42 protein-coding genes and 1 tRNA gene (1 of these 43 running past the window's edge) are annotated in these 42,714 nt (G+C 60.0%); 13 read left to right on the forward strand and 30 right to left on the reverse strand.

Annotated elements, in window-relative coordinates:
• From ACVWYU_RS23340 to trmJ, 14 genes are all read right to left on the reverse strand, one after another.
• Positions 1-515: the start of a RodZ domain-containing protein gene (locus ACVWYU_RS23340; RefSeq protein WP_457373769.1), read on the reverse strand. It extends 523 nt beyond the left edge of the window; 515 of the gene's 1,038 nt are visible here — the first part of the coding sequence; the start codon lies at positions 513-515; its stop codon lies off the left edge, out of view.
• Positions 515-1,273 (reverse strand): type IV pilus biogenesis/stability protein PilW, encoded by a 759-nt coding sequence (gene pilW / locus ACVWYU_RS23345; protein ID WP_390958886.1) that lies wholly within the window; start codon positions 1,271-1,273, stop codon positions 515-517. The genes ACVWYU_RS23340 and pilW overlap by 1 nt, the downstream gene beginning before the upstream one ends.
• A gap of 12 nt (positions 1,274-1,285) precedes the next feature.
• Positions 1,286-2,434, reverse strand: coding sequence for a 23S rRNA (adenine(2503)-C(2))-methyltransferase RlmN (rlmN, locus tag ACVWYU_RS23350; protein ID WP_247255927.1), 1,149 nt, complete (start codon positions 2,432-2,434; stop codon positions 1,286-1,288).
• Between the two features lie 28 nt (positions 2,435-2,462).
• Positions 2,463-2,888: a nucleoside-diphosphate kinase gene (gene ndk, locus ACVWYU_RS23355; RefSeq protein ID WP_047538089.1), complete on the reverse strand. Its 426-nt coding sequence runs from the start codon at positions 2,886-2,888 to the stop codon at positions 2,463-2,465.
• 92 nt (positions 2,889-2,980) lie between these two features.
• Positions 2,981-3,181 (reverse strand): Fe-S cluster assembly protein IscX, encoded by a 201-nt coding sequence (gene iscX, locus ACVWYU_RS23360; protein ID WP_017340315.1) that lies wholly within the window; start codon positions 3,179-3,181, stop codon positions 2,981-2,983.
• A 14-nt stretch (positions 3,182-3,195) separates the two neighbouring features.
• Positions 3,196-3,537 (reverse strand): ISC system 2Fe-2S type ferredoxin, encoded by a 342-nt coding sequence (gene fdx / locus ACVWYU_RS23365; RefSeq protein ID WP_090316512.1) that lies wholly within the window; start codon positions 3,535-3,537, stop codon positions 3,196-3,198.
• Between the two features lie 2 nt (positions 3,538-3,539).
• Entirely contained in the window at positions 3,540-5,402 is a 1,863-nt protein-coding gene (hscA, locus tag ACVWYU_RS23370) for a Fe-S protein assembly chaperone HscA (RefSeq protein WP_247255928.1), read from the reverse strand.
• Positions 5,403-5,453: 51 nt separating this feature from the next.
• A complete protein-coding gene (gene hscB / locus ACVWYU_RS23375) occupies positions 5,454-5,975 on the reverse strand; it encodes a co-chaperone HscB (protein ID WP_090316506.1) in 522 nt (173 codons plus the stop codon).
• Between the two features lie 8 nt (positions 5,976-5,983).
• Positions 5,984-6,307: an iron-sulfur cluster assembly protein IscA gene (iscA, locus tag ACVWYU_RS23380; RefSeq protein ID WP_003227904.1), complete on the reverse strand. Its 324-nt coding sequence runs from the start codon at positions 6,305-6,307 to the stop codon at positions 5,984-5,986.
• 34 nt (positions 6,308-6,341) lie between these two features.
• The gene (gene iscU, locus ACVWYU_RS23385; RefSeq protein WP_028620148.1) at positions 6,342-6,728 is read right to left on the reverse strand and encodes a Fe-S cluster assembly scaffold IscU; all 387 of its coding nucleotides are present in this window, start codon (positions 6,726-6,728) and stop codon (positions 6,342-6,344) included.
• Between the two features lie 188 nt (positions 6,729-6,916).
• Positions 6,917-8,131, reverse strand: a complete 1,215-nt coding sequence (locus ACVWYU_RS23390) for an IscS subfamily cysteine desulfurase (RefSeq protein ID WP_090316503.1) — start codon at positions 8,129-8,131, stop codon at positions 6,917-6,919.
• Between the two features lie 50 nt (positions 8,132-8,181).
• Positions 8,182-8,673, reverse strand: a complete 492-nt coding sequence (iscR, locus tag ACVWYU_RS23395) for a Fe-S cluster assembly transcriptional regulator IscR (RefSeq protein WP_003227911.1) — start codon at positions 8,671-8,673, stop codon at positions 8,182-8,184.
• Positions 8,674-8,857: 184 nt separating this feature from the next.
• Positions 8,858-9,634 carry a serine O-acetyltransferase gene (gene cysE, locus ACVWYU_RS23400; RefSeq protein ID WP_090316500.1) on the reverse strand — a complete coding sequence of 259 codons (777 nt, stop codon included), beginning with the start codon at positions 9,632-9,634 and terminating at the stop codon, positions 8,858-8,860.
• A 2-nt stretch (positions 9,635-9,636) separates the two neighbouring features.
• Positions 9,637-10,407, reverse strand: coding sequence for a tRNA (cytosine(32)/uridine(32)-2'-O)-methyltransferase TrmJ (trmJ, locus tag ACVWYU_RS23405; protein WP_090316497.1), 771 nt, complete (start codon positions 10,405-10,407; stop codon positions 9,637-9,639).
• 146 nt (positions 10,408-10,553) lie between these two features.
• Here trmJ and suhB point away from each other — a divergent pair, with 146 nt between their 5' ends.
• The gene (suhB, locus tag ACVWYU_RS23410) at positions 10,554-11,372 is read left to right on the forward strand and encodes a type III secretion system regulator SuhB (protein WP_007941397.1); all 819 of its coding nucleotides are present in this window, start codon (positions 10,554-10,556) and stop codon (positions 11,370-11,372) included.
• Between the two features lie 259 nt (positions 11,373-11,631).
• Here suhB and ACVWYU_RS23415 read toward each other — a convergent pair whose 3' ends face one another.
• The 6 genes from ACVWYU_RS23415 to queA all read right to left on the reverse strand — a co-directional run bounded on the left by ACVWYU_RS23415 (position 11,632) and on the right by queA (position 17,735).
• The gene (locus tag ACVWYU_RS23415) at positions 11,632-12,183 is read right to left on the reverse strand and encodes a glycine zipper 2TM domain-containing protein (RefSeq protein WP_090316491.1); all 552 of its coding nucleotides are present in this window, start codon (positions 12,181-12,183) and stop codon (positions 11,632-11,634) included.
• A gap of 119 nt (positions 12,184-12,302) precedes the next feature.
• On the reverse strand, positions 12,303-13,217 hold the full coding sequence (secF, locus tag ACVWYU_RS23420; RefSeq protein WP_390958875.1) for a protein translocase subunit SecF: 915 nt from the start codon (positions 13,215-13,217) through the stop codon (positions 12,303-12,305).
• A gap of 9 nt (positions 13,218-13,226) precedes the next feature.
• Positions 13,227-15,095, reverse strand: a complete 1,869-nt coding sequence (gene secD, locus ACVWYU_RS23425; protein ID WP_090316484.1) for a protein translocase subunit SecD — start codon at positions 15,093-15,095, stop codon at positions 13,227-13,229.
• Between the two features lie 63 nt (positions 15,096-15,158).
• A complete protein-coding gene (gene yajC, locus ACVWYU_RS23430) occupies positions 15,159-15,497 on the reverse strand; it encodes a preprotein translocase subunit YajC (RefSeq protein ID WP_007916913.1) in 339 nt (112 codons plus the stop codon).
• Between the two features lie 43 nt (positions 15,498-15,540).
• Positions 15,541-16,656, reverse strand: a complete 1,116-nt coding sequence (gene tgt / locus ACVWYU_RS23435; protein WP_162493924.1) for a tRNA guanosine(34) transglycosylase Tgt — start codon at positions 16,654-16,656, stop codon at positions 15,541-15,543.
• A gap of 14 nt (positions 16,657-16,670) precedes the next feature.
• Positions 16,671-17,735 carry a tRNA preQ1(34) S-adenosylmethionine ribosyltransferase-isomerase QueA gene (gene queA / locus ACVWYU_RS23440; RefSeq protein WP_090316477.1) on the reverse strand — a complete coding sequence of 355 codons (1,065 nt, stop codon included), beginning with the start codon at positions 17,733-17,735 and terminating at the stop codon, positions 16,671-16,673.
• Positions 17,736-17,843: 108 nt separating this feature from the next.
• Here queA and ACVWYU_RS23445 point away from each other — a divergent pair.
• The 5 genes from ACVWYU_RS23445 (at position 17,844) to ACVWYU_RS23465 (ending at position 23,218) form a co-directional block, all read left to right on the forward strand.
• A tRNA-Leu gene (locus ACVWYU_RS23445) sits at positions 17,844-17,928 on the forward strand.
• Positions 17,929-18,075: 147 nt separating this feature from the next.
• Positions 18,076-18,405: a hypothetical protein gene (locus ACVWYU_RS23450; protein ID WP_457373770.1), complete on the forward strand. Its 330-nt coding sequence runs from the start codon at positions 18,076-18,078 to the stop codon at positions 18,403-18,405.
• A 226-nt stretch (positions 18,406-18,631) separates the two neighbouring features.
• Positions 18,632-20,482, forward strand: a complete 1,851-nt coding sequence (locus tag ACVWYU_RS23455; protein ID WP_457373771.1) for an AAA family ATPase — start codon at positions 18,632-18,634, stop codon at positions 20,480-20,482.
• Complete coding sequence (locus tag ACVWYU_RS23460) at positions 20,479-22,326, forward strand: ATP-dependent helicase (RefSeq protein WP_457373772.1); 1,848 nt, start codon at positions 20,479-20,481, stop codon at positions 22,324-22,326. Before ACVWYU_RS23455 ends, ACVWYU_RS23460 begins: the two co-directional genes overlap by 4 nt.
• 580 nt (positions 22,327-22,906) lie before the next feature.
• Positions 22,907-23,218: a DUF3077 domain-containing protein gene (locus tag ACVWYU_RS23465; RefSeq protein WP_457373773.1), complete on the forward strand. Its 312-nt coding sequence runs from the start codon at positions 22,907-22,909 to the stop codon at positions 23,216-23,218.
• A 182-nt stretch (positions 23,219-23,400) separates the two neighbouring features.
• On the opposite strand, the gene ACVWYU_RS23470 is transcribed toward ACVWYU_RS23465, so the two are convergent.
• Entirely contained in the window at positions 23,401-23,742 is a 342-nt protein-coding gene (locus tag ACVWYU_RS23470; RefSeq protein WP_090316451.1) for a potassium channel family protein, read from the reverse strand.
• Between the two features lie 105 nt (positions 23,743-23,847).
• Entirely contained in the window at positions 23,848-24,312 is a 465-nt protein-coding gene (locus tag ACVWYU_RS23475; RefSeq protein ID WP_457373774.1) for a hypothetical protein, read from the reverse strand.
• A 218-nt stretch (positions 24,313-24,530) separates the two neighbouring features.
• Between ACVWYU_RS23475 and ACVWYU_RS23480 the strand changes: the two genes are divergently transcribed.
• Together ACVWYU_RS23480 and ACVWYU_RS23485 are read left to right on the forward strand one after the other, a co-directional pair.
• Entirely contained in the window at positions 24,531-26,453 is a 1,923-nt protein-coding gene (locus ACVWYU_RS23480) for an alkaline phosphatase D family protein (RefSeq protein ID WP_457373775.1), read from the forward strand.
• 152 nt (positions 26,454-26,605) lie between these two features.
• The gene (locus ACVWYU_RS23485; RefSeq protein ID WP_457373776.1) at positions 26,606-27,118 is read left to right on the forward strand and encodes an adenylate kinase; all 513 of its coding nucleotides are present in this window, start codon (positions 26,606-26,608) and stop codon (positions 27,116-27,118) included.
• Positions 27,119-27,141: 23 nt separating this feature from the next.
• On the opposite strand, the gene ACVWYU_RS23490 is transcribed toward ACVWYU_RS23485, so the two are convergent.
• The gene (locus ACVWYU_RS23490; RefSeq protein ID WP_457373777.1) at positions 27,142-28,317 is read right to left on the reverse strand and encodes an acetylornithine/succinylornithine family transaminase; all 1,176 of its coding nucleotides are present in this window, start codon (positions 28,315-28,317) and stop codon (positions 27,142-27,144) included.
• Between the two features lie 281 nt (positions 28,318-28,598).
• Between ACVWYU_RS23490 and ACVWYU_RS23495 the strand changes: the two genes are divergently transcribed.
• Complete coding sequence (locus tag ACVWYU_RS23495; RefSeq protein WP_457373778.1) at positions 28,599-29,504, forward strand: LysR family transcriptional regulator; 906 nt, start codon at positions 28,599-28,601, stop codon at positions 29,502-29,504.
• Between the two features lie 75 nt (positions 29,505-29,579).
• Positions 29,580-30,593, forward strand: a complete 1,014-nt coding sequence (locus ACVWYU_RS23500; RefSeq protein ID WP_457373779.1) for a sensor domain-containing diguanylate cyclase — start codon at positions 29,580-29,582, stop codon at positions 30,591-30,593.
• Between the two features lie 16 nt (positions 30,594-30,609).
• On the opposite strand, the gene msrA is transcribed toward ACVWYU_RS23500, so the two are convergent.
• Genes msrA through msrB form a run of 3 tightly spaced genes read right to left on the reverse strand, consistent with a single transcriptional unit; the run spans position 30,610 to position 33,689 of the window.
• Positions 30,610-31,317, reverse strand: a complete 708-nt coding sequence (gene msrA / locus ACVWYU_RS23505) for a peptide-methionine (S)-S-oxide reductase MsrA (protein WP_390958856.1) — start codon at positions 31,315-31,317, stop codon at positions 30,610-30,612.
• Positions 31,318-31,346: 29 nt separating this feature from the next.
• Entirely contained in the window at positions 31,347-33,125 is a 1,779-nt protein-coding gene (locus ACVWYU_RS23510) for a cytochrome c biogenesis protein DipZ (protein ID WP_457373780.1), read from the reverse strand.
• Positions 33,126-33,158: 33 nt separating this feature from the next.
• Positions 33,159-33,689: a peptide-methionine (R)-S-oxide reductase MsrB gene (gene msrB, locus ACVWYU_RS23515; protein WP_457373781.1), complete on the reverse strand. Its 531-nt coding sequence runs from the start codon at positions 33,687-33,689 to the stop codon at positions 33,159-33,161.
• Between the two features lie 151 nt (positions 33,690-33,840).
• On the opposite strand from msrB, the gene ACVWYU_RS23520 reads away from it, so the two are divergent.
• Both ACVWYU_RS23520 and ACVWYU_RS23525 read left to right on the forward strand, forming a co-directional pair.
• A complete protein-coding gene (locus ACVWYU_RS23520; protein WP_090316420.1) occupies positions 33,841-34,557 on the forward strand; it encodes a response regulator transcription factor in 717 nt (238 codons plus the stop codon).
• Entirely contained in the window at positions 34,554-36,074 is a 1,521-nt protein-coding gene (locus ACVWYU_RS23525) for a sensor histidine kinase (protein WP_247255942.1), read from the forward strand. The genes ACVWYU_RS23520 and ACVWYU_RS23525 overlap by 4 nt, the downstream gene beginning before the upstream one ends.
• Positions 36,075-36,213: 139 nt before the next feature.
• Here the strand turns inward: ACVWYU_RS23525 and ACVWYU_RS23530 are convergent, their stop codons facing one another.
• From ACVWYU_RS23530 to ACVWYU_RS23545, 4 genes are all read right to left on the reverse strand, one after another.
• On the reverse strand, positions 36,214-36,969 hold the full coding sequence (locus tag ACVWYU_RS23530) for a class II aldolase/adducin family protein (protein WP_457373782.1): 756 nt from the start codon (positions 36,967-36,969) through the stop codon (positions 36,214-36,216).
• Positions 36,966-37,907 carry a CobW family GTP-binding protein gene (locus ACVWYU_RS23535; RefSeq protein WP_457373783.1) on the reverse strand — a complete coding sequence of 314 codons (942 nt, stop codon included), beginning with the start codon at positions 37,905-37,907 and terminating at the stop codon, positions 36,966-36,968. Before ACVWYU_RS23535 ends, ACVWYU_RS23530 begins: the two co-directional genes overlap by 4 nt.
• Positions 37,907-39,652, reverse strand: a complete 1,746-nt coding sequence (locus tag ACVWYU_RS23540; protein ID WP_457373784.1) for an amidohydrolase — start codon at positions 39,650-39,652, stop codon at positions 37,907-37,909. Before ACVWYU_RS23540 ends, ACVWYU_RS23535 begins: the two co-directional genes overlap by 1 nt.
• Before the next feature lie 92 nt (positions 39,653-39,744).
• Entirely contained in the window at positions 39,745-41,349 is a 1,605-nt protein-coding gene (locus ACVWYU_RS23545; RefSeq protein ID WP_457373785.1) for a 5-guanidino-2-oxopentanoate decarboxylase, read from the reverse strand.
• A gap of 279 nt (positions 41,350-41,628) precedes the next feature.
• On the opposite strand from ACVWYU_RS23545, the gene ACVWYU_RS23550 reads away from it, so the two are divergent.
• Complete coding sequence (locus ACVWYU_RS23550; protein ID WP_090316402.1) at positions 41,629-42,534, forward strand: LysR substrate-binding domain-containing protein; 906 nt, start codon at positions 41,629-41,631, stop codon at positions 42,532-42,534.
• Positions 42,535-42,714: the final 180 nt, after the last annotated feature.

Genomic DNA, 42,714 nt, shown 5'->3' on the forward strand with positions numbered 1-42,714 from the left:
TGGTCTTCCGGCTCGTCCAGCGGATGAATCTGGGTGGTACCGTCAGCGCCTTCGACTTCTACGTGTTCAGGGCTCAAGCTGGTCAAGTCCTTGGTGCGCAGCGAGGTCTGATCCTGCCACCAGACAAAACCGCCACCAATCACTGCGATCAGCAACAGCAGACTGACAATTCGCAAGATGGTGTGGGAAACACGGACCGGCTCTTCGATGCGCCCCAGGCTGTGAACGTTACTGCCCTTGGAGTCAGTGCCGGTGGATTGGTCGAACTGCTGGACCAGAACGGCCTGATCCATGCCCAGCAATTTGGCATAGGCGCGAATATAACCGCGGGCAAAGGTATGCCCTGGCAGCTTGTCGAAAGCGCCGGCTTCCAGATTACTCAGGGAATTGACGGTGAGGTTGAGCTTGAGGGCCACTTCGGCCAGCGACCAGCCATTGCTTTCGCGGGCCTGGCGCAGGGTCTCACCGGGGTTAACGCGATTCGCTGCTACAACTTCGGGATGCGCCGCTTTCATCATTGCTCCGACAGGTATTGCTGATATTCCGGTGTACCGGGATAGAGTCGTTTTAATTGCAGGCCCGCACTGGCGGCCTTGTCGCGATCTTCAAACACTTTTGCCAGTCGAACGCCGAGCAATAGACTACGTGCATTTTGTTCGGCGAGCAGGCTAAAACGATCGTAATAGTCACGCGCGGGCACATAATGCCTGTCTTCGTAAGACAACTCAGCCATTTCCAGCAATGCGCGAGGCTGCTGGTGGTTCAAGCGCAGGGCTTTCTCCAGTTGTTGCCGGGCCAAATCACGCTGGCCGAGCATCGAAGCTGTCATGCCAAGGTTCTCGAACACTCGCGAACGCTCAGGATACAGGGTATCGGCTGCGGCTTGCTCGAAGCGCTCGTAGGCTTGCTTGTAACGCTTCTGCTCGAATAGAAAACTGCCGTAGTTATTGAGGATTCGCGCATCGGCGGGACGGGAGGACAGCGCCTTGCGAAAATGCTGGTCGGCCAGTTCCGGTTCCATTTCAGCCTGGAATACCAGACCCAGCGCCGCGTTGGCATCGGGGTCCGCCTCATCCAGCTCCAGTGCTTTCTTCAACGGCACTTTCGCACGTTCAGTCATGCCCTGCTGCAGATACCCGATCCCGAGCTGCACGTAAGCCTCACGCGCCTCGTCGCGGCCCTTGCTGGTCTTCATCGGGTTGTAATCGCCGGAAAGAACACAGCCAGCACACAGGCTGGCCAACAGCAAAAGCAGCGCAAAGCGCAGGGACATAGAGATCCTCTCTTAGTTGTTGTTCGCGGCGTTCTGCGCCATATCGTTGTCGGCGCTCAACTCGCGCACGGCGATATAACGTTCGCTGCGACGGGTGCGATCCAGCACCTGCCCTACCAATTGACCACAGGCCGCGTCGATGTCCTCACCACGGGTGGTGCGCACAGTGACATTGAAACCGGCGTGATGAAGCTGATCCTGGAACCGACGAATGGCGTTGTTACTCGGCCGCTCGTACCCGGAATGCGGGAACGGGTTGAACGGGATCAGGTTGATCTTGCACGGAATGTTTTTCAGCAACTCGATCATCTCGACCGCGTGCTCAACCTTGTCGTTAATGTCCTTGAGCAAGGTGTACTCGATGGTCAGCACGCGCTTTTCGCCCAGGGACGACATGTAGCGCTGGCACGACTCGAGCAGCATCTTAAGCGGATACTTCTTGTTGATCGGCACCAATTGGTTACGCAATGCGTCATTCGGTGCGTGCAGGGACAACGCCAGGGAGACGTCGATGTGCTTGGACAGCTCATCGATCATCGGCACCACGCCCGAAGTGGACAGGGTCACGCGGCGCTTGGAAATGCCATAGCCCAGGTCATCCATCATCAGATGCATGGCGGCAATGACGTTGTCGAAGTTCAGCAGCGGCTCACCCATGCCCATCATCACCACGTTGGTGATGGCACGGTCGACGGTCGCCGGGACGCTGCCAAAGGATTTGTTGGCAATCCACACCTGACCGATCACTTCGGCGGCGGTGAGGTTGCTGTTGAAGCCTTGCTTGCCGGTGGAGCAGAAACTGCAATCCAGGGCACAGCCTGCCTGGGACGAAACGCACAAGGTGCCGCGCTTGCCCTGGGGAATGTACACGGTCTCGACGCAGCTGCCGGACGCCACGCGCACGACCCACTTACGGGTACCGTCGCTGGAGATGTCCTCGCTGACCACTTCCGGACCGCGAACTTCAGCAACAGCCTTGAGCTTCTCGCGCAAGGCCTTGCTGACATTCGTCATGGCGTCGAAATCATCGACGCCAAAATGGTGAATCCATTTCATTACCTGACCGGCACGGAAACGCTTCTCCCCGATTGAGTCGAAGAATTTTTCCATTTCCTGTTGAGTCAGACCCAGCAGGTTGGTTTTAACAGTCGATGTAGTCATGGATTCACCTTCACTCTTAAGCCAATGCTTAGCGAGTGGTTACTTCAGTAGCTGCGAAGAAGTATGCGATTTCGCGAGCAGCAGCGGCTTCGGAGTCCGAACCGTGTACGGCGTTGGCGTCGATGGATTCAGCGAAGTCAGCACGGATGGTGCCGGCAGCGGCTTCTTTAGGGTTGGTAGCGCCCATCAGCTCACGGTTGCGAGCGATAGCGTTTTCACCTTCCAGAACCTGAACAACAACTGGACCGGAGGTCATGAAAGCAACCAGGTCACCGAAGAAACCGCGCTCGCTGTGCTCAGCGTAGAAGCCTTCAGCTTCGGCTTTCGACAGTTGCTTCATTTTCGAAGCTACAACGCGCAGGCCGGCTTCTTCAAAACGGGAAACGATCTTGCCGATCACGTTTTTAGCAACGGCGTCAGGCTTGATGATGGAGAAAGTACGTTGAACAGCCATGGTGTAACTCCAGAAACGGTAATTTGCGAAAAATTAAACCCGCGAATTATACGCGGGTTCTTGGGTATTGCCTAACTGCGTACGGCGCAGACTCAATCTGCTTCTTCGATCCAGGCGGCCTGAATGGCTTCAAGCACCTTCTCGCCACCGCGGGTCGGATCATCACTGAACTCCGGCAATGCCAGCACCCATTTGTGCAGATCGACGAAGTTCACGTAACGCGGATCCACTTCCGGCTTGGATTCAGCCAGCTGGATCGCGATTTCCAGCACATCAACCCATTTCAGACTCATTTCATTTCCTTGAATCAGTGCGGCGCTTCGGCCGCATGGTTGAGCGAGTATTTCGGAATTTCGATGGTCAGGTCTTCAGTCCCGACTCGGGCCTGACAGGCCAGACGCGATTGAGCTTCCAGCCCCCAGGCCTTGTCAAGGTAGTCCTCTTCCAGCTCATCGGCCTCTTCAAGCGAGTCGAAGCCCTCACGAATCAGGCAATGACAAGTGGTGCAGGCGCAGACGCCACCGCAGGCGCTTTCCATCTCGATATGGTGTTCGTGAGCCAGTTCAAGGATGGAAATACCAGGCTCAGCCTCCACAACCATGCCTTCCGGACAAAACTTTTCGTGTGGCAGAAAAATGACCTGCGGCATCGTTATTCCTCAATCTCATTCAGGTTGCGCCCCGCCAGCGCGGCTTTCACCGTCGAGTCCAGGCGGCGGGCAGCAAAGGCATCGGTCACTTGCGACAGACGCTTGGTCTGCTGCTCGATGGCATAGCCATCGGTACCTTTCATCAGTTCGGTCAATTCCTGCACCTGCGCATCGATGACCATGCGCTCTTCGGCATCGAGCAGACGGTCGCCATCAGCCTCCAGAGCCGCCTGCACCGCTTCGATCAGACGCTGCGCGTCGACCTGCTGCTCACGCAGGACGCGGGCGACCTTGTCGTCGTTGGCATGCTGGAACGAATCCTTGAGCATCTTGGCGATTTCGCCGTCGGTCAGCCCGTATGAAGGCTTGACCTGGATGCTGGCCTCGACACCCGAACCCAGCTCGCGGGCGGAAACACTCAGCAGACCGTCGGCATCGACCTGGAACGTCACGCGAATTTTCGCGGCACCGGCCACCATTGCCGGGATACCACGCAATTCGAAGCGCGCCAGGGAGCGGCAGTCACTGATCAGCTCGCGCTCACCCTGCAACACGTGGATCGCCATGGCCGACTGGCCGTCTTTATAGGTGGTGAAGTCCTGGGCGCGAGCGACGGGAATCGTGGTGTTGCGCGGAATCACCTTCTCCATCAGGCCGCCCATGGTTTCCAGCCCCAGGGACAACGGAATCACGTCGAGCAGCAGCAATTCATCGCCGTCACGCTTGTTGCCGGCCAGGGTATCGGCCTGGATCGCGGCACCGATGGCCACCACTTGATCCGGATCGATTTCAGTCAACGGCTGACGACCGAAAGCCTCCGCGACCGCTTCGCGAACACGCGGCACGCGAGTCGAACCGCCAACCATCACCACGGCGTGTACTTCTTCCAGCTCGACGCCGGAATCACGAACGGCACGACGGCAGGCTTTGAGGCTGCGGGCGACCATTGGCTCGATCAGCGCATTAAAGGCTTCACGAGTCAGCTCGGCGTTCCAGTCACCATAAGCGACCTCAACGGACGAGGCATTGGTCAGCGCTTCCTTGGCCGCACAGGCGGTTTGCAGCAAATTGCGTTGCGCACCAGGATCGAGATCGGCAGACAAACCGGCGCTCTCGATGATCCAGCCAGCGATCGCGTGATCGAAGTCATCGCCGCCCAGGGCACTGTCGCCGCCGGTCGCCAGGACTTCGAACACACCGCCGGTCAGGCGCAGAATCGAAATATCGAAGGTGCCGCCGCCCAGGTCATAAATAGCAACCAGGCCTTCAGCATGCTGGTCCAGACCGTAGGCAACCGCCGCAGCCGTCGGCTCGTTAAGCAAACGCAGCACATTCAGACCGGCCAGCTTGGCCGCATCCTTGGTCGCCTGACGCTGAGCATCGTCGAAATAGGCAGGAACGGTAATCACCGCACCGACCAGCTCGCCACCCAGTGTCGCTTCGGCACGCTGGCGCAGGACCTTGAGGATATCGGCGGAAACTTCGACCGGGCTTTTCGGGCCCTGGATCGTGTCGATGAACGGCATGTGCGATTCGCCGCCGACGAAGCGGTACGGCAGTTGGTCGCCCAATTGCTTGACGTCGGACAGACCACGACCCATCAAGCGCTTGACCGACAGCACGGTGTTCAAAGGATCGGTGGCGGCAGCCAGCTTGGCCGACTCGCCAACTTCGACGCGATCGGCGTGATAGCGCACGGCGGAAGGCAGGATGACCCGTCCTTCTGCGTCAGCCAGGGGCTCGGAAAGACCACTGCGCAATGCAGCGACCAGCGAATTGGTAGTGCCCAAGTCAATCCCCACAGCCAGACGACGCTGGTGCGGTTGAGGACTTTGGCCGGGTTCGGCGATCTGCAGTAGGGCCATCGTAATCAGGACTTATCTGTATATCAGGCGTGCGACCGGAGCGGCACTGGGTTAATCGTCGAGGCGCTCTTCTAACTGGCGCACTTCGTAGGTGAGCTTGTCGAGGAACTGCATGCGCCGCATCAGGCGTTCGGCCTGTTCACGTCGCGCAGCATCGTTCCAGCAAGCTGCGAAGCTTTGGTTCAGCTCATCCTGGGCAGCCTTCAGGCGGCGCTTGAAGGCGGCAACGCCATTCAGGTCTGCACTGTCCTGCAGGTCTTCGAGCTCTTCACGCAACGCCATCTGCTGCAGAAGAAACTCCGGATCATGCACCGTGACCTCCAGCGGCAACTCGCCACCATTCAAGGCGAGCAAGTATCGCGCGCGCTTGGGTGGGCTCTTGAGCGTCTGGTAGGCCTCGTTGAGGCTCGCGGATTGCTCTAGCGCCAGCCGCTGCTCACGCTCGGAAGCGTCGGCAAAGCGGTCCGGATGAACGCCGCGCGCCAACTCACGGTAGCGCGAAGCCAGCTGGTCGAGATCCAGATCGAAACTCGGTTGCAGCTCGAATAATGCGAAATGACAAGGAGTACCCACGAGCAGCCTCAGATGTTGAAGCTTTCGCCGCAGCCACATTCACCGCGCACGTTGGGATTGTTGAACTTGAAGCCTTCGTTCAACCCTTCCTTGACGAAATCGAGCTCGGTGCCGTCCAGGTAGGCCAGGCTTTTCGGGTCGATGATCACTTTCTCGCCGTGACTTTCGAACACCTGATCCTCTGCCACCACCTCGTCGACAAACTCCAGCACGTAGGCAAGGCCGGAACAGCCTGTAGTGCGAACACCCAGACGAATCCCCTCACCTTTGCCGCGCCCGTCGAGGGAGCGTCGCACGTGTCGAGCAGCCGCTTCTGTCATGCTGATAGCCATCGGTGACTCCTTACTCGTCGCCAAATCTTGAAAGTCAGATCAAGCCTTTCTTCTGCTTGTAGTCGCGGACGGCCGCCTTGATGGCGTCTTCAGCGAGCACAGAGCAGTGAATTTTCACTGGCGGCAGGGCCAGTTCTTCAGCCAGCTGAGTGTTCTTGATGGTTTCCGCTTCGTCCAGGGTCTTGCCCTTCATCCACTCGGTGGCGAGGGAGCTGGAAGCGATCGCCGAACCGCAACCGTAGGTCTTGAACTTGGCATCTTCGATGATGCCGGCTTCGTTGACCTTGATCTGCAGGCGCATCACGTCGCCGCACGCCGGAGCGCCGACCATGCCGGTGCCGACATCAGGATCTTCCGCGTCCATCTTGCCGACATTGCGCGGGTTTTCGTAGTGGTCGATGACCTTTTCGCTGTAAGCCATGATTCAATCCTCACTCATCAGAGAGTCGCTCTTCAGACCCTGTAAAAACTATTGCGCTCGGTAATCCTGCGTCAAAAACAGGCTCGGACTGCTCATTTACAACCAGTAAACTCCGCGTCCTCGCCTGTTTTTTCCTTGTCTTCCCTTCGCTCGCTACGTTTTTACAGCGTCTGCTAACGGCGATTTAATTAGTGTGCCGCCCACTCGATTTTCGAAATGTCGACACCGTCTTTGTACATGTCCCACAGCGGCGACAGAGCGCGCAGCTTGGTAACGGCCTCGCAGACTTTCTGCGCGGCGTAATCGATTTCTTCTTCAGTGGTGAAACGGCCGAAGGTGAAACGGATCGAGCTGTGAGCCAGTTCGTCGTTGCGGCCCAGGGCGCGCAGCACGTACGAAGGCTCAAGGGATGCCGAGGTGCAAGCCGAACCGGACGAAACCGCCAGATCCTTGAGCGCCATGATCAGCGACTCGCCTTCAACGTAGTTGAAGCTCAGGTTCAGGTTGTGCGGAACGCGGGCGGTCAGGCTGCCGTTGACGTACAGCTCTTCCAGATGCTCGACCTGCTTGTAGAAACGGTCGCTCAAGGCCTTGATGCGCACGTTCTCGGCAGCCATGTCTTCCTTGGCCACACGGAAAGCTTCGCCCATGCCGACGATCTGGTGGGTCGCCAGGGTACCGGAACGCATGCCGCGCTCGTGACCGCCGCCGTGCATGGTCGCTTCGATGCGAACACGCGGCTTGCGGCTCACGTACAGTGCGCCGATGCCTTTAGGGCCGTAGGTTTTGTGAGCGGAGAACGACATCAGGTCGACTTTCAGCTTCTGCAGGTCGATCTCGACCTTGCCGGTGGACTGAGCGGCGTCGACATGGAAAAGGATACCCTTGGAACGGGTCAGCTCGCCGATGGCGGCGATGTCGTTGATGGTGCCGATTTCGTTGTTCACGTGCATGACCGAAACCAGGATGGTGTCGTCACGCAGCTCGGCTTCGATCATCTCTGGAGTAACCAGACCGTCGGTGCGTGGCTCGATGTAGGTCACTTCGAAACCTTCACGCTCCAGTTGGCGCATGGTGTCGAGGACAGCCTTGTGCTCAATCTTGGTAGTGATCAGGTGCTTGCCCTTGGTGGCATAGAAATGCGCCGCACCCTTGATTGCCAGGTTGTCGGATTCGGTGGCACCGGAGGTCCAGACGATTTCGCGCGGGTCGGCGTTGACCAGGTCGGCTACCTGACGACGAGCGTTTTCGACGGACTCTTCAGCTTTCCAGCCAAACACGTGGGAACGGGACGCCGGGTTACCGAAGTTTCCGTCGACCAGCAGGCATTCACTCATTTTTTGCGCGACACGCGGATCAACCGGGGTAGTCGCAGAGTAATCAAGGTAAATCGGCAATTTCATGGACTATCTCCTAAATCAGGCTGGCTGGCGTGCCGCTAGCTCTCTGGCTGTCATTCGACGGCGGACGCTTCAATCTTGTCCAGGCGTGGCGCCTTGCTGTTGCAACGGCGTTGATCCTGGCGCTGGGCTACTTCTTGCACTTCACGGCGAGTGACAAGGTCAGCCAAGCTGATACCGCTCAGAAATTCGTGAATCTGCAGGCTCAGGTCGCACCACAAGTGGTGAGTCAGACAGGTATCGCCCGAATGGCAATCACCCTGCCCTTGGCATTTGGTGGCATCGACCGATTCGTTCACCGCATCGATCACCTGGGCGACCTGGATCCCTTGCATGTCGCGCGACAGCTGGTAGCCGCCGCCAGGACCACGGACGCTGGAAACCAGATTGCTGCGGCGCAATTTGGCAAAAAGCTGTTCGAGGTAGGACAGGGAGATGCCTTGGCGCTCGGAGATATCGGCCAGGGACACGGGCCCGTGCTGCGCGTGCAACGCCAGGTCAAGCATGGCGGTCACGGCGTATCGGCCTTTTGTAGTCAGTCGCATGGACAATTACCACGGAGTTCGGAATGGGGCGAGTATGCAATTCCCGAGTATTTAAGTCAACTATAAGACCTAGTACTTTAGTCAGGTTTACCCGCAAAAGAGCGCGCGCATCATATCAGGGTCTGCGGCCTAATGGCACACCGCTCAGCGCTGTGCCATTGCCTATCTGCGACCTGTACCGGAATCAGCCGACCTGACTCTGATCCTTGTCCTTTACACAGGCGAAGTCTTCTTCACGCAGCTCAGGCAGATCTTTCGCACAGTAATTGCTGCCCAGATCCTTCAGCGCCCCGCACATACCCTCCAACCGCCCATCAACGGCTTGCAGATGGTCGAGCAATTGATTGATGGCGCGGGCCACCGGATCCGGCATGTCTTCAGTCACGCCATAGGCATCGAAACCGATCTTCTCGGCCATCGCCTTGCGCTTGGCGTCTTGCTCTTCGTCGGACTTGACGATGATCCGCCCCGGAATACCCACCACCGTGGCGCCCGGCGGAACCGCTTTAGTCACCACGGCGTTGGAGCCGACCTTGGCGCCCGCCCCCACAGTGAACGGGCCAAGCACCTTGGCGCCGGCACCGACAACAACACCATCACCCAGCGTCGGGTGACGCTTTCCCTTGTTCCAGCTGGTACCGCCGAGAGTCACGCCCTGATAAATGGTCACGTCATCGCCGATTTCAGCCGTTTCACCGATCACGATGCCCATGCCATGGTCAATGAAGAAACGACGCCCCACCTTGGCACCCGGGTGAATCTCGATTCCGGTCAACCAGCGACCGAAGTTCGACACCAGCCGCGCCAGCCATTTCAGGTCCGCACGCCACAACACCGAAGACAGACGATGGATCCAGATAGCGTGCATGCCCGGGTAGCAGGTCAGGACTTCAAAAGCGTTACGCGCTGCCGGATCACGATGGAAAACACTCTGGATATCTTCACGCAAACGCTCGAACATCATTATTCCTTCCGTTTCAGAAGCTCGCCACGGGCCGCTTTTTGGGTTTCCGTGAGGATGCCACGCAAAATATTCATTTCCGCCCGGCTGACCGAGCTGCGTCCGTACAAGCGGCGCAGGCGCGCCATCAAGTGCCGTGGCTTTTCCGGATCGAGAAACTCGATGGCCACCAGGGTTTGCTCCAGGTGTTCATAGAATCGTTCCAGCTCATCCATGGTCGCCAGCTCAGCGCTTTTGACCGATGCCACTTCTTCCTTCTCGACCTTGGTCGGCTGACCTTGCGCAGCCAGCCAGGACATGCGCACTTCATAACTCAACACCTGCACCGCCGCCCCAAGGTTCAGCGAGCTGAACTCAGGGTCTGATGGGATGTGCACGTGATAATGACATCGCTGCAACTCTTCGTTGGTCAGGCCGGAATCTTCACGACCGAACACCAGCGCGATCTCGGCGCCTTGCGCGGCTTCCTCGACCACTTTCGCACCGCATTCGCGAGGATCGAGCAGCGGCCAGGGAATACGACGATCACGGGCGCTGGTGCCCAGCACCAGATTGCAGCCGACCAGAGCCTCTTCCAAAGTGGCGACGACTTGCGCTTTTTCAAGGATGTCACCGGCACCGGAGGCACGGGCGTCGGCCTCGTGATGCGGGAACAGCCGTGGCTCAACCAGCACCAGCCGCGACAGCCCCATGTTCTTCATGGCACGCGCAGTCCCGCCGATATTGCCCGGATGACTGGTATTGACCAGCACGACACGAATGTTTTGCAGCAAGGGAGGCGCTCTCGAACACTGAATTAAGGAGCGGAATCTTACAGCTGAACCTACCGTTAAGCCATGAAAGCGAACGTCGTCCTTCACCTGTAGAAAGTTTCTGATAGAATGCCCGGCTTTCTTTAACAACCTTAGGTGACACATCCATGCAGCCCATGCTGAATATCGCGCTGCGCGCCGCCCGCAGCGCCAGTGAATTGATCTTCCGCTCCATCGAGCGCCTGGATACCATCAAGGTCGACGAAAAAGACGCCAAGGATTACGTATCCGAGGTGGACCGCGCCGCCGAACAGAAAATCATCGACGCACTGCGCAAGGCTTACCCGAATCACTCGATCATGGGTGAAGAAACCGGCCTGCACGCCGGCACCGGCATCGAAGGTGAAGAGTACCTGTGGATCATCGACCCACTGGACGGCACCACCAACTTCCTGCGCGGCATTCCTCACTTCGCCGTCAGCATCGCCTGCAAATACCGCGGTCGCCTGGAACACGCCGTTGTTCTGGACCCGGTTCGCCAGGAAGAATTCACCGCCAGCCGTGGTCGCGGCGCCCAACTGAACGGCCGTCGCCTGCGCGTCAGCGGCCGCACCAGCCTGGACGGCGCCCTGCTGGGCACCGGCTTCCCGTTCCGTGACGACCAGATGGACAACCTCGACAACTACCTGGGCATGTTCCGCGCCCTGGTAGGCCAGACTGCCGGCATCCGCCGCGCTGGTTCCGCGAGCCTGGACCTGGCCTACGTGGCTGCCGGCCGTTTCGACGCGTTCTGGGAGTCGGGCCTGTCCGAGTGGGACATGGCTGCAGGCGCCCTGCTGATTCAGGAAGCAGGCGGCCTGGTGAGCGACTTCACCGGCGGTCACGACTTCCTTGAAAAAGGCCACGTCGTTGCCGGCAACACCAAATGCTTCAAGGCAGTCCTGACGGCGATCCAGCCGCACCTGCCGGCCTCGCTGAAGCGCTAAGCGTCCAGCGACAGAAAAGCACCTTTCGGGGTGCTTTTTTTATGCCTGGAATTTGCCCTCAAAAACACCACCCCCCCCTGTAGGAGCGAGCTTGCTCGCGATGGTCGCCAACGATTACGCGGGCGCTCAGTATTAACGCGGCGTCTTTGAGTTCTTCGCGAGCAAGCTCGCTCCTACAAAGGATGCGTGACAACCCAAGAATCGCGGGCACAAAAAAAGCACCCCGAAGGGTGCTTCCTTTCAAATCTGACACCTGAGCTTATTGGCCCTGCTGATTCTGCGACAAGATCAACTTGCCTTCTTTATCCACAGGAATCTGGTTGCCCGGATCACGATCCATGCGCACCTTGCCTTCCTTGCCATCCAGGGAATACCGCACGTCGTAACCTACGACCTTGTCACTGATGTCATTCACCGTATTACAACGGGTCTGGGTCGTGGTGTAGGTGTCACGCTCTTGCATGCCCTCCTGAACCTTGTTGCCGGCGTAACCGCCACCGACAGCGCCCGCCACCGTGGCGATCTTCTTGCCGGTGCCGCCGCCGATCTGGTTACCCAGCAGACCGCCTGCCAATGCACCAACTACCGTACCGGCGATCTGATGTTGATCTTTCACCGGCGCCTGCCGGGTGACTGTTACATCCTTGCATACTTCACGTGGCGTCTTGATTTGCGTCTTGACCGGCTCAACAGCTAGAACCTGAGCAAACTCAGGACCGCTTTTTTTAACCAGGCTGTAGGTGGCCAAAGCACCTCCGGCAGTCACACCGACAGCACCCAGTACCGCACCAACCAGCATCGACTTGTTCACATGAACCTCCTGACCATCAAATGCGGAACCTGTCCGCGCTTCTCCCAGCCTTGGAGCACAAAAAAAGGCGCGAGTTCAACTCGCGCCTTTTGGGGCTGATACCGGGAAAGCGATGGCCGTTATGGACGGTCGTCGATTTCCTTCTCGGTAGCGGCCGGAGGAATCAAGTCCTCGGAGTTCAGGTTCAGCCAGATCAGCACCACGTTCGCGATGTAGATCGACGAGTAGGTACCCGCCAGAACACCGATGAACAGGGCGATGGAGAAGCCGAACAGGTTGTCACCACCGAAGAACAGCAGCGCCGCGATCGCCAGCAAGGTGGAGATCGAGGTCGCCATGGTCCGCAGCAGGGTTTGCGTGGTCGAGATGTTGATGTTCTCGATCAGGCTGGCCTTGCGCAGTACCCGGAAGTTCTCGCGAACCCGGTCGAATACCACGATGGTGTCGTTGAGCGAGTAACCGATGATCGCCAGAACCGCCGCCAGCACCGTCAGATCGAAGGTGATCTGGAAGAACGACAGGATACCGATGGTCACGATCACGTCGTGGATCAAGGACACGATCGCCCCCACCGCAAACTTCCACTGAAAGCGGAAAGCCAGGTAGATCAGGATGCCGCCCAGCGCCATCAGCATGCCGAGGCCGCCCTGGTCGCGCAGTTCTTCACCCACCTGCGGGCCGACGAACTCGACGCGCTTGACGTTGGCCGGGTTGTCGCCGCCGACTTTCTGCAGCGCTTCAGCCACCTGATGACCCAGTTGCGGGTCTTCGCCAGGCATACGCACCAGAAGATCGGTCGTTGCACCGAAGTTCTGCACGATGGCTTCGTGATAACCGGCCGTTGCCAGCTGTTCACGCACCTTGGTGACGTCGGCCGGACGCTCGTAGGTCAGCTCGATGAGCGTACCGCCGGTGAAGTCCAGGCCCCAGTTCATGCCCTTGTGGAATACGCTGAAAATGGCCAGCGCACTGAGGAACAATGTGACGCCGAACGCAAAGTTGCGAACGCCCATGAAGTTGATTGTACGTAACATGGCAGCCCCTTAAATCCACAACTTCTTGAAGTCACGACCGCCGAAGATCAGGTTGACCATCGCGCGGGTCACCATGATGGCCGTGAACATCGAGGTAAAGATCCCGAGGGACATGGTCACTGCGAAGCCCTTGACCGGGCCGGTGCCCATGGCAAAGAGAATCCCGCCGACCAACAGTGTTGTCAGGTTGGCGTCGAGAATCGCGGTAAATGCCCGGCCGAAGCCTTCGTTGATTGCCCGCTGCACGGTCATGCCGGCCGCGATCTCTTCACGAATCCGCGAGAAGATCAGTACGTTGGCGTCGACCGCCATACCCATGGTCAGCACGATACCGGCGATACCCGGCAGGGTCAGCGTTGCACCCAGCAGCGACATCAGGGCCAGCAGCAGCACCATGTTCACCCCCAGCGCGACGGTGGCGATGATGCCGAAGAAGCGGTAGATGGCGATGATGAACAGCGAAACGAACAGCATGCCCCACAGCGATGCATCGATACCCTTGGTGATGTTGTCCGCACCCAGGCTTGGGCCAATGGTGCGCTCTTCAGCAAAGTACATCGGTGCGGCCAGGCCACCGGCACGCAGCAGCAGCGCCAGTTCGGACGACTCGCCCTGGCCATTCAGGCCGGTGATACGGAACTGGGCACCCAGCGGCGACTGGATGGTCGCCAGGCTGATGATCTTCTTCTCTTCCTTGAACGTCTGGACCGGCACGTCTTTCTCGACGCCGTCGACCACTTGCTTGACGTAGGTGGTCACCGGACGCTGTTCGATGAAGATCACCGCCATGCTGCGACCCACGTTCGAACGGGTCGCACGGCTCATCAGCTCGCCGCCATGACCGTCCAGACGGATGTTCACTTCCGGCGTACCGTGCTCGCCGAAGCCAGCCTTGGCGTCGGTCACCTGGTCACCGGTGATGATCAGGCCGCGCTCGATCTGCGCCGGAGGACGCTTGCCTTCACGGAACTCGAAGGTTTCAGAAGTGGCTTTCGAAGCACCAGGCTCTGCTGCCAGACGGAACTCCAGGTTGGCCGTCTTGCCGAGGATACGCTTGGCTTCTGCGGTGTCCTGCACGCCCGGCAGCTCAACCACGATGCGGTTGGCGCCCTGACGCTGGACGATCGGTTCGGCAACACCCAGCTCGTTGACGCGGTTACGTACCGTGGTCAAGTTCTGCTTGATGGAGTATTCGCGGATTTCCGCCAGCTTGGCCGGGGTCATCGCCAGACGCAGCACCGGTTGACCATTGAGGTCGGCCGGAACAATGTCGAAATCGTTGAAGTTCTTGCGTACCAGTGCACGGGCCTGTTCGCGGGTCGCTTCATCGGAGAAGCCCAGCTGAATGGCACCGCCCAGTTGCGGCAGGCTGCGATAGCGCAGTTTCTCTTTACGCAACAGGCTCTTGACGTCGCCTTCGTAGACTTTCAGGCGGGCATCGAGGGCTTTGTCCATGTCCACTTCCAGCAGGAAGTGCACACCACCGGACAAGTCCAGACCCAGCTTCATCGGGTGCGCGCCGAGGCTGCGCAGCCATTGCGGGGTGGTCTGTGCCAGGTTCAGTGCAACGACGTAGTCATCACCCAACGCCTTGCGCACAACATCCTTGGCAGGCAACTGGTCTTCCGCCTTGACCAGGCGAATCAGACCGCCCTTGCCATTGGCGGCCAGCGACGCGGCCTTGACGTTGATCCCGGACTCCTTGAGCGCTGTGCTCACACGGTCCAGATCAGCCTGATTGACCTGCAGGGCCGTGCTCGCGCCGCTGATTTGAATCGCCGGGTCATCAGGATACAGATTGGGAGCGGAATAAATCAGACCGACCGCCAGCACCGCCAGGATCAGAATGTATTTCCACAGAGGGTATTTGTTCAGCATCACGCCGCCCGCTTATGACGCGGGGCGCCTTGCGCGCCCCGTCGATTGAGTAGAAGTTGAAACTTAGATCGCTTTCAGCGTGCCTTTTGGCAGCGTGGCGGCGATGGCGCCTTTCTGGAACTTCATTTCGACGGTGTCGGAAACTTCCAGAACGACGAAATCGTCAGCTACTTTGGTGATCTTGCCGGCGATACCACCGGTGGTCACAACTTCGTCGCCTTTCTGCAGGCTGCTCAGCAGGTTCTTCTGCTCTTTGGCGCGCTTGGCCTGTGGACGCCAGATCATCAGGTAGAAGATGACCAGGAAACCGACCAGGAAAATCCACTCGAAACCGCCACCCATTGGGCCGGCAGCGGCCGGTGCAGCAGCGTCAGCCATGGCATTAGAGATAAAAAAGCTCATTTAGCACTCCAGTTGCAAATGTTGAATCTTGGGGTCAGAAAACTCAGTCCAAAGGCGGAACAGGTAACCCGCGTTTGGCGTAGAAGGCATCGACAAAGGCGGCCAATGTACCCTGTTGAATAGCCTCACGCAAACCAGCCATAAGCACTTGATAATGGCGCAAGTTATGGATGGTATTGAGCATGCTCCCCAGCATTTCGCCGCACTTGTCCAGGTGATGCAGATAAGCGCGGGAGAAGTTCTGGCAGGTGTAGCAATCGCAGGTCGGATCGAGCGGCGAATCATCATGGCGATGGAACGCGTTACGGATCTTCAGCACGCCGGTGTCAATGAACAGATGCCCATTGCGGGCATTACGGGTTGGCATCACGCAATCGAACATGTCCACACCGCGGCGCACACCCTCAACCAGATCTTCCGGTTTGCCAACGCCCATAAGGTAACGAGGTTTGTCAGCCGGCATCATGCCCGGCAGATAATCCAGCACCTTGATCATTTCATGCTTGGGCTCGCCCACCGACAGGCCGCCGATGGCCAGGCCGTCGAAGCCGATCTTGTCCAGGCCCTCCAGGGAGCGCATGCGCAGGTCCTGGTGCATGCCGCCCTGAACGATACCGAACAACGCCGCCGTATTGTCGCCATGGGCTTCTTTCGAACGCTTGGCCCAACGCAGGGACAACTCCATGGACACGCGGGCGACGTCTTCGTCGGCCGGGTACGGCGTGCATTCGTCGAAAATCATTACGATGTCCGAGCCCAGGTCACGCTGGACCTGCATCGACTCTTCCGGACCCATGAACACCTTGGCGCCGTCGACCGGGGAAGCGAAGGTCACGCCCTCCTCCTTGATCTTGCGCATCGCGCCCAGGCTGAACACCTGGAAACCGCCGGAGTCGGTCAGGATCGGGCCTTTCCACTGCATGAAATCGTGCAGGTCGCCGTGCTTCTTGATCACTTCCGTGCCCGGGCGCAGCCACAGGTGGAAGGTGTTGCCCAGAATGATTTCGGCGCCGATCGCCTCGATATCCCGTGGCAGCATGCCCTTGACCGTGCCGTACGTGCCCACCGGCATGAAGGCCGGGGTCTCGACGGTACCGCGCGGGAAGGTCAAACGACCGCGACGAGCCTTGCCATCGGTGGCCAGCAACTCGAAAGACATACGACAGGTGCGACTCATACTGTTTCCTCTGGGCCCGATTCTTTAGGGGCAGTCGGCGCAGGATTACGCGTGATGAACATCGCATCACCGTAGCTGAAAAAGCGGTACCCGTTATCGACGGCTGCCTTGTAGGCCGCCATGGTTTCGGGATAACCGGCGAACGCCGAAACCAGCATCAACAGCGTGGATTCAGGCAAATGGAAATTGGTGACCAGGGCGTCGACCACATGAAACGGCCGCCCAGGGTAGATAAAGATATCGGTGTCGCCGCTGAACGGCTTGAGCACGCCATCGCGCGCAGCACTTTCCAGGGAACGCACGCTGGTGGTCCCCACCGCCACCACACGCCCACCGCGAGCCCGGCAAGCGGCGACCGCATCCACCACGTCCTGGCCGACTTCCAGCCATTCGCTGTGCATGTGGTGGTCTTCGATCTTGTCGACACGCACCGGCTGGAAGGTGCCGGCGCCGACGTGCAAGGTCACGAACGCGGTCTCGACGCCCTTGGCGGCAATCGCCTCCAGCAACGGCTGATCGAAATGCAGCCCCGCCGTCGGCGCCGCCACCGCGCCCAGGCGCTCGGCGTACACCGTCTGATAGCGCTCGCGGTCGGCGCCTTCATCCGGGCGGTCTATATAAGGAGGCAGCGGCATGTGCCCGACGCGGTCGAGCAGCGGCAACACTTCTTCGGCAAACCCCAGCTCGAACAACGCATCGTGACGCGCCAGCATCTCGGCCTCGCCACCGCCATCGATCAGGATCTTCGACCCCGGCTTGGGCGACTTGCTGGAGCGCACATGGGCCAGCACGCGGTGACTGTCGAGCACCCGCTCCACCAGGATTTCCAGCTTGCCGCCGGAAGCCTTCTGGCCAAACAGCCGCGCCGGAATCACCCGGGTATTGTTGAACACCATCAAGTCGCCGGGGCGCAAATGCTCCAGCAAATCAGTGAATTGACGGTGTGCCAGGGCGCCGCTGACCCCATCCAGGGTCAACAGGCGACTATTGCGACGCTCGGCCAAAGGGTGGCGGGCGATCAGCGAATCAGGGAGCTCGAAGGTAAAGTCAGCAACGCGCATGATGGGGTGTCGTCTAGCAGGGCCGGGAAGTCTAGCGGAATTATCAAAAATTCTCCATGTACCTGATTGACCGACGGTTATCACCTCTCTATACTTCGCCGCCATTGAGCCCTGATGGCGGAATTGGTAGACGCGGCGGATTCAAAATCCGTTTTCGAAAGGAGTGGGAGTTCGAGTCTCCCTCGGGGCACCAAAATTAAGAAAGGTCTTGCTTAGCAAGGCCTTTTTTTTCGCCTGCAGAAAAGCCCTCGCCCCCCAGCCACCTGGAGCTGGCTTGCCGGCGAAGCTCTTAAATTTCTCGCATCCTCGGTCGGTACGACCCCTCTCAAGGATTCCCCCCATGGAACAGCACCTGGAAACCGTCGCCCTCTTCTCCCTCAAACTGGCTTACGAATCGGAAGATTCAAGCCCGATTCTGCGTGACGACCTGGTCATGGGTGATTACCAGCGGGATGTGTTTGAGCTGCTGGTGCGACGGGGGGATGTTGCGGGGATTCAGGTGAAGGTGGATGAGTGTGTGGGGTTGGCGTTGGAGGCGGTGGGGGGTGTGGATAAGCCGTTGGGGCGGGAGTTGCGGAGGTTGGCCGGGGAAGTGGCTGGGGTTCAGATGATGGAGGAGCTTGGTGCGCCGATTGTTGCGCTCAAGGGGTATTTGAAAGACATTCAATGATTGGAGATGGGTGACCTAAAAAGGGGTAACTCTCGAAAGCTGGGCACACATTGTAAATCGCCATGTTTTTCCAATAGTAAATCTGTCACTTTTCAGTGCCTTTTCCCCTGATCGATATAGGCCAAAAGAGTGTGATCATACTACCAGCAGTAAAATGTTCTGCCGGTAGACTCCTCAAATGTACCGGTGGAGAATGTCCAGCTCTTAGTGAACATAATGTCCCCATATGACTACCTTCGGATCTGCCAGCGGAATCGCCATTGTTGTAGCACGTGTGAGGGATTTTCGCTCACTCGCCAATATCGAGGTTGAACTAAACGATTTGACGGTTCTAATCGGAGCCAACAACGCCGGTAAAACGAGTTTTCTCGATGCGCTCTTCGCAGCGATCGGAGCGGGACGCAAATCGCTCGGCGGCGACGACGTTCGGCTCGCACCCGGAGAGTCAGTCGCGCCGAAAACCCGTGAAGCCATCATCGACGTTATGATCCGGCCGGTTGGCGCGAATGGTAAGGTGATTGACTCGTACCCAGCAGGTAGTTATTGGACGAATCTATGGGGTACTACGGGCATCGCTAGCGACGATGCACTCAATGACTTTACCGGTATCCGCACTACGCTGAAGTGGAGTGAAGTTCGAGGCGAGCACGTTGTGGAAAGGCGGTTCCTAAAGGAATGGAAGACTTTCGTTGATTGGACGACTGCCAGCACACACGACCGTCTGGTAGGAGCGGCAGCGCTTGAACCGTTGGCGCTTCATTACGTCGACGCCAGACGCGACCTAGATGATGATCTGCGAAGGCCTGGCTCGTTTTGGCGGCGACTTACTGAAGATCTTGGTCTCAGCGCCGCCGATACAGAGGAAATGGAGAAGACATTATCGGGGATAAACGAGCAGATCGTTGCAAAGAGCGAGATCCTCAAGCACCTGAGCGAGAACCTTGCCGGTTTGCAGAGCGTCGTGGCGTCGGGTAGTGGCTCGGTTGCAATTGAACCCGTAGCCCGCAAACTGCGCGATTTATCTAAAGGCGTTGACGTCTCATTTAACACACCCGGAGCTCAGTCCTTTCCGCTGGCTCGCCACGGAATGGGCACCCGCAGCCTAGCCTCGCTGCTCGTCTTCCGCGCCTATGCATCTTGGAGGAACAAGAAGGCGATGGAGGGAGGAGACAACGTTCACTCCATGCTTGCTTTGGAGGAACCCGAATCTCACCTCCATCCGCAGGCGCAGAGGGCGTTATTCTCACACATAAAACAAGTTACCGGACAACGCGTCGTCAGTACGCATTCGCCATATTTCGCCGGGCAAGCGCCGCTTGAAGATTTACGTTTGTTTTTCAAATCAAAGGGCGACACCATCGTGACAAAGCTGGATACCAGCCCTTTGAAGCCCGACGAAATCCGTAAGCTTCAAGAAACGGTGGTGGAAACACGGGGAGACATACTGTTCTCACGTGGAGTGGTACTTTTTGAGGGGCAGACCGAAGAACAGGCGCTCCCAATTTACGCCTCACGTTATTGGAGTGCCACAATCCACGAACTGGGCTTTTGCTTCGTGAGAGTCAATGGCACCGACTACTTCCCCTTTATCTGGTTGTTGAAGGCTCTACAAATTCCTTGGTATGTATTCTCCGATGGCGAGCCCGCCCCTGTTAGCAATCTTGAGGCATGCTTGAAAAAGGCCAACGAGCCGGACGCGAGCAAGTGCCCGAATGTAGTGATTCTGCCAGGAGGCAATGGGTTTGAGGAGCAGCTTCTGGCTGAGGGCTATCTACCGGAAATTGAGAAGGCAATTGATCAGATCGAAGGCCACGCCAATTATCTCGAGAACTACATGGTGGCTCTTGATGGCAAGCCTAAGAAAAAGAATGTTATTCGCGACTACAAAAGCGCAGGCGCGCGTCAGCGCGCGGCGAACGATTACCTAAGCGAAAACAAGACACGGATGGCAAAACCACTCGCTCAAATCATCTCGGCACTCGCCGATCCGGCGCGGCGCTTTCCTAGAAATATCGAACAAATCCTGCTCATCATCGGTAAGGAATACGGGCTGAGCAAAGCGGAGGAAGCGAAATGAGTGAAGCTTACAATACGCGCCTGTCGTCGGAGCAGCTCAGCGTCGCTACCCACGTTGACGGCCCGCTTCTTGTCATCGCAGGCCCCGGATCCGGCAAGACTAGGGTGCTAACGGAGCGCATTCGTCACCTGCTGACGAGTGTTCCAGAGCACTTCCGCGTTCTCGCGTTAACCTTCACTAACAAGGCCGCTGAAGAGATGAAGGAGCGCCTTGCCGACTTGGGTCAGGAGCGCGAACGAGCGTTCATAGGCACTCTCCACGGATTTTGCCTTGAGGTCCTTAGCGAACGTGGCAAATTGGTTGGGATTGAGGGCGCTCTTAATATATTCGAGCAGGCCAGGGACCGTCGCGAGGTGCTTGAAAAAGCCGTTGCGGACGATCCGTTCTTATCCGCGACATTGGAAGAGATCGACAACCCCAAAGACAGAAAACGACGAGTAGACCAGTGGCTTGCATCTATCTCCTATGTCAAATCGCATCCGATCACGTGCGCGATAGTTGACGATGAAGATATCCGGTGTGTGATTGATGCCTATGACGCTGGCATGCGCGCGAGCAACGCATATGACTTCGAAGACCTGCTGTTGCTGACTTACCGGCTTTTCATTGACAACCCGAAGCTCGGCGACATCTACCGTCGACTCTACAAGTTCATTTGTATAGACGAAGCGCAGGACATGAATGAGGCGCAATACGCCGTGATCTGCGCGCTGTGCGGTGAAAGCCATCGCAACGTAATGATGGTGGGTGATCCTCGTCAGTCGATCTACGGTTTCAACAAATCAGGGCCGGAGTACATGGATCGGTTCAGCGCAGAGTTCGGAGCTAAACGCGTGGAGCTCACGGCTAACTTCCGCTCCTCACGCGCTATCGTTGAGTTCGCGCACACACTTGACTCTAGTTACATGGCACATCAGCAGCTTCCCGTGCCGGGTAGCGTGAAGATCCTTCAAGGCGATAACGAAAAGCACGAGGCGAAGCTCATTGCTGACGAATTGCAACGGTTGTTTGCCGAGGGGCACCCTGATGTCGAAGGGGGAGTGCAGCCATCGAAATGTGCCGTGCTTGGCCGCACACGCTATGCGCTTCTGTCGATAGAGGCGGAGTTTAAGGAGCGCGGAATCAACTTCTTCAAACGCCTCTCGGCCAATCATGAAAACGAATCTGAGCTGGTCGAAGACTTTCTCGTCGCGCTTCGGGTCCTCGCGAATCCCAAGGACCGACTTCACTTAGCAACGCTCACCAAGCGCTGGCGCCTCCCTGAAAGCAGCGTGTCGGAAGACTTCGTTACAAACTTGGCGGCGCTGGCCGCGAGCACAAATGATCCGAAGTGCGCAGCAGTGAGTGACGCCATTGCAGCTGCCGCTAAGAATTCGGCTGGGGTGAACCTCATGCCTGCTCTACAGGTTCTAAAAGCCTACGCAGATTCTATGGAGGAAGCAGCTAGGCTTCCAATTTATGAGGATGTAGCGGTTTTAAGCCAAGAGTGGGATCAATTCCTTCGAACCGCGACAGGTTCTAGGAGCCTGGCCGCATTCATCAGCAGCAAAGCGTTGGGCGGTACGCAAAAGGCGTCGCGCGACGGAGTTGCACTTCTGACCGTACACTCCTCGAAAGGACTCGAGTTTGACGTCGTATTCATGGCTGGAATGGCTGACGGCGTATTTCCCGACTACCGCGCCACCGGTCCAAAAGAGCTAGCAGAGGAAACACGCAACGCTTTTGTTGCGGCCACTCGTTCAAGACGGCTGCTTTATCTGACTTATCCCGCGTCACGCTTGATGCCATGGGGAGACGAGCGCCGGCAGCGCCCATCAATTTTCCTCAACGGAGCGCGGACTTAAAGAGTTGCCTTTCGTTTAGCACTCGATCTGAAGGGAAAAAAAGGGGCGATTGATTTTCATGAAAAAAATTAACTGCTCACCTTGCTTCCCTTCTAAGTTGTCAACATAAGCCTCCCGTGGATCTGCTGCCGGAAGGCTTGGTGACTCAGCAACTTCCAGCTGCTCAAGTCATTTCAGTCGAAAAGAGCTGCATTGGACTCTGTCGGAAGTTGCAGCGAGGAAATCCGTACGCTACCCTCCCCACCGTCGCTGCCAATTCAGCGACCGGGCTTGGTAACCCGAGGTAAATCACTGCGCAACAGTGCCATGCGTTCGCAGGCGCTTTTTTTTCGCCTGCGTTCTGCGTTATGGCGGCTGTGCGTGGGACGTCTTCGGACGTGCCGGTTTCCTTGATTTCCCGGTTTACCAACCTGCGCACAGCTGCCACCCATTCGCTTGGTAACGAATTGTGGCGGCTCTTCAAATTAAGGAGCTTCACCATGCGCAATATGGATCCGTACATAATCTGGCTTTCCCCCCTAAGCAACCCCCAACCCCGCAACACCCTCCCCCACCACCTCTCCCTCCTCGGAGGTGGCCAATGACTAACCCATCCGAACTCAAAACCATCGGCCTGACACCCGCCCTCTACTGCGCGGATCAAGCGCTCTTCCACGTCACGCGCGACGTTCCCCTCGGTGATGCATTGGCCATGGCTTCCGATTTTCTGTTTCTGGCCAAGGCGCTGACCCAGGACGCGGCGTATGCCAAGGACACGGACTATCAGGCCTGGGCGGCGCATTATTTGACGGCGATGAGCAAGGCGGTGGTGGATGATGCGGTGAAGGTTCTGACGCGGGATCGGACGTCGGTGTCCATGCCGAAGCGGGCGGGGGCCAAGTCTGGGGGGTAGTGGTTGAGCGTTGTGGAGGCATGCTTGCTGGCGATGGCGGTCTGTCAGTCAACATCTTTGTTGAATTGGATGGCCTCATCGCTGGCAAGCCAGCTCCCACAGGTTTTTTTGTGATGGCGGGGGTGGGGATCAGCCCCGACTTTATTCGGGGCTTTCGATGGTTTGGCCTCAGCTTCGACGCCCTACTCCCCGTGCTCCATCGCCTTTACGGTCACTTCAATCGCCCGAATGCTGATCGCGGCAAAAATCGCGGTCATCAGCACGCCGTTGAAACCCAGCATGATCGCCAACACCCGCGACACCGCCAGTTTGGGCGCCAGGTCGCCGTAGCCGATGGTCAGGCCGGTCACGAAGGCGAAGTAGATGCCGTCGAACGGTTTCCAGCCTTCCAGGTAACCGATGATCAGGCCGAACAGCACGATCACGAAGATCAGGATGGAGAAGATCGGCCAGACCACCCGGAAGTAGAACCAGACGGTTTTGTAAAACTCATGACGCACGTGGGCTGCGTGAGAGAGGCTCATGGCACAGGTTTCCTGGGTTGTCAGCACCCCATCAGCTTGGCACACGCAGAGGATTTTGAAGGTCGAACCCTAAGGGGCTTATAGCCGGGTTGACGTTCCCTGCCCTTATTCGATTTCAATGGGCCCTTTGGTCCCGGCATCGCTGTCGGTCCAGTAGTCCTCCCCCGTCAACCGACGATCACCCTGAATCGTGAAAGTGATCTTGCCCTGACGAAATTGCAGCGTGCCATCGGTGCGCTTGGCGTTGACCCGTTTGCCATTGACCCAGACCTGCTCCTTGGCATCGATGCGAATGGTGGCAACGGTCGTCCCCGAATCGCTTTTGGCCACCCATTGCCCGGCATACGGAGTGGGTGTGGTTGCACTGTCCGTCGCGGCTGGCGCTTGTGGATTACTGAACCCGGCCTTGGCATTCTCCGCCTGAGACTTGTGGATATCGCAGCCTTCCAGCTCGCTCATCTGGGTGCAGCCGGATTGCTCAAGTTGCTGGCGGTACTTGTCGTTGATGGCATAGGCCGGGGTTTGTGCCCCGATCAACATGGCCAGTGCTGGCAGGATGATCCTTTTCATAGGTCTACTCGTGTGGTCAGGGTCTTCTCGAAGGCTGGCAAATTGCGTGGCAGGTTCACTCTAGTCGGTGCTTTTGACTCAAATGACCCACTGTTTATCCCAAGCCCGGTGAATTTCATGTGCCGCCACCCGCGATGGCTGCTCACAAGCCTTAACAGGTCGCCACGAAGACCTGCGCTATCATCGCCCGCCTGCGCACCCTAGAGCCTTGAACCCGGATGTCTGCCACTCTGCCTTTGCCTGCTGATCATCATTCAATGCCCCCGGTCCTGGCCGGCCCGTTGTTACGGCGTCTGGAACCGACGCGGCTGGTGATGTGGCTGGTGGGCTCGCGGACGCTGGCGTTGACGCTGCGCGTGCAGGGCATCGCCGATATTCGCCTGGATGCCGGGCAATGCACGGTCATCCAGGTGGGCACGCAGGCCTTCGTGCATTTGATCGACGTGCCACTGGAGACCGCCCTCCCCTGGGACACGTTGATCGAGTACGACCTGCTGATCGACGACGCACAAACAGGCATCGCCGACTGGGCGCCCCATCTGTTGTATGGCGATGCCCGGCGTCCGAATTTCGTTCTGCGCTCACGCATCGATCAGTTGCTGCACGGCTCCTGCCGCAAGCCCCATCACCCGTCGGCCGACGGTTTGCTGTGTGTCGATGCCTTGCTGGCGCAACCCCATGAAGCCCGGGAGCGCCCGGCGCTGTTGATGATGAGCGGCGATCAGGTGTACGCCGACGATGTCGCCGGGCCGATGCTGCGGGCCATTCATGCCTTGATCGAGCGACTGGGGTTGTTCGGCGAGCACCTGGAAGGCGCCGTGGTCAGCGACAGCGCCAAACTCTACGAGCATCCCGCCAGCTACTACCACCGTGCGGATTTGTTACCGGCGCTTGAGAGCAACGAGACTCTGCGCGAGCGATTTTTCGGCGGGGCGCGCAAGCCGATTTTCACCAGCAGCAATGCCGACAACCATCTGGTGACCTTCGCCGAAGTCATGGCCATGTATGTGCTGGTCTGGTCGCCGACGCCCTGGACCTTGATCGCCCCACAGCCGCCGGCCCTGACGCCGGACAGGGCTCAACGTTATGCGCTGGAACAAACCCGCATCGATGGCTTCAAGGCCGGGCTCGGCCAAGTCGCCCGGGCGCTGGCGCACTTGCCGACGCTGATGATTTTCGACGACCACGATATTACCGATGACTGGAACCTTTCCGCGCAATGGGAGGAAACGGCCTATGGCCATCCGTTTTCCAGGCGCATCATCGGCAACGCCCTGCTGGCCTACATGCTGTGCCAGGGCTGGGGCAACAACCCGGATGCCTTCAGCGGTGTCGTGGAAAAAGCGCGGCTGTTGAGTGCCACCGGGCAGGACCGTTACCTCGACAGCCCAGTGCAAGATGACTTGATCGACCAATTGCTGAAGTTTCAGAACTGGCACTACGTACTGCCCACCCAGCCGGCCATGGTGGTGATCGACACCCGCACCCGGCGCTGGCGCAGCGAAATGAACCTCAAGCAACCCTCGGGCCTGCTCGACTGGGAGGCCTTGAGCGAACTGCAACAGGCACTGCTCGACCACCCGTGCGCGATCATCGTTTCGCCTGCGCCGATCTTCGGCGTGAAACTGATCGAGACCGTGCAGCGGGTGTTCAGTGGGTGCGGTTATCCACTGCTGGTGGACGCGGAAAACTGGATGGCCCATCGCGGTGCGGCGCAGGTGATCCTGAACATTTTCCGACACTCACGTACGCCGGCTAATTACGTGGTGCTGTCGGGGGATGTGCATTATTCCTTCGTCTATGAAGTGCTGATCCGACACCGCAAGGCCGGGCCGCATATCTGGCAGATCACCAGCAGCGGCATCAAGAACGAATTCCCCCGCGCCCTGCTCGAGTGGTTCGATCGCCTCAATCGCTGGCTGTACTCGCCGCGCTCGCCGCTCAACTGGCTGACCAAACGTCGACGCCTGCGCATCGTGCCGCACGTCCCCGAGCATGCCAAGGCCGGTGAACGGTTGTGGAATTCGGCGGGGATCGGCCAGGTGTTTTTCAATGACCAGGGTCAGCCGCAGGATATCTATCAGCACAACGCCAATGGTGCGCCGAAGACACGCATGGTGCCGCCCGAAGTTGAGGAATGAAGGGATGACCGCCGCTCGTGATCATGACCGCAAACCTGCAGGAGCCAGCCTGCTGGCGATGCACCCGAGTGCGCCGCGTTTAACCAGGCCACACGCGTTATCGTTAGGCTCGCTCCTACAATGGATCGTGTCACTCATGGAGGCGATGCCCATTGGACCTCACTCGAACCCTGATCATCGGCAACTCAGGTTCCGGCAAGAGCTGGCTGGCTGACCGGCTGGCGCAGCAGTTGCACGTGCCATGCACCGACCTTGATCGCCTTCACTGGATTTCTGACGAACACAGCATTGCCCGCCCCCGAAACGAGGCGTTGGCCTTGGCACGGGTGGCGGCCGGTGAAGAGCGCTGGGTCATCGAAGGCGTTTATGGCTGGATCGCCAGCGAACTCCTGCCCCGCGCCACGGCGTTGATCTGGTTGAGTGTTGAAGTTGAGGACTGCGTGGCCAACATTCGCCAGCGCGAGGCCGGGCGCGACGAAAATGACCCGTTGCTGATCGCCTTGCTGGACTGGGCCGGCAGCTATCGCCTGCGTGAGGGGTCCAGTGGGTTTGCTGCGCATCAGCGGTTGTTCGAGGATTTCACTGGCTCGCGCATTCAGCTGGCGAATCGGGCGCAAATCACCCACTTCGCCACACAGACTCCGCCCGTGCAGGAGTGCCACTAGCGGCTCCTGCACGATAACCCGGTTCAGGCAGCTTTTATCGACAAAGCAACCCCCCTGACAATCATCTCCACCTCCCGCCCATCAATCGTCAGCGGCGGCAGCAGACGGATGATCTGGCCGCGGGTCACGTTGATCAGCAGGCCGTGATCCCGTGCGGCGATCAGAGACAGGTCGCGGATCGGTTGCTTGAGTTCGATGCCGATCATCAAGCCCTGGCCGCGTATCGCCAATACGTTCGGGTGGTCCGCCAGTTCCGCGCGCAACCTTTCGAGCAGGCGTTCGCCCTGTATCCGCGCGTTTTCCCGCAATTGCTGTTCTTCGATGATGTCCAGCACGGTGCACGCAACCCGACACGCCAAGGGATTGCCACCGAAGGTGCTGCCGTGGCTGCCGGGGGTAAAGAGCTCGGCGGCCTTGCCACGGGCCAGGCAAGCGCCAATCGGGATGCCGTTGCCCAGGCCTTTGGCCAGGGTCATGACGTCCGGCACGATGCCTTCGTGCTGGAACGCGAACCACTGGCCGGTGCGGCCGATGCCGGTCTGGATTTCATCGAGCATCATCAACCACCCGCGCCGCTGGCACAGTTCACGCACGGATTTGAGATAGCCCGGTGGCGCCAGTTGCACGCCGCTTTCGCCCTGGATCGGCTCCATCAGGATGGCGACGATGCGTGAGCCATGGGCCTGTTGCACCTGATCCAGTGCCTTGAGATCGCCGAACGGCACCTTGACGAAATCCCCCGGCAATTTGTTGAAGCCCAGGCGCACGGCCGGGCCGTCGCTGGCAGACAGGGTGCCAAGGGTCCGGCCATGAAAGGCGTTCTCCATGACCACCACCAACGGTTGCTCGATGCCTTTGTGCCAGCCATGCAGCCGGGCGATTTTCAGCGCCGTCTCGTTGGCCTCGGCACCGGAGTTGTTGAAAAACGCCCGCTCCATGCCGGCCAGGTGCGTCAGTTTTTGCGCCAGTTGTTGCTGCCAATCGATGCTGTACAGGTTCGAGGTGTGCAGCAGCAAACCGGCCTGTTCGCTGATGGCCGAGACGATTTTCGGGTGAGAGTGGCCGACGTTGGTCACCGCCACGCCAGCGACCGCGTCCAGGTACTCACGACCGGCCTGATCCCACAGGCGTGTGCCAAGGCCCTTGGTGAAACTCAAGGCCAGGGGTTGGTAAGTGCTCATCAGGCAGGCGGCGGTCATGGCAAAAGCTCCCTCTGTGGTCGCAATACTGTTCAGTTGAGAGATAGAGCGAGCAATCAATAACCTGTGGCGAGGGAGCTTGCTCCCGCTGGACTGCACAGCAGTCCCATTTTGGGGGGCGCTTCGCGCCCCAACGCGAGCAAGCTCGCTCGCCACAGATGCAGTATTCGTCCTTAACTGAACAGCATTGCCCTCTATGGTTGGTGTTTTTGCAGTATGGTTAGCCACCAGAGCTGGATAAACCCGGCAAAACTTCAATCATTTTAAAGCCAGGCTTGATAATGGATCTGTTCCAGGCAATGAGCGTTTACGTGAGGGTGGTGGAAGCCGGCAGCATGACCGCCGCCGCCCAGCAATGTGAGATGTCCACCACCATGGTCGGCAATCATCTCAAGGCCCTGGAGCAGCGCCTGGGCGTGCGCCTGCTCAACCGTACGACCCGGCGCCAGCGCCTGACGGAATTCGGCACGGCGTACTATCAGCGCTGCCTCGAAGTGCTGGGGCTGGTGGCCGATTCCGAGCGTCTGGCGGAACAGACCCTCGATGAACCGAGCGGCACCCTGCGCATCACCGCACCCTTGACCTTCGGCACTGAGCGCCTGGCGCCGGCCTTGAGCGAATTCAGCTTGCTAAACCCGCGGGTGAAACTGGACGTGGTGCTCACCAATCGACGCCCGGACTTGCTCGACAATGGCTTTGACGTGGCCTTCCGCCTGGGCGCGCTCGAACCGTCGAACCTGATCGCCCGCCCGCTGATGGACTACACCCTGACCATGTGCGCCTCCAGGGAATACTTGGCACGTCGCGGCACCCCGGAAAAACCCGAAGACCTGCAACACCACGACTGCCTGGCGTTCGCCTACCCGGCCGGTGATGACTGGCAATCGGTGGCCAGGCAATGGCGCCTGCACGGTCCGGAAGGCGACGTCGAGGTGGCGGTCAGCGGTCCGATGCTGATCAACAGTTCGGCGGGGTTGCATCAGGCGGCGCGCACCGGCATGGGCATTGTGATGGTGCCCGATGCACTGGTGGAGCAAGACCTGCGCGACGGCAAACTGGTCGCCCTGATGCCGAGCTATCAACTGCCGAGCCGGCCGATGCACCTGGTCTATGCCCAGGATCGACATCGGCTGCCGAAACTGCGTCGTTTCGTCGACTTCGCCGTGCAGATGTGGGGCAAACACTAGCCCGGCCGAGGTGCCTTGCACTAATCTGCGCGACGGGCCGTTCATATCGATATCAGGGCGCCAGGGAGAGCAGCGATGGGTGAGGCATCCAACATCGAACCATTGAAGTTCAGCGCATCGGATTTGAACGACGACCTGCTGCCCACCATCCTGGAACTGGTCAGCGACGGCATTTGGGAGTGGAACGCCAACACCGGTTTCGTTTACCGCAACCCGGGCTGGTACGCCATGCTCGGCTATGCACCCCATTCCCTGGACAACAGCGTGTTGACCTGGGAAAGCCTGATCCACCCCGATGATTACCCACGGGTCATGGCGCAGTTCGATGCCTACGTGACGCAACGCGTGCCTGGCTATCAGTGCGAGTATCGCTGCCGCATGCAGGATGGCAGCTACACCTGGATCGAAGATCGCGGCTACATACTGGCGCGCAACGCCGACGGTTCGGTGGCGCGGATGGTCGGCGCGCACCGCAGCATCGAAGACAAGAAGCGCCTGCTCGAAGCCCTCGAACGGCGCAACCACTCCCTCGAAGCCATGGTTGAGGAGCGCACCCGTGAGTTGTCACGGGTCAATCAGCAACTGCAGCTTCAACTCGAAGAGAACCGCAAACTGGCGGAAACCGACGTCCTGACCTCGATCGCCAATCGCTATCGCCTGGAAAAAGCCCTGCCCGAGGCCTGCGAGCGCGCCCAGCGTTTTCGCCAGCCGCTGTCGCTGATCGCCATGGACATCGATGATTTCAAGAACATCAACGATCACTATGGCCATGCCCTGGGCGACGCCGCCCTGGTGCAGGTGGTCGACAATGTGAAGCACTGCGTCGCCGACAATCATCTGCTGGCGCGCTGGGGCGGCGACGAATTCATCATCATCCTTCCCGATACACCGCTGGCCGATGCGCGATGCCTGGCCGAAAACATCCGTGATCGCCTCGCCGGGTTACAGCCTGTCGGCGATTTTCACATCACCATGAGTTTCGGTGTGGTTCAGCGCTTTGACGAAGAGCAGCAGACCGGCCTGATGGCGCGGGCCGATCAGGCGCTGTATCGGTCGAAAATCGCCGGCAAGAACATGATCTCCGTGTAACAGCCGCCCCCTGCCCTCACATCCCCGCCTTCACCAGCACCGGTTTTTCCTGATAGCGATCCGGGTACAACTGCTTGAGTTGAGCCACTTTCGGCAAGTCGTTGATCACGATGTAGGGATAGGTCGGGTGCTCGGTCAGAAAGTCCTGATGCTCTTCTTCCGCCGGGTAGAAACCGTTGTAGCTTTCCAGCTTGGTCACAATTGGTTTGTCGAACGCATGAGCGGCGTCTAGCTGGCTGATGTAGGCCTGGGCCACCCGTTGCTGATCGCTGCTTTTAGTGAAAATGGCCGAGCGATATTGGGTGCCGGTGTCTGGCCCCTGACGGTTGAGTTCGGTCGGGTTGTGCGCCACCGAGAAGTAGATTTGCAGCAAGGTGCCATAGCTGACCTGACTCGGGTCGAAGGTCACTTCGACCGACTCCGCATGCCCGGTGTTGCCACCGCTGACGCGCTCGTACCGGGCCGTGTTGGCCGCCCCACCGGCGTACCCCGACACGGCGTTTTTCACGCCTTTGACATGCTGGAATACCCCTTGAACGCCCCAGAAGCAACCACCGGCAAACACGGCGGTTTCGCTGTGGGCCTGTGTGTTTTCATCCAGGGCCGGAGGTGGCAGGACGACGGCCTCTTCAGCGCCGCCGAAAGAGAACGCCGAGCATTGACTGATGATGCCGGCGGCCGCCAGTCCCAATAAGGTTCGGCGCCAGGTGAACAGGTTTTTCATGACGTTGACTCCTGAAGAATTGAGGTCGATCAGCCGAAAGTAAAGGCGTAGGCCGATGCGCCCGGATCCAGAAACTCGATGCTGAACGTGCGGTCACTCACCCCGCCGTTCTGACGCACCAGTTGATACAAACGCTGTTCCGTTACGCGGCCACTGCCATCGGGCGCCACGTCCATGCCGTGGGCATCGCCCGGAGCCTTGCCATCGATCAGCACTTTGAAGCGCACCGGTTTGCCATCCGCGCCGGGGCCGAGCACCAGGTGCAAATCACGGGCGTGGAAGCGATAGACGATGCGGCTGGCCGGGGCGCTGGCGGTGGCCCGCTCCGATCCGACATGCCATTGGCCACCCAGACTCCAGTCGTTGAGGGCCAACTGCTTCGGTGGGCTGTAGGTCGCCACTTTGTCCGGCACCAGCGAGGTGTCCGGCACGAAATGCTCGGCACGCTGATAGCCGACGTAGGTTTCCGGCGACTGCACTTCGTTGTTGTCCGGGGCCATCTGTACGCCATCGGCCTTGGCGTTGATCAGCCCGTCCGACACCTTGGTCGCGCCTGCTTCACGCAGCAATTGCTGGATGACCCGCTCCGATTCGGCGTACTCGCCTTCGCCAAAGTGGTGATAGCGGATACGCCCCTGGGCGTCGGCGAAATAGTGCGCCGGCCAGTATTCGTTGTTGAAGGCGCGCCAGATCTTGAACTCGTTATCGATGGCCACCGGGTAGTTGATTCCCAGGTCCTTCATGGCCTGGGTGACATTTTTAATGTCACGTTCGAAGGCGAACTCCGGGGCATGCACGCCGATCACCACCAGGCCCTGGTCGCGATACTTCTCGGCCCAGGCTTTGACATAGGGCAGCGTACGCAGGCAGTTGATGCAGGAGTAGGTCCAGAAATCCACCAGCACCACTTTGCCCTTCAAGGCCTGGGCATCGAGCGGTGGCGAGTTGAGCCACTGCACCGCGCCGCTCAGCGGTGGCAGGTTGCCTTCGACCGGCAAGGTGCCCGGGGCTTTGTCAGCCACTGGCAGCGCACCTTCTTCAGACACCGGGTTTTGCGCCGTCATCGCCGCACTGTCACGGGGTGACTTGCCGGCCAGGCGTCCGACCAGCACCTGCTCGATTCCGCCGGTCGAGGCCGTGGAGAACCGCGCCAGAATCCCGGTATCGAGCCCCAGGGCAATCGCCGCCACCCCCGCCAGCATCGCCGCGCCGAGGCCGCGACGCAGCCACTCCCCGGCACCGATCGAACGCTTCATCGCAGCGAAGACCTTACCGCCCAGCAGCAACGCCACGGCCAGGGAAGTCGCGGCACCGGCGGCATAGGCCAACAGCAACAAGGTGGTCTGGATGCTCGCACCTTGCAGCGCCGCCCCGGTCAGCAACAACCCCAGAATCGGCCCGGCGCAAGGTGCCCACAGCAGGCCCGTGGCAACGCCGATCAGGAACGAAGCGCCGGGACGCGGCCGTGCATCGGCGCCGGCCACTTCCGACAGACGACTGCCGGCCGCCACCAGCGGTCGGGTCAGGCGCTCAGCCAGTTGGGGCAACAACAGCGTCAGGCCGAACAGCGCCACGAACACCAGCGCCAGCCAGCGCCCGTACTGATTGAGTTGCACCACCCAACCCCCGCCGACTGCCGCCAGGGTAGCCACGAGCGCGAAGGTCAGCGCCATCCCGGCCAGCAGCGGCAAACCGCTTTTGATGAACGGCTGTCCGGTGCGGGCGAAAACGAACGGCAGGACCGGCAGAATGCACGGGCTGACAATGGTCAGCACACCACCGAGGTAAGCAAGGAGCAGTAGCCACATGGCGATTACCTGCAAAAAAATGAGGGGTGGGAATCAGGCTGTCCTGGGTTGGAACTTCATCGCCAGACCGTTCATGCAGTAGCGCAGCCCGGTGGGTTTGGGACCGTCATCGAAGACATGACCCAGATGCCCGCCGCAACGCCGGCAGTGCACCTCTTCGCGCAGCACGCCAAAGGAGTGGTCCTGACGGGTGGCCACGGCCTTGTCCAGCGGCATCCAGAAACTCGGCCAACCGGTATGGCTGTCGAACTTGGTCGCCGAGGAGAACAGCGGCAGGTCGCAACCGGCACAGGCAAACGTACCGTCGCGGTGCTCATTGTTGAGCGGGCTGCTGTAGGCCCGTTCGGTGCCCTCTTCACGGAGGATTTCGTACTGTTCGTCGCTCAGGATTGCGTGCCATTCACTGTCGCTGTGGGTCACTTCGAACACCTGCGCCGCGTCCGCCTGGCTGATCAGCGCAGTGCTCGCGGAAAATTTGGGTAACAGGCCGATGGCCAGGGCTGCCACCCCCAGTCCGCCGCTCACCGCGAGAAATTGCCGCCGCGAAAATCGTCTTGAATCCATCGCCGCCTCCAAAAATCCTGGGCCGTTTTCATTGAACACAGCCTAGGCTTGGGGTGATCGCCAAATCCTCACGGGGAGTTAAACAATTCGTGATAACTCCGGCCGCGGAAAAGCCGCACAATGCGTTCATTGCGCCGAAGGATTGAGCTGGATGGAACAGACCAAACGAGTCCTCGTGGTCGAGGACGATTTGCATATCGCCGACCTTATCTGCCTGCACCTGCGCGATGAGCAGCTCGAGGTGGTGCACTGCGCCGATGGCAACGAAGGCATGCGCCTGCTGCAGCAAGGCAGTTGGGATGCGCTGATCCTCGACCTGATGCTGCCCGGTGTCGACGGCCTGGAAATCTGCCGGCGCGCCCGTGCCATGGCGCGCTACACGCCGATTATCATCACCAGCGCCCGCTCCAGCGAAGTGCACCGGATTCTCGGTCTGGAACTGGGGGCCGACGATTACCTGGCCAAGCCGTTTTCCATGCTTGAACTGGTGGCCCGGGTCAAAGCGCTGCTGCGCCGGGTCGACGCCATGGCACGCAACCTGAAAATGGATGCCGGCAGCCTGATCCTCGACGGTCTGGCCATCGACCCGATCACCCGCGAAGTGTCCCTCGACGGTCGGCGCCTGGACCTCACACCGCGAGAATTCGACTTGCTGTATTTCTTCGCCCGCCAGCCCGGCAAGGTGTTTTCGCGCATGGACCTGCTCAATGCCGTATGGGGCTACAGCCACGAAGGCTACGAACACACGGTCAACACCCACATCAACCGCCTGCGCGCCAAGATCGAGACCGACCCGGCGCAACCGGTACGCATCCTGACGGTGTGGGGGCGCGGCTACAAATTCGCGACCGGGGAGGAGCAGCCATGAGGTTGACCCTGACACAACGCCTGTCGCTGGTGTTCGCCGTGTTACTGCTGGTGTGCTGCGGCACGTCGGCGTGGATGCAGGTGCGCTCCAACCAGATGCACGAGCAGGAAGTGGTGCAAGGCTTGTCCCGGGACCTGGCGCAACACATCGCCAGCGACACGGTGCTGATGGACACCAAGGGCCTGATGCCCGGTGCGGTGCGCGATCTGTTCAGCCAGTTGATGCTGGTCAACCCGAGTGTCGAGGTGTACCTGCTCGACACCGAGGGCAAGATTGTCGGCAGCGCCGCGCCGGAGGGTCGGATACGCCGCGAGCGGGTCGACCTGGCGCCGATCCAGCGCCTGCTCCGGGGCGACCCCTTGCCGATTCCCGGCGACGACCCACGCAGTGTCGACGGTCGCAAGGTGTTCAGCGCCGCGCCGCTCAAGGTCGATGGCAAACCGGCCGGTTATCTCTATGTGGTGTTGCTCGGCGAAGACCACGATCGCCTCGCCGAACGCGGTGCGACCAGTGCGGCGCTGAATACGGCGCTGCTGTCCATCGGCTTGGTGGCGTTGCTGTGCCTGATTGCCGGTCTCACGGCGTTCGCCCTGATCACCCGGCCATTGCGCCGCCTGACCGAAACTGTCAGCCAGTTCGACATCGACGGCGTTCCGGTCACGCCGCCGACAGCGGCCCCGATGGAGAAAGCCGCCAGCCATGACGAAATCGCCATACTCGACGCCACGTTCCGGCAGATGCAGGCGCGCCTGGGTGAGCAATGGCGCACCTTGACCCGCCAGGATCAGGAACGCCGTGAACTGGTGGCGAACATTTCCCACGACCTGCGCACACCGCTCGCGTCGCTGCATGGCTACCTGGAAACCCTGTCGCTCAAGGACGCCACCCTGCCCCCCGCCGACCGTCGTCGTTACCTGGGCATCGCGCTGGACCAGAGCCGCAAGGTCGGTGGCCTGGCGCAATCGCTGTTGGAACTGGTGCGGCTGGAACATGGCTTCGTGCAACCGGTGCTGGAGCGCTTCTCCCTGACCGACCTGGCCCAGGACATCTTCCAGAAATTCGAACTGACGGCCGAGGCGCGCCAGGTCGAACTGAAGGCCACGTTTGCCTCAAACGTTTCGGCGGCCTGCGCTGATCTGGGGTTGATCGAGCGGGTGCTGACCAACCTGTTCGACAACGCGTTACGCCATACCCCGCCAGGAGGCGAGATCGAACTCGGCTTGCGGCCACAGGGGGCATTTATTGAAGTGACCGTCAGCGACACCGGCCCCGGCATCGCCCCCGAACTGCGTGAAGGCCTGTTCTTGCGGCCGTTCAATATCGGTGGGGCACGGCGTGATGGCGGGTTGGGACTGCGAATCGTACATCGCATCCTGCAGTTGCATGGCCGCGATATTCAGTTGATCGATGTGCCAGGGCGCGGCGCGACGTTCCGCTTTTCGCTGGCGGTGGATGAAGCCACTGCGTCGGCGTTGGCAGAGCGGTCGATGAACCTCAACACACCGGGAAAAGCCTGACAGACCGCAGCGCGCCCATCGCGGGCAAGCCGCGCTCCCACAGGGATCTCGGTCGTTCACCCATTCCGGCTACACCCACAAATCCTGTGGGAGCTGGCTTGCCGGCGATGGCGTCATCCATGACAACTGAAGATCCGGATCAATCCCGATACCCCGGAGCCACCCGCTCCAGCAAGCGCAACAACGCCGCCCAGGCCAACTGCATCGCATCCGGGTCGTTCAATTCACCTTCATCCAGCGCTCGGCCCGGGTCATTGAACTGGCGCTCGGTGTGCTCACAGACTTCAGCCGGTGGCAGCACCAACTCGCCGGCGGCCTGCGCGGCCAGTTGGATGTCGCAGGCTTTTTCCAGGTAGTACATGCGCATGAACGCCTGCCCCACGGTTTCGCCGACGGTTAACAAACCATGGTTGCGCAACATCAGCACCGGCTTGTCCCCCATGTCTGCCACCAGTCGCTCTTGCTCGCTCAAGTCCAGCGCCACGCCTTCATAGTCGTGGTAAGCCACGCGGCCATAGAACTCCATGGAAATCTGATTCACCGGCAGCAAGCCGCCCTTCAACGCGGCCACCGCGCAGCCGGATTTGGTGTGGGTATGCAGCACGCATTGCGCATCCTCACGGGCGCCATGAATTGCGCTGTGAATCACAAACCCGGCCGGGTTCACCGGGAACGGCGACGGCTCCACGGCATGCCCATTCAAATCGATTTTCACCAGATTGGACGCAGTGATCTCATCGAACATCAACCCATACGGATTGATCAGAAAATGATGCTCCGGCCCGGGGATACGCACCGAGATGTGGGTAAAAATCAGATCGGTCATGCGAAAGTGCGCCACCAATCGATAACAGGCGGCCAGTTCCTCGCGTAAACGTTGCTCTGTCGGGCTCATGGGTTCACCACCTTGCAAGCGTCCAGCCCTTGTCCCAACGCGTCCCAGCCGTCGAAGCCACGGCGAGCGATGAACACCAGATGCGTCACGCGGGCCTGAGCCTCATCGGTAGCCGGCAGAAACTGACTGCGGGTGCCAACATGCTGCAACCAATGAGCCTTGTTGCCCTGCGCCAGCACCACCAGTCCCTTGACCCGAAAAACGTCGCTGGGCAACGCCTGCAACCAGCCGCGCAAGCCCTCGACATCCAGTGCCGCATCGCTCTGCCACAACCAGCTGCTGAACATCTCACCGTGATCGTCGTCCGACACCCGCGTCAGCGGCTTGAGCGCCCGAGGCTCAAGCTCCAGTTCAGTGTCCAGCCACAGTGCATCCGGCAACTGCGACTGCACGCTTTCGTGCACCCGAGTCCTATGCCCCAGGGCTTCACGCAACGCCTGCAATTGTTGTTCGTCGACCAGATCGGTCTTGTTCAACAGCAACAAATCGGCGGCCGCCACCTGCGCCCGAGCGAGTCGCGCATATTCACCTTCGAGTTGCAGGTGACGGGTGGCGTCGACCACGGTGATGACCATGTCCAGTTGCATCTGGCTGCGCAGTTGCGGGTAGGCCAGGGTTTGCACGATGCGCTGCGGGTCGGACACGCCGCTGCATTCGATGACGATGCGCTCCAGCCGCGGCTCCAGTTGCGCCAGGCTGCCGAGCTGCGCCAGCAAGTCTTCCTGCACGGTGCAGCAGATGCAGCCGTTTTGCAGGCTGTACACGGCATCCGTGACTTCGGAAACGATGGCCGCATCGATGTTCAACTCACCGAAATCGTTGACGATGACGGCCAGTCGACTGCCCTGCGCACGGCGCACCATACGGTTGAGCAAGGTGGTTTTACCGGCGCCGAGAAACCCCGACACCACGGTCACGGCAATACGTTGTGCATCCATCACGCCTTGCCCTCCAGCACGGGAGGCTCGCCCTGCCAGACCGCTTTGAGCCCCAGCGCTTGCAGCGTCGAATGACGGTCGTAGACCAGTTGCCCTTCGACGAAGGTCAGCAGCACCTGAGTCTGGTGGATGTAGTTGCGCGCCGGCTCGGCGAACAGGTCACGGTCGATCACGATCAGGTCTGCTGACTTGCCGACTTCCAGGCTGCCGGTGGTTTTTTCCAGGCCCATGGCCACGGCGCCGTTGCGGGTGATCACGTTCAACGCCTGCTCAAGACTGATCGGATCGCCGAAGCACGCCGGGTCGTCGTTCCATGGGTTTTGTCGGGTGACCATGGTTTCCAGCGCCAGCCATGGGTCGATGGACGCCACCGGCCAGTCGGTGCCCATGACCGCCGTGCCGCCGGCTTCGAGCACGCCTTTGAAGTCGTAGATGCGCTTGAGGCGTTCCTGGCCGTAACCGGAACGCGCACCGCTGGCGAATGGCGTCGGGTACCAGGCCGCCGGGGAAAATTCGGCGATGACGTTCAGTTCCTTGAAGCGCGGCAGGTTGCCGGGGTGCAGCAAGGTGCTGTGGGCGCACTGGTGGCGCACGCCACTGAAACCGTTGCGACGGCGGGCCTCGGCCACGGCGTCGAGGAACACGTCCGACGCGCCGTCACCGGTGCAGTGGGCAATCACGCGGATGCCCTTGCGGTCCATGTCCACCACCATGTCGGTGATGTGCTCTGGGGTCAGGTTGAGCTTGCCGCGCCAGCTCGACTCTTGCGGCCATGGCGTCAGCAGGTACGAGGATTTCGGCTCGACCGTGCCGTCGAAGTGGAACTTCACCGCGTTGGCACTCAGGCGCGCGCTGCGGTAGTAGTGACGTTCGCCCGCCAGCAGTTCCCAGCGACGGCGCACCGGGAAAATGTCGTCCTGCCAACTGATCGCGGCCTCGATGCGCACGGTCAGTTCACCGCTGTCATCCAGTTCCTTCAGGGCCTGCAAGCGCTGTTCGCAGACGTGCACGTACTTGCTCGCCGTAACGCCGCGCGAACTCTGGAAATGCACGCCATCGCGATAGGCGCGGCGCAGCACGCTGACCGGGGTCGGTGGCATGGCGGCGTGGATCATCGCGTAGGCGCCGTCGATCATCAGACCGGTGGGTTCGCCGGTCAGGTCATCACGTTCGAAATAACCGTTGCGCGGGTCGGCGGTATGGCGGTCGATCCCGGCCAGTTCCAGGGCCTTGGAGTTGACCATCATGGTGCCCCACATGCGGTCGAGCAGCGCCACGGGACGGTCTGGCATGACGCTGTCGAGCCAGGCGCGGCCCGGGGTCAAACCGGCCTCGCGGAAGGTGTAGCGCACCCAGTACTGACCGTAGATCCAGCCATCGCCCGGATGGCTGTCGGCATAGGCGAGGATGCTTTCGCGCAGTTGCTCTGGCGTCGGGTCTTCGATACCGACGTCGAGGTCGTCGCTGTAGCGCGGTGCCAGTGCGAGGTCGGGGTGGGTGTGCATGTCGTGCAGGCCGGGCATGCAAAAGGCGCCTTGCAGATCGTGCACCCGGGTGTTCGGCCCCTTGAAGGCTTCAAGCGCGCCGAGGCTGGCGACGCCGATCAACTTGCCGTCGCGGATCGCCAGCGCCTCGGCCCAGGGGTTGGCCGGATCCTGGGTGTAGATTCGACCGTTGGCGAGGATCAGGTCGGCGTAGGTCCCTTGTACGGAATGGGTAGAAGAGAAGTTGTCGGACTCAGCCATGTAAGCCACCTTTGAGTTCAGGGCAGTAGGAAGATCCACCGTGCGCTTGGCATGTCGGGGACCTGAAAAATTGTTGTTGTTTTAGCCAGCGTTCAATCCGCCAGGAAAGTCGTGGCGTCGACCTCGATCATCAGCGGTTCGCAGGTATCGCCAAGTTGGCCAAGCAGCGCTCGCAAACCGGCGAGATTGCCCGCACGGTAATGGGCGACATGGCAGCTTTGCGCCAGGGCGGCGAAGTCCGGCGTGAGGATGTCGACCCCCAGCAACGGCACCTCGCGGGCGTTCATGTAATCGCGGATTTCCGCATAGCTGGTGTTGTTCCACAGCAGCAGGATCACCCCTGCGCCGGCCTCTTTGGCGGCGATCAGTTCGGCGCTGGAAAACTGCAGCCCACCGTCCCCCACCAATGCCACCACCGGACGCAACGGCTGGGCCAGCTTGGCGCCGATGGCTGCGGGCAAGCCGTAGCCCAGGGTGCCGTAGCCGCTGCCGGCGTTGAACCAGCTGTTGGGCGTCGGTGCCCGGTAGCCTAGGGCTCCCTGATACACCGGTTGAGTCGAGTCGCCGACGATCAAGGGTTGCGGCAGCGCGTCACGGACGGTATCGAGCAGCGCTTGCAGACGACGCTGCTTTGCACTCCAGCCAGCGTGTTCGACGGCATTGACTCGCGTTACCCGATCACCGGCCCACGCGGGGTCAGCCTGGCGTTGCGGCAATCGCGCCAACAACGCGCGCAGGCCTTGTTCGGCATCCCCCAGCAGCCCCACCGCCGCCGCTTGCACGCCGAGCACTTGCAGGGAGTCAATGTCCAGGCGGATCAGCGGCGCCTTGAACGCCAAGGGGCCGAGGCCGAAAAAGTCATAGTCGGTTTCCCCCAGTTCGGTGCCGACGGCCAGCACCACGTCCGCCTCGGCGAACAGCTCGCGGCCATGGGCCGAGGACTGCACGCCGTCGAGCAGCAAGGGATGGTCGGGGGCCAGCAGGCCTCGGGCATTGGTGGTCAGCGCGACCGGCGCCTGCAACCGTTCGGCGAGCAAGGTCAGGGTTTCGCTGGAGCGACGCGCACCACCACCGGCGAGGATCAAGGGCCGCTGTGCGTGGCTGAGCAAGGTGACCGCGGCCTCGATGGCTTCGGGGGCCGGGGCCGGTGCCGCGGGCAATGGACGCGGGCGCAGGTCCAGGCCGTCGGCGGACATTTCCAGCACGTCCAGCGGTATCTCGATGTGCACCGGACGCGGCCGGGTACAACCAAACAAGGCAAAGGCCCGCGCCAACACTTCGGGCAATTGGTCCGGGTGCTGCAACGTATGACTGAAGGCACAAACGCCAGCGACCAACGCACGCTGGTCCGGCAGTTCATGCAGGTGGCCATGGCCCAGGCGCAGGTGTTCGCGGCGATTGCAGGTGGAAATGACCAGCATCGGCACCGAGTCCGCATAGGCCTGGCCCATGGCGGTGAGGATATTGGTCATGCCCGGGCCGGTGATGATGAAGCACACCCCTGGCTTGCCACTGGCCCGTGCGTAACCATCGGCCATGAACCCGGCGCCCTGTTCGTGACGCGGGCTGATGTGCTTCAAACGGCTGCCGTGCAAGCCACGATAAAGCTCGACGGTGTGCACGCCGGGAATGCCGAAGACGTGTTCCACGCCATAGCCTTCCAGCAACTGAACGAGCGCCTCGGCACAACGGGTCATGCAGCACCTCTTTGATGATGGGCCAGAGCGACCCGATGACAAGTTGGGCTAGTATTGTTGAACCAACCAATACAACAATCGATTTTTTTTGGCCTGACTGTTCAATTTACGTCACCATATAGCTCTGACCTTTGTGGTGGGGAGCTGGACTGTTCAGCAGGTGGATGGCTCGGCTGACCGATGCAATGGGGGCCGCTGCGCGACCCGGCGGGAGCAAGCTCCCTCGCCACAGGGGGCGTGTCGTACTTGGTTTTTTTTAACTATTGAGCGGGATGATTTATGCGTTTTCCATCGATGACAGCCCTGCGCGCCCTGGACGCGGTTGCCCGCCTCGGCAGCGTGTCGGTCGCGGCCCGTGAACTGAACCTGACTCGAAGCGCCATCAGCCACCAGATCAGCAAGCTGGAGGAATGCGTCGGTTTTGCCCTGACCGAGCGCATTGGCCGGGGCATCGGCCTGACCTGGCAAGGCGAACGTTATGCCCGGGAGGTGCACGGGATTCTGTTGAACCTGCTCGATGCCGGTCAGTTGGTCGGCGACCAGGAAGTCTCCGGTCGACTGTGCATCAGTTGCGCACCGGGATTTGCCACCTATTGGCTGTGCCACCACATCGGCGCGTTTTTGCGGCAGTACCCGCAAGTGCAATTGCAGCTGATTTCACCGCGCACCCCGGACGACACTCATAATCCGAATGTCGATCTGTTCATTGCCTACGGGATTGGCGACTGGCCGGAAATGATCGTTGAAGAAATCGTGGCCTTGCGCTTCTTCCCGGTGTGCAGCCCACGGTTGATCAACGCATTGGGCGGGTTGAAAAGCCCGCAGGAACTGAGCAACTACCCGTTGCTGCACATGACCGACTACTCCGACTGGCGCGTCTGGCTGACCGCCGCCGGGGCGTCAGGGGTCAACGCGGTCAGCGGCATTCTGTTCTCCGACGCACACTGCGCGCAGTCCGCCTGCATTGCCGGCCAGGGAATCGCCATCGGTGACAACCTGATCAGCGGCGATGCCTTGTCCAAGGGGCTGCTGGTGCGCCCATTCGACATCACCATCGACCTGCACCGTGGCTACTACCTGGCCGCCGACCCGCAAAAAGCCGACCGCGCAGCGGTCCAGGCCTTCAGCAACTGGGTCAAGACCCAGCTTCAATCCTCGCACCAGACCTGGCAGGACACCCTGTAGGACCCTCGCGGTGTGTCAGGCGATGTCGATGCTGAAGGTGCCGGCCCCATCGCGGGCAAGCCCGCTCCCACAGTGTTCGTGGATGTACGCCGAGTCCGTGAACGGCCCAAATTTCTGTGGGAGCTGGCTTGCCAGCGATGGCGGCGTGTCAGGCGGCATCGATGCTGAAGGTGCCGGCCC

The sequence above is a fragment of the Pseudomonas sp. TE12234 genome, from assembly GCF_054061835.1.

Excerpts from the sequence above, each read along its gene's own strand:
- pilW (WP_390958886.1), bottom strand. The coding sequence starts at position 1,273 with ATGTCCCTGCGCTTTGCGCTGCTTTTGCTGTTGGCCAGCCTGTGTGCT.
- rlmN (WP_247255927.1), bottom strand. The coding sequence starts at position 2,434 with ATGACTACATCGACTGTTAAAACCAACCTGCTGGGTCTGACTCAACAG.
- ndk (WP_047538089.1), bottom strand. The coding sequence starts at position 2,888 with ATGGCTGTTCAACGTACTTTCTCCATCATCAAGCCTGACGCCGTTGCT.
- iscX (WP_017340315.1), bottom strand. The coding sequence starts at position 3,181 with ATGAGTCTGAAATGGGTTGATGTGCTGGAAATCGCGATCCAGCTGGCT.
- fdx (WP_090316512.1), bottom strand. The coding sequence starts at position 3,537 with ATGCCGCAGGTCATTTTTCTGCCACACGAAAAGTTTTGTCCGGAAGGC.
- hscA (WP_247255928.1), bottom strand. The coding sequence starts at position 5,402 with ATGGCCCTACTGCAGATCGCCGAACCCGGCCAAAGTCCTCAACCGCAC.
- iscA (WP_003227904.1), bottom strand. The coding sequence starts at position 6,307 with ATGGCTATCAGCATGACAGAAGCGGCTGCTCGACACGTGCGACGCTCC.
- iscU (WP_028620148.1), bottom strand. The coding sequence starts at position 6,728 with ATGGCTTACAGCGAAAAGGTCATCGACCACTACGAAAACCCGCGCAAT.
- ACVWYU_RS23390 (WP_090316503.1), bottom strand. The coding sequence starts at position 8,131 with ATGAAATTGCCGATTTACCTTGATTACTCTGCGACTACCCCGGTTGAT.
- iscR (WP_003227911.1), bottom strand. The coding sequence starts at position 8,673 with ATGCGACTGACTACAAAAGGCCGATACGCCGTGACCGCCATGCTTGAC.
- cysE (WP_090316500.1), bottom strand. The coding sequence starts at position 9,634 with ATGTTCGAGCGTTTGCGTGAAGATATCCAGAGTGTTTTCCATCGTGAT.
- suhB (WP_007941397.1), top strand. The coding sequence starts at position 10,554 with ATGCAGCCCATGCTGAATATCGCGCTGCGCGCCGCCCGCAGCGCCAGT.
- secF (WP_390958875.1), bottom strand. The coding sequence starts at position 13,217 with ATGTTACGTACAATCAACTTCATGGGCGTTCGCAACTTTGCGTTCGGC.
- secD (WP_090316484.1), bottom strand. The coding sequence starts at position 15,095 with ATGCTGAACAAATACCCTCTGTGGAAATACATTCTGATCCTGGCGGTG.
- yajC (WP_007916913.1), bottom strand. The coding sequence starts at position 15,497 with ATGAGCTTTTTTATCTCTAATGCCATGGCTGACGCTGCTGCACCGGCC.
- tgt (WP_162493924.1), bottom strand. The coding sequence starts at position 16,656 with ATGTCTTTCGAGTTGCTGGCCACCGATGGCAAGGCTCGTCGCGGTCGT.
- queA (WP_090316477.1), bottom strand. The coding sequence starts at position 17,735 with ATGCGCGTTGCTGACTTTACCTTCGAGCTCCCTGATTCGCTGATCGCC.
- ACVWYU_RS23450 (WP_457373770.1), top strand. The coding sequence starts at position 18,076 with ATGGAACAGCACCTGGAAACCGTCGCCCTCTTCTCCCTCAAACTGGCT.
- ACVWYU_RS23455 (WP_457373771.1), top strand. The coding sequence starts at position 18,632 with ATGACTACCTTCGGATCTGCCAGCGGAATCGCCATTGTTGTAGCACGT.
- ACVWYU_RS23460 (WP_457373772.1), top strand. The coding sequence starts at position 20,479 with ATGAGTGAAGCTTACAATACGCGCCTGTCGTCGGAGCAGCTCAGCGTC.
- ACVWYU_RS23465 (WP_457373773.1), top strand. The coding sequence starts at position 22,907 with ATGACTAACCCATCCGAACTCAAAACCATCGGCCTGACACCCGCCCTC.
- ACVWYU_RS23470 (WP_090316451.1), bottom strand. The coding sequence starts at position 23,742 with ATGAGCCTCTCTCACGCAGCCCACGTGCGTCATGAGTTTTACAAAACC.
- ACVWYU_RS23475 (WP_457373774.1), bottom strand. The coding sequence starts at position 24,312 with ATGAAAAGGATCATCCTGCCAGCACTGGCCATGTTGATCGGGGCACAA.
- ACVWYU_RS23480 (WP_457373775.1), top strand. The coding sequence starts at position 24,531 with ATGTCTGCCACTCTGCCTTTGCCTGCTGATCATCATTCAATGCCCCCG.
- ACVWYU_RS23490 (WP_457373777.1), bottom strand. The coding sequence starts at position 28,317 with ATGACCGCCGCCTGCCTGATGAGCACTTACCAACCCCTGGCCTTGAGT.
- ACVWYU_RS23495 (WP_457373778.1), top strand. The coding sequence starts at position 28,599 with ATGGATCTGTTCCAGGCAATGAGCGTTTACGTGAGGGTGGTGGAAGCC.
- ACVWYU_RS23500 (WP_457373779.1), top strand. The coding sequence starts at position 29,580 with ATGGGTGAGGCATCCAACATCGAACCATTGAAGTTCAGCGCATCGGAT.
- msrA (WP_390958856.1), bottom strand. The coding sequence starts at position 31,317 with ATGAAAAACCTGTTCACCTGGCGCCGAACCTTATTGGGACTGGCGGCC.
- ACVWYU_RS23510 (WP_457373780.1), bottom strand. The coding sequence starts at position 33,125 with ATGTGGCTACTGCTCCTTGCTTACCTCGGTGGTGTGCTGACCATTGTC.
- msrB (WP_457373781.1), bottom strand. The coding sequence starts at position 33,689 with ATGGATTCAAGACGATTTTCGCGGCGGCAATTTCTCGCGGTGAGCGGC.
- ACVWYU_RS23520 (WP_090316420.1), top strand. The coding sequence starts at position 33,841 with ATGGAACAGACCAAACGAGTCCTCGTGGTCGAGGACGATTTGCATATC.
- ACVWYU_RS23525 (WP_247255942.1), top strand. The coding sequence starts at position 34,554 with ATGAGGTTGACCCTGACACAACGCCTGTCGCTGGTGTTCGCCGTGTTA.
- ACVWYU_RS23530 (WP_457373782.1), bottom strand. The coding sequence starts at position 36,969 with ATGAGCCCGACAGAGCAACGTTTACGCGAGGAACTGGCCGCCTGTTAT.
- ACVWYU_RS23535 (WP_457373783.1), bottom strand. The coding sequence starts at position 37,907 with ATGGATGCACAACGTATTGCCGTGACCGTGGTGTCGGGGTTTCTCGGC.
- ACVWYU_RS23540 (WP_457373784.1), bottom strand. The coding sequence starts at position 39,652 with ATGGCTGAGTCCGACAACTTCTCTTCTACCCATTCCGTACAAGGGACC.
- ACVWYU_RS23545 (WP_457373785.1), bottom strand. The coding sequence starts at position 41,349 with ATGACCCGTTGTGCCGAGGCGCTCGTTCAGTTGCTGGAAGGCTATGGC.
- ACVWYU_RS23550 (WP_090316402.1), top strand. The coding sequence starts at position 41,629 with ATGCGTTTTCCATCGATGACAGCCCTGCGCGCCCTGGACGCGGTTGCC.